At 72.8% G+C, this 57,671-nt stretch carries 48 protein-coding genes, 2 tRNA genes and 1 pseudogene (2 of these 51 only partly in view); 34 read left to right on the top strand and 17 right to left on the bottom strand.

From position 1 onward, the window contains the following. On the bottom strand, positions 1-126 hold the 5' portion of the coding sequence (locus tag ACIP98_RS15295; RefSeq protein WP_401976162.1) for a M48 family metallopeptidase. 1,002 nt of this gene lie to the left of the window's left edge; the window shows 126 of its 1,128 coding nt (coding positions 1-126); the start codon lies at positions 124-126; the stop codon falls past the left edge of the window. A gap of 143 nt (positions 127-269) precedes the next feature. Here ACIP98_RS15295 and ACIP98_RS15290 point away from each other — a divergent pair, with 143 nt between their 5' ends. The 6 genes from ACIP98_RS15290 to ACIP98_RS15265 all read left to right on the top strand — a co-directional run bounded on the left by ACIP98_RS15290 (position 270) and on the right by ACIP98_RS15265 (position 4,202). Beyond that, positions 270-428: a hypothetical protein gene (locus ACIP98_RS15290; RefSeq protein WP_018556595.1), complete on the top strand. Its 159-nt coding sequence runs from the start codon at positions 270-272 to the stop codon at positions 426-428. 35 nt (positions 429-463) lie between these two features. Continuing rightward, entirely contained in the window at positions 464-1,045 is a 582-nt protein-coding gene (gene nadD, locus ACIP98_RS15285; protein ID WP_319664646.1) for a nicotinate-nucleotide adenylyltransferase, read from the top strand. Positions 1,046-1,082: 37 nt separating this feature from the next. Further along, the gene (locus ACIP98_RS15280) at positions 1,083-2,852 is read left to right on the top strand and encodes an LCP family protein (protein WP_401976159.1); all 1,770 of its coding nucleotides are present in this window, start codon (positions 1,083-1,085) and stop codon (positions 2,850-2,852) included. A gap of 94 nt (positions 2,853-2,946) precedes the next feature. Beyond that, complete coding sequence (gene rsfS, locus ACIP98_RS15275; RefSeq protein WP_401976157.1) at positions 2,947-3,384, top strand: ribosome silencing factor; 438 nt, start codon at positions 2,947-2,949, stop codon at positions 3,382-3,384. Then, positions 3,381-4,034, top strand: a complete 654-nt coding sequence (locus ACIP98_RS15270; RefSeq protein ID WP_319664667.1) for a histidine phosphatase family protein — start codon at positions 3,381-3,383, stop codon at positions 4,032-4,034. The genes rsfS and ACIP98_RS15270 overlap by 4 nt, the downstream gene beginning before the upstream one ends. A 95-nt stretch (positions 4,035-4,129) precedes the next feature. Then, positions 4,130-4,202 (top strand) — tRNA-Ala (locus tag ACIP98_RS15265). Positions 4,203-4,231: 29 nt separating this feature from the next. Here ACIP98_RS15265 and ACIP98_RS15260 read toward each other — a convergent pair. Continuing rightward, positions 4,232-5,146 (bottom strand): helix-turn-helix transcriptional regulator, encoded by a 915-nt coding sequence (locus tag ACIP98_RS15260; RefSeq protein ID WP_401976155.1) that lies wholly within the window; start codon positions 5,144-5,146, stop codon positions 4,232-4,234. 102 nt (positions 5,147-5,248) lie between these two features. Here ACIP98_RS15260 and ACIP98_RS15255 point away from each other — a divergent pair, with 102 nt between their 5' ends. Then, the gene (locus ACIP98_RS15255) at positions 5,249-6,691 is read left to right on the top strand and encodes an MFS transporter (protein ID WP_401976153.1); all 1,443 of its coding nucleotides are present in this window, start codon (positions 5,249-5,251) and stop codon (positions 6,689-6,691) included. Here the strand turns inward: ACIP98_RS15255 and ACIP98_RS15250 are convergent. Next, the gene (locus ACIP98_RS15250) at positions 6,681-7,910 is read right to left on the bottom strand and encodes a glycosyltransferase 87 family protein (protein WP_401976150.1); all 1,230 of its coding nucleotides are present in this window, start codon (positions 7,908-7,910) and stop codon (positions 6,681-6,683) included. The two genes, ACIP98_RS15255 and ACIP98_RS15250, sit on opposite strands and share 11 nt — an antisense overlap. A 124-nt stretch (positions 7,911-8,034) precedes the next feature. On the opposite strand from ACIP98_RS15250, the gene ACIP98_RS15245 reads away from it, so the two are divergent. Next, a tRNA-Ala gene (locus ACIP98_RS15245) sits at positions 8,035-8,107 on the top strand. A gap of 23 nt (positions 8,108-8,130) precedes the next feature. On the opposite strand, the pseudogene ACIP98_RS15240 reads toward ACIP98_RS15245, so the two are convergent. Further along, positions 8,131-9,787, bottom strand: a pseudogene (locus tag ACIP98_RS15240) (NADH-ubiquinone oxidoreductase-F iron-sulfur binding region domain-containing protein). After that, complete coding sequence (locus tag ACIP98_RS15235; RefSeq protein WP_319664639.1) at positions 9,784-10,917, bottom strand: cytochrome b/b6 domain-containing protein; 1,134 nt, start codon at positions 10,915-10,917, stop codon at positions 9,784-9,786. The pseudogene ACIP98_RS15240 and the gene ACIP98_RS15235 overlap by 4 nt, the downstream one beginning before the upstream one ends. Positions 10,918-11,285: 368 nt before the next feature. Between ACIP98_RS15235 and ACIP98_RS15230 the strand changes: the two genes are divergently transcribed. From ACIP98_RS15230 to ACIP98_RS15200, 7 genes are all read left to right on the top strand, one after another. After that, positions 11,286-13,259 carry a protease pro-enzyme activation domain-containing protein gene (locus tag ACIP98_RS15230; RefSeq protein WP_401976147.1) on the top strand — a complete coding sequence of 658 codons (1,974 nt, stop codon included), beginning with the start codon at positions 11,286-11,288 and terminating at the stop codon, positions 13,257-13,259. Between the two features lie 240 nt (positions 13,260-13,499). Beyond that, a complete protein-coding gene (gene leuS / locus ACIP98_RS15225; protein WP_401976144.1) occupies positions 13,500-16,364 on the top strand; it encodes a leucine--tRNA ligase in 2,865 nt (954 codons plus the stop codon). A 176-nt stretch (positions 16,365-16,540) separates the two neighbouring features. Continuing rightward, positions 16,541-17,149 carry a hypothetical protein gene (locus ACIP98_RS15220; protein ID WP_319664634.1) on the top strand — a complete coding sequence of 203 codons (609 nt, stop codon included), beginning with the start codon at positions 16,541-16,543 and terminating at the stop codon, positions 17,147-17,149. A gap of 126 nt (positions 17,150-17,275) precedes the next feature. Then, a complete protein-coding gene (locus tag ACIP98_RS15215) occupies positions 17,276-18,121 on the top strand; it encodes a DegV family protein (RefSeq protein WP_319664633.1) in 846 nt (281 codons plus the stop codon). Between the two features lie 196 nt (positions 18,122-18,317). Next, complete coding sequence (locus ACIP98_RS15210; RefSeq protein ID WP_401976143.1) at positions 18,318-19,292, top strand: helix-hairpin-helix domain-containing protein; 975 nt, start codon at positions 18,318-18,320, stop codon at positions 19,290-19,292. Then, positions 19,289-21,784 (top strand): ComEC/Rec2 family competence protein, encoded by a 2,496-nt coding sequence (locus ACIP98_RS15205; RefSeq protein WP_401976141.1) that lies wholly within the window; start codon positions 19,289-19,291, stop codon positions 21,782-21,784. The genes ACIP98_RS15210 and ACIP98_RS15205 overlap by 4 nt, the downstream gene beginning before the upstream one ends. Positions 21,785-21,859: 75 nt before the next feature. Continuing rightward, complete coding sequence (locus ACIP98_RS15200; protein WP_401976139.1) at positions 21,860-22,153, top strand: hypothetical protein; 294 nt, start codon at positions 21,860-21,862, stop codon at positions 22,151-22,153. Between the two features lie 5 nt (positions 22,154-22,158). Here the strand turns inward: ACIP98_RS15200 and ACIP98_RS15195 are convergent, their stop codons facing one another. Beyond that, positions 22,159-23,580 (bottom strand): APC family permease, encoded by a 1,422-nt coding sequence (locus tag ACIP98_RS15195; protein WP_401976138.1) that lies wholly within the window; start codon positions 23,578-23,580, stop codon positions 22,159-22,161. A 308-nt stretch (positions 23,581-23,888) separates the two neighbouring features. On the opposite strand from ACIP98_RS15195, the gene ACIP98_RS15190 reads away from it, so the two are divergent. Continuing rightward, entirely contained in the window at positions 23,889-24,701 is an 813-nt protein-coding gene (locus tag ACIP98_RS15190; RefSeq protein ID WP_401976136.1) for an arylamine N-acetyltransferase, read from the top strand. On the opposite strand, the gene ACIP98_RS15185 is transcribed toward ACIP98_RS15190, so the two are convergent. Then, complete coding sequence (locus ACIP98_RS15185; protein WP_401976133.1) at positions 24,676-25,074, bottom strand: RidA family protein; 399 nt, start codon at positions 25,072-25,074, stop codon at positions 24,676-24,678. The genes ACIP98_RS15190 and ACIP98_RS15185 overlap by 26 nt on opposite strands. A gap of 331 nt (positions 25,075-25,405) precedes the next feature. On the opposite strand from ACIP98_RS15185, the gene ACIP98_RS15180 reads away from it, so the two are divergent. Next, positions 25,406-25,675, top strand: coding sequence for a GlsB/YeaQ/YmgE family stress response membrane protein (locus ACIP98_RS15180; protein ID WP_319664625.1), 270 nt, complete (start codon positions 25,406-25,408; stop codon positions 25,673-25,675). A 46-nt stretch (positions 25,676-25,721) separates the two neighbouring features. On the opposite strand, the gene ACIP98_RS15175 is transcribed toward ACIP98_RS15180, so the two are convergent. Then, the gene (locus ACIP98_RS15175) at positions 25,722-25,970 is read right to left on the bottom strand and encodes a hypothetical protein (RefSeq protein WP_319664624.1); all 249 of its coding nucleotides are present in this window, start codon (positions 25,968-25,970) and stop codon (positions 25,722-25,724) included. A 40-nt stretch (positions 25,971-26,010) separates the two neighbouring features. Between ACIP98_RS15175 and holA the strand changes: the two genes are divergently transcribed. Continuing rightward, positions 26,011-26,994 carry a DNA polymerase III subunit delta gene (gene holA / locus ACIP98_RS15170; protein WP_319664623.1) on the top strand — a complete coding sequence of 328 codons (984 nt, stop codon included), beginning with the start codon at positions 26,011-26,013 and terminating at the stop codon, positions 26,992-26,994. 209 nt (positions 26,995-27,203) lie between these two features. On the opposite strand, the gene rpsT is transcribed toward holA, so the two are convergent. Continuing rightward, the gene (rpsT, locus tag ACIP98_RS15165) at positions 27,204-27,470 is read right to left on the bottom strand and encodes a 30S ribosomal protein S20 (RefSeq protein ID WP_319664622.1); all 267 of its coding nucleotides are present in this window, start codon (positions 27,468-27,470) and stop codon (positions 27,204-27,206) included. Positions 27,471-27,717: 247 nt separating this feature from the next. Between rpsT and lepA the strand changes: the two genes are divergently transcribed. From lepA to ACIP98_RS15150, 3 genes are all read left to right on the top strand, one after another. Further along, positions 27,718-29,583 carry a translation elongation factor 4 gene (lepA, locus tag ACIP98_RS15160; protein WP_319664621.1) on the top strand — a complete coding sequence of 622 codons (1,866 nt, stop codon included), beginning with the start codon at positions 27,718-27,720 and terminating at the stop codon, positions 29,581-29,583. A 212-nt stretch (positions 29,584-29,795) separates the two neighbouring features. Next, positions 29,796-30,056, top strand: coding sequence for a hypothetical protein (locus tag ACIP98_RS15155; protein WP_319664620.1), 261 nt, complete (start codon positions 29,796-29,798; stop codon positions 30,054-30,056). 281 nt (positions 30,057-30,337) lie between these two features. Continuing rightward, positions 30,338-32,227: an AMP-dependent synthetase/ligase gene (locus tag ACIP98_RS15150; protein WP_319664619.1), complete on the top strand. Its 1,890-nt coding sequence runs from the start codon at positions 30,338-30,340 to the stop codon at positions 32,225-32,227. Positions 32,228-32,250: 23 nt separating this feature from the next. Here ACIP98_RS15150 and ACIP98_RS15145 read toward each other — a convergent pair whose 3' ends face one another. Further along, entirely contained in the window at positions 32,251-32,790 is a 540-nt protein-coding gene (locus ACIP98_RS15145) for a two-component system response regulator (RefSeq protein WP_401976299.1), read from the bottom strand. 62 nt (positions 32,791-32,852) lie between these two features. Continuing rightward, complete coding sequence (locus ACIP98_RS15140) at positions 32,853-36,995, bottom strand: HAMP domain-containing protein (protein ID WP_401976296.1); 4,143 nt, start codon at positions 36,993-36,995, stop codon at positions 32,853-32,855. A gap of 239 nt (positions 36,996-37,234) precedes the next feature. Here ACIP98_RS15140 and ACIP98_RS15135 point away from each other — a divergent pair, with 239 nt between their 5' ends. Then, a complete protein-coding gene (locus tag ACIP98_RS15135) occupies positions 37,235-39,010 on the top strand; it encodes an ATP-binding SpoIIE family protein phosphatase (RefSeq protein ID WP_319664615.1) in 1,776 nt (591 codons plus the stop codon). A 783-nt stretch (positions 39,011-39,793) separates the two neighbouring features. Further along, complete coding sequence (hemW, locus tag ACIP98_RS15130) at positions 39,794-41,026, top strand: radical SAM family heme chaperone HemW (protein ID WP_319664614.1); 1,233 nt, start codon at positions 39,794-39,796, stop codon at positions 41,024-41,026. On the opposite strand, the gene ACIP98_RS15125 is transcribed toward hemW, so the two are convergent. Both ACIP98_RS15125 and ACIP98_RS15120 read right to left on the bottom strand, forming a co-directional pair. Next, positions 41,027-41,857: a DUF3097 domain-containing protein gene (locus tag ACIP98_RS15125; protein WP_401976126.1), complete on the bottom strand. Its 831-nt coding sequence runs from the start codon at positions 41,855-41,857 to the stop codon at positions 41,027-41,029. Positions 41,858-41,887: 30 nt separating this feature from the next. Next, positions 41,888-42,547 (bottom strand): MBL fold metallo-hydrolase, encoded by a 660-nt coding sequence (locus ACIP98_RS15120; protein ID WP_401976293.1) that lies wholly within the window; start codon positions 42,545-42,547, stop codon positions 41,888-41,890. Positions 42,548-42,825: 278 nt separating this feature from the next. On the opposite strand from ACIP98_RS15120, the gene hrcA reads away from it, so the two are divergent. The 9 genes from hrcA (at position 42,826) to ACIP98_RS15075 (ending at position 53,322) form a co-directional block, all read left to right on the top strand. Continuing rightward, the gene (hrcA, locus tag ACIP98_RS15115) at positions 42,826-43,842 is read left to right on the top strand and encodes a heat-inducible transcriptional repressor HrcA (protein WP_319664663.1); all 1,017 of its coding nucleotides are present in this window, start codon (positions 42,826-42,828) and stop codon (positions 43,840-43,842) included. Beyond that, entirely contained in the window at positions 43,842-44,981 is a 1,140-nt protein-coding gene (gene dnaJ, locus ACIP98_RS15110) for a molecular chaperone DnaJ (RefSeq protein WP_319664611.1), read from the top strand. Before hrcA ends, dnaJ begins: the two co-directional genes overlap by 1 nt. An 85-nt stretch (positions 44,982-45,066) precedes the next feature. Continuing rightward, the gene (locus tag ACIP98_RS15105; RefSeq protein ID WP_401976124.1) at positions 45,067-46,140 is read left to right on the top strand and encodes a nitronate monooxygenase; all 1,074 of its coding nucleotides are present in this window, start codon (positions 45,067-45,069) and stop codon (positions 46,138-46,140) included. After that, positions 46,137-46,874 (top strand): 16S rRNA (uracil(1498)-N(3))-methyltransferase, encoded by a 738-nt coding sequence (locus ACIP98_RS15100; RefSeq protein ID WP_401976122.1) that lies wholly within the window; start codon positions 46,137-46,139, stop codon positions 46,872-46,874. Before ACIP98_RS15105 ends, ACIP98_RS15100 begins: the two co-directional genes overlap by 4 nt. Before the next feature lie 170 nt (positions 46,875-47,044). Further along, positions 47,045-50,320 carry a S41 family peptidase gene (locus ACIP98_RS15095; RefSeq protein ID WP_401976120.1) on the top strand — a complete coding sequence of 1,092 codons (3,276 nt, stop codon included), beginning with the start codon at positions 47,045-47,047 and terminating at the stop codon, positions 50,318-50,320. Between the two features lie 99 nt (positions 50,321-50,419). After that, positions 50,420-50,779 carry a histidine triad nucleotide-binding protein gene (locus ACIP98_RS15090; RefSeq protein ID WP_319664606.1) on the top strand — a complete coding sequence of 120 codons (360 nt, stop codon included), beginning with the start codon at positions 50,420-50,422 and terminating at the stop codon, positions 50,777-50,779. A gap of 6 nt (positions 50,780-50,785) precedes the next feature. Continuing rightward, positions 50,786-51,691, top strand: a complete 906-nt coding sequence (locus ACIP98_RS15085) for a ribonuclease Z (RefSeq protein WP_319664605.1) — start codon at positions 50,786-50,788, stop codon at positions 51,689-51,691. A 46-nt stretch (positions 51,692-51,737) separates the two neighbouring features. After that, entirely contained in the window at positions 51,738-52,727 is a 990-nt protein-coding gene (locus ACIP98_RS15080) for an adenosine deaminase (protein WP_401976117.1), read from the top strand. 79 nt (positions 52,728-52,806) lie between these two features. Beyond that, positions 52,807-53,322, top strand: coding sequence for a hypothetical protein (locus ACIP98_RS15075; protein WP_319664603.1), 516 nt, complete (start codon positions 52,807-52,809; stop codon positions 53,320-53,322). A 28-nt stretch (positions 53,323-53,350) separates the two neighbouring features. Here ACIP98_RS15075 and ACIP98_RS15070 read toward each other — a convergent pair whose 3' ends face one another. Next, positions 53,351-54,277, bottom strand: a complete 927-nt coding sequence (locus ACIP98_RS15070) for an FHA domain-containing protein (protein ID WP_401976115.1) — start codon at positions 54,275-54,277, stop codon at positions 53,351-53,353. 128 nt (positions 54,278-54,405) lie between these two features. On the opposite strand from ACIP98_RS15070, the gene ACIP98_RS15065 reads away from it, so the two are divergent. Continuing rightward, a complete protein-coding gene (locus ACIP98_RS15065; protein WP_319664600.1) occupies positions 54,406-55,497 on the top strand; it encodes a PfkB family carbohydrate kinase in 1,092 nt (363 codons plus the stop codon). Positions 55,498-55,512: 15 nt separating this feature from the next. Here the strand turns inward: ACIP98_RS15065 and ACIP98_RS15060 are convergent, their stop codons facing one another. The 3 genes from ACIP98_RS15060 to ACIP98_RS15050 are packed head-to-tail and all read right to left on the bottom strand — an operon-like array spanning position 55,513 to position 56,693. Then, on the bottom strand, positions 55,513-55,905 hold the full coding sequence (locus tag ACIP98_RS15060; RefSeq protein ID WP_401976112.1) for a type II toxin-antitoxin system VapC family toxin: 393 nt from the start codon (positions 55,903-55,905) through the stop codon (positions 55,513-55,515). Beyond that, the gene (locus tag ACIP98_RS15055; protein ID WP_401976109.1) at positions 55,902-56,129 is read right to left on the bottom strand and encodes a FitA-like ribbon-helix-helix domain-containing protein; all 228 of its coding nucleotides are present in this window, start codon (positions 56,127-56,129) and stop codon (positions 55,902-55,904) included. The genes ACIP98_RS15060 and ACIP98_RS15055 overlap by 4 nt, the downstream gene beginning before the upstream one ends. 48 nt (positions 56,130-56,177) lie before the next feature. Continuing rightward, entirely contained in the window at positions 56,178-56,693 is a 516-nt protein-coding gene (locus tag ACIP98_RS15050) for a GNAT family N-acetyltransferase (protein WP_401976107.1), read from the bottom strand. 136 nt (positions 56,694-56,829) lie between these two features. Between ACIP98_RS15050 and ACIP98_RS15045 the strand changes: the two genes are divergently transcribed. Then, on the top strand, positions 56,830-57,671 hold the 5' portion of the coding sequence (locus tag ACIP98_RS15045; RefSeq protein WP_319664594.1) for a PhoH family protein. The gene runs 184 nt beyond the window's last position; the window shows 842 of its 1,026 coding nt (coding positions 1-842); its start codon is at positions 56,830-56,832; its stop codon lies beyond the right edge, outside the window.

Here is a 57,671-nt window from a genome sequence, read left to right as displayed (position 1 = left end):
GTCGGCCGGGTGCTCGTACGCCCGGGAGGAGATTCCCGGGAACCGGCGCCGGTTCCGCCCCGGCAGACGGTCGCCGTCGCCCCCCGTGCCGCCCTGCACGCCGTTCGGATCATTCGGACCGGACATGTCTCCCCGTTCCCCTGGTCGGCCGTCCATACACAGGGAGGACGCGCGGAGCCACCGCGAAGTTCCGTCCGCACCGCCCGTACCATGTCCCCCAAGTCCCAAAGCCCGCCGAGAGTACGCACCGTCACCAAGGGAAACTGCGAATGACCTCTTACGCGACCGCCGCCGTCCTGACCACGCTCGCCGAGGGTGAGGGCGGGGGCAACCACGAGAGCCTGAGCCCGTACCTCACCGGTGGCGGCGCCCTGTTCGCGCTGCTGCTCCTGCTCTTCATCACCACCCGTTTCAACCGCGACCGCTGAGGCCGCAGACGGGGATGCGGGTAGGGTCTGTCCGCATGAAGAAGCGAATCGGTGTGATGGGTGGGACGTTTGATCCCATCCACCACGGTCACCTCGTTGCGGCCAGCGAGGTGGCACACCTTTTTCAGCTGGACGAGGTCGTCTTCGTGCCGACCGGCCAGCCCTGGCAGAAGAGCGACCAGAAGGTGTCGGCCGCCGAGGACCGCTACATCATGACGGTGATCGCCACCGCGTCGAATCCGCAGTTCTCGGTCAGCCGCAGCGACATCGAGCGCGGCGGCCGCACCTACACCATCGACACACTTCGCGACCTGCGGTCCGACCATCCCGAGGCGGAGCTGTTCTTCATCACGGGAGCCGACGCGCTGGCGCAGATCTTCTCCTGGCGCGAGGCCGAGGAACTCTTCTCCCTGGCGCATTTCATCGGCGTCACGAGGCCCGGGCACGTCCTGTCCGACCCGGGTCTCCCCGCGGGCGGCGTCTCCCTGGTGGAGGTGCCCGCCCTCGCGATCTCCTCCACCGACTGCCGGCACCGGGTCGCCAAGGGGGAGCCCGTCTGGTACCTGGTGCCCGACGGTGTTGTGCGCTACATCGACAAACGCAGGCTCTACCGGTAATCGATCAGCGGCTCAGCGGCAACTGGAGGGGTCCCCAGTGAACGACTACCCCCGATGGCACTACGCCGAGGGAACACCCGAGCAGGAGGGACCGGACCCCTACCCCCAGGACCCTTACGCACAGCAGCAGGGCGATTACGGATACCAGCAGCAGGACCAGGGCTACGACCCCTACGCCCAGGCGCCGGGCCGTGCCCCGCAGCAGCCGCAGCAGTACCAGGGCCAGGGCTACGGGCAGCAGCAGGACTACGGCTACGACCAGCGGCAGGCCCCGTCCCAGGCGCAGCAGACGCAGCAGTACCAGGGCTGGATCCCGCAGCAGCCGCAGTACCAGGAGCCGTACTACGAGCCGCAGCAGCCGCAGCCCCAGCCGCCGTACCAGCAGCAGCACACGCAGCCGCAGCCCGTCTACCGCGAGCCCGAGCCGCAGGCCCCCCAGGCGCAGGCTCGCGTACAGGCCCCCGCGCCGTCCGGTCCGTCCGGTCGGGGGCCCGCGGGACCCTCCGGCCCCTCAGGGCCCTCCGGCCCCTCGGGCAACGGGGACTACTCCACGGGGCAGTTCTCCTTCGTCGACGAGGAGACCGAGGAGTCCGAAGAGGTCATCGACTGGCTGAAGTTCACCGAATCCCGCACCGAGCGGCGCGAGGAGGCCAAGCGCCGCGGCCGCAACCGCGTCGTCGCCCTGGTCGTCGTCGTGGCGCTGGCCGCGGTCGGCGGTGTCGGCTACCTGTGGAAGGCCGGGAAGATCCCGGGGCTCGGCGGCGACTCGGGCACCACGCAGCAGGCCGCGGGCGGCCAGAAGCGCGACGTGCTCGTGCTGCACCTGCGTCCGGTGGACGGCAACGAGACCTCCACCGCCTTGCTGGTCAGCAACTCGACCACGAAGAAGGGCACCACGGTGCTGCTGCCCAACTCGCTCGCCGTGAGCAGCGACGACGGAGGCAGCACCACACTCGGCAAGTCGGTGGTCGACGGCGGCTCCGCCCCCACCCGCGAGGCCCTGGAGACCCTGCTCGGGACCAAGATCAGCGGTACCTGGCGGCTGGACACCCCCTACCTGGACAACCTTGTCGAGTCCCTCGGCGGCATCCTCGTCGACACCGACGCCACGGTGAAGGCCGACAAGAAGAAGGGCGGCAAGGTCCTCGTCAAGCCCGGCAAGCAGCAGGAGCTGGGCGGACAGGCGGCCGTCGCGTACGCCACCTACCGCGGGCCCGGCGAGGCGCAGGACAAGCAGCTCGCCCGGTTCGGGCAGGTCGTCCAGGGCGTGCTGAAGAAGATGTACAGCGACCCGGACCTGGCGACCAAGACCGTCGAGGGCCTCAACCAGGTCATCGAGCCCCCGCTGACCGCCAAGGACCTGGGCAGCAGCCTCGCGGCGCTGTCGGAGGAGGCCAAGACCGGGGCGTACCGGACCGACACCCTCCCGGTGCAGGCCGACGGGACGGTCAGCGAGAAGGACACCGACGGAATCGTCAAGGACGTCCTCGGCGGCACGGTGACCAACACCGCGTCCGACGGCATCCCGCGGGTCGGCCTGAAGAACGGCTCGGGCCTGTCCGCCAACGCGGGCGAGGCGCAGGTGCAGATCGTCGGCGGCGGTTACACCTACGTCTCCGGCACCACCACCGCCACCCGGGCGACCTCCCAGGTCGTGTACGGCGCCGCCGACCAGAAGACGAACGCGCAGGAGCTGGCGAAGACCCTGAACCTGCCCGCCAAGGCCGTCACCAAGGGCACCGTTCCGGCGAACGCGGACATCACGGTCGTGCTCGGCCAGGACTACACCCCGCCGCCCAAGCCCTGAGCCGTCCGGTCCCCGGCCGGATAACCGGTCGGGGACTGTCCGCGGTCCGTGAGACCCTTGGGGGTACGACGTCCCCGACCGGAAAGCCGCACCTGTGACCGCCACGGACCGCTCCATCGAGCTCATTCAGACCGCCGCCCAGGCGGCAGCCGACAAGCTCGCGCACGACATCATCGCCTACGACGTCAGCGACGTTCTCGCCATCACCGACGCGTTCCTGCTCGCCTCCGCGCCGAACGACCGCCAGGTGAAGGCCATCGTCGACGAGGTCGAGGAGCGGCTCGCCAAGGAGCTGGGCGCCAAGCCCGTGCGCCGCGAGGGTGAGCGCGAGGGCCGGTGGGTGCTGCTCGACTACGTGGACATCGTGGTGCACGTCCAGCACTCCGAGGAGCGCGTCTTCTACGCTCTGGAGCGGCTGTGGAAGGACTGCCCCGAGCTGGAGCTGCCCAAGGACGCCGTGGCGACCCGCGGCAAGGCCGAGGAGCACGCCCGCGCCGTGTCGGTGGCCGACGAGGACGGAGAGCTGAGCTGAACGGACACACCCGCGGCCGCGGCCGGCGCATCGTCTTCTGGCGGCACGGCCAGACCGCCTGGAACCTGGAAGGCCGCTTCCAGGGCACCACGGACATCCCGCTGACCGACACCGGCGTCGGCCAGGCCAAACGGGCGGCGCGCCTGCTGGCGGCCCTGGAGCCGGACCGGATCATCGCCTCGGACCTGCAGCGGGCCGCGGACACGGCCGCCGAGCTGGCGGCGGTGACGGGCCTGGACATCACGTACGACCAGGGCCTGCGGGAGACCTACGCGGGTGTCTGGCAGGGCCTGACCCACGAGGAGATCACCGCACGTCACCCCGAGGAGTACGCGGCGTGGAAGCGCGGCGAGCCCGTGCGGCGCGGTGGCGGCGAACTGGAGACCGAGGTCGCCGACCGGGCCGCTCCCGTGGTGCTCGCGGCCGCCGACAAACTGCCGGACGGCGGCATCCTCGTCGTGGTCAGCCATGGCGGCGCGATCCGCACGACGATAGGACGGCTGCTCGGCCTCGACCCGCGCAGCTGGGAGGCGCTCGGCGGCCTGTCCAACACGTGCTGGTCGGTGCTGGGCGAGGGTGCCCGCGGCTGGCGTCTGCTGGAGCACAACGCGGGCACACTGCCCGAGCCGGTGCTCGGCGACGATGACTGAACCGCGGTGACGGGGCCGCCGGGGCCGATTTCGGAAATCCGGCCCTGACCGGCTAAGCTTCTTCTCGTTCGCCAGGCGGAAAGCCTGAGGACAGCGGGGCTATAGCTCAGTTGGTAGAGCGCTTGCATGGCATGCAAGAGGTCCGGGGTTCGAATCCCCGTAGCTCCACAGCGATCACCGGATCCCGTCCCCCTGGTTCAGGGGAGGCGGGATTCTTCGCGTTCGCCGACGAGCTGCGACAGCGGGCGCGCGTGCTCGGGGCAGCCGACCAGCGGGTCGGGCAGCTCGCGGAGCCGTGCCATCCGCACCCGGCTCTCCTCGTCGACCGGGGTGTAGACCACGATCCGGTGCTCCGGCGCCGCGTCCACCGCGAGCGAGGTCGAGGCGAGCCGGACGATGCCCACCGACGCGTGCTGGATCGTCTTGACCCGCTGCCCCGGTGGCGCCACGTCCCCGCTCGCCCACATCCGCGCGAACTCCGCGCTCCAGCGCACCATCTGCTCGATGAACGACTCCCAGACGGGCTCGCCCACGTGCCGGCCGTAGGCGCCGCGCAACTGCGCGACCATGCGCGGCAGTTCTTCGCTCCGGTCGATGAACGCCGAGCAGCACGCCGGGCCGGTGAACAGCCGCCGCAGTACATTGCGGTCGGCGGGGGAGTCCAGCCGCACCGACGGAAAGGTGTACCGGTAGGCGGCGTTGCAGGCCAGCACGTCGTAGCGGGCGTTGTAGACGACCGCGGCGAGCGGGTCCAGGGCGTCGATGATGTCCTGCACCTCCTGGCCCACCGCCTCCGCCTCGGCGGCCTGTTCGCGGACGAACGGCACCCCCGCCAGCCGGTACAAGTGCTGCCGCTCGGTGACGTCCAGCCGCAGCGTGCGCGCCACCGCGTCCAGCACCTGCACGCTCGCGTTGATCGGGCGGCCCTGCTCCAGCCACGTGTACCAGGTCACCCCCACCCCGGCGAGCTGTGCGACCTCCTCGCGCCGCAGTCCCGGCGTGCGGCGCCGCAGGCCCGGGGGCATGCCCACGTCCTGCGGGGTGATCCGGGCGCGCCGGCTGCGCAGGAAGGCGGCGAGTTCGATGCGTCGCGGAGCGGACACGGCGGACATGTGACCCATCGTGCACCGGGACCGGACCGGGTGCCAGGTGCTGTCAGTACCAGCATCCAGGGGCTCTCGGCACCAGTACGCGGCCGGCCGCAGGCTCGTGCCATGGCGAACCCCACTGTCTCCGCCCCGCCCGTGTCCCGTGCCGGGACGGGCGGCCGCGCACCGGCCGGCCGGCTGCTCGGCACCGTACTGACCGGCCAGTTCATGGCCCTGCTCGACGTCTTCATCGTCAACGTGGCCGCGCCCACCATCCGCACCGACCTGCACGCCTCGGGCGCCGCCCTCCAGCTCGTCGTGGCGGGCTACACGATCTCCTACGCCGTCCTGCTCATCACCGGTGCTCGTATCGGCGACCTGTGGGGCCACCGCAGGACCTTCGTCGCCGGTCTCGGGCTGTTCACCGCGGCCTCGCTGGCCTGCGGCCTCGCGCAGTCCGCCGGGGAGCTGACCGGCTTCCGGCTCGTCCAGGGCGCCGGGTCGGCCCTGATGATCCCCCAGGTGCTCAGCCTCATCCAGCGCAACTTCACCGGTGAGCGGCGGGTGCGCGCCCTCGGTGTCTACTCCGCCGTGCTGGCCACCGGCGCGGCCGCGGGGCAGTCCCTCGGCGGCCTCCTCGTCAGTGCCGACCTGTTCGGCACCGGCTGGCGTCCGGTGTTCCTGGTCAACGTGCCCATCGGGATCGGCCTGCTCGTCCTCGCGCCGCGGGTCGTCCCGCGCGACCCCGACGGGGCGGCGGAGCGCCGCCGCGGCCTGGACCTGCCCGGCCTGGTCACGCTGGGGGCCGCCGTGACGCTCTTCACCGTCCCGCTCGTCCTCGGGCAGGAGGAGGGCTGGCCCCTGTGGGGCTGGATCTGCCTCGGCCTCAGCGCCGTGCTGCTCTGCGTCTTCGCGGTCCTGGAGGCCCGGCTGACCCGTCGCGGCGGGGCGCCGCTGGTGTCCGCGCGGGTGCTGCGCGCTCCCGGCATGCGCCGCTCCGTGGTCGTGATCGCCGTCGCCATGGCGCTGAACGCCGGCTTCCTGTTCTCCATCGCGCTGCACCTGCAGAGCGGTCTCGGCCTCAGCGCGCTGCGCACCGGGCTGACCTTCACCGCCGCGGCCGTCGCCTTCGGTGGCGTCGGGCTCAACTGGCGCCGCCTGCCGGCGCGTACGCACGCACTGCTCGCCCCGCTCGGACTGGTGGTGGCCGCGGTCTCGTTCGCCGCCATGGGGTTGCTGCTGCGCGACGGGCAGCAGCACGAGCTGCCCTTCCTCGTCGTCCAGTTCGGCGTGGGCCTCGGGCTGGGCGCGTCGTTCAGCCCCACGCTCACGCTCGCGCTCGGCAGGGTGGCGCCGCAGGATGCCGCCGACGCCAGCGGGCTGCTCGCCACCGTCACGCAGCTCGGCCAGCTGATCGGCGTCGCCGCCTTGGGCACGCTCTTCCTCAACCGCCTGGCTTCCTCGGGCTCCTCCGCCCACGCCATCGCCCTCACCTCCTGGGGGCTCGCCCTGACGGCGGCCCTCGGCGCGCTGGCGGGGCTGTCGTCGCAGCGTCGTGCTAGGCCCTGAGCCGCCGTACGGCGACAGCCGCCGCGACGCACAAGAAGGCGACGCCCACCGCCGGGTAGACCGCCGACAGGGCCATCTGCCAGGCGGACTGGTGGAGTTCGGGCCGGGCGACGCCGTCCCCGTGGGGGATGAGCCACAGCCCGTACGAGCAGAAGACGAGCCCTGCCGCGACGGCGGCGGCCCGCGAGACCCGGTCGAGCAGTACGACGAGCGGCACGGCCCACACCCAGTGGTGGGACCACGAGACGGGGCTGACCAGGAGCGCGGTCACCGCGCAGGAGACCACCGCCCAGGCCCATGCGCCGGAGGCGAGCGCGGCGACGGCGACGGCGAGCCCGGCGCACGCCACCAGAGCGGCCGTCACGAGCCACCACGTCCCCGGATCACCGGTGTGCAGGGCCCGCGCGAGCACCCCGCGCAGGGACTGGTTGGCGGTGTCCTCGCCGTGCCCGGCCCGGTCCGCGGAGAAGATCACCCCCGTCCAGAAGCGCCGGGAGTCGTGCGGCAGGACCACCGCGGAGAGGCCGGCCGTCGCGGCGAGGACGCCCGCGGCGACGCAGGCGCGCCGCAGGTGGTCGTTCCACCGCTCCCGGCGCCGCCAGGCCAGCACGAGCCCGCCGGCGGCGAGGAGCACCACGAAGAGCGCGGGTGTGAGCTTGATCCCGGCGGCGATGCCGATCCCGACGCCCGCCGCCCGGGAACCGGGCCGCAGGGTGAGGTCCCACAGCACCAGCACGGCGAGCAGCAGGTTGATCTGCCCGTACCGCAGCGTCGTCCACACCGGCTCGGACCACACCGCGACCGCGGCGAGGGCGAGGGCCGCCGCCGCGGGGGGCAGCCGTCGGTGCGGCCCGGCCAGCCGCAGCGAGAGGGAGGCGAGCGCGACGAGCAGCCCGAGGTTGAGCAGGGTGGCGGCGATCCGCGCGGCACCGGCCGGCAGGAGGGTGAGCGCCGTGAAGAGGAGGGCGGCGAAGGGCGGGTAGGTGTTGGGCAGCTGAGCGTGGGTGACGCGCATCGCGTACAGGTCGCCGCCCTGCCGCACCGTCCATCCCTCGGCCCGGTAGACCGTGAGGTCGATCATCGAGACATGGGCGGCGTGCTGCGCCAGACAGAACGCCGCGAACGAGACGAGGCACACCACGGCCGCCACGACGGTGGGGCGGCGGAGGCGGTGCGTCCGTTCCGCCGTGGCGTCGACGATGCGCTGCGTGGCGGTCACGGGGGCCGTCTCCAGTCCTGGGGGTCGGGGTCAGCCGACAGTACCGGAATGGATTTGGCGAACCGCCCCCGCGGCCGTGTAATGTATGCCGAGTCGCCGGGGGGACCCGGAGGAACGGCAACGCGGGGCTATAGCTCAGTTGGTAGAGCGCTTGCATGGCATGCAAGAGGTCCGGGGTTCGAATCCCCGTAGCTCCACTTCACGCGAAGGGCCCGGTACCTCAGGTATCGGGCCCTTCCGCGTGACCGGACCGCCCCGGCCCGGTGGCCGCCACCGCCGGGCCGGGCGGACGTTCAGCGGCGCCCGCCCTCCTCCATCCGCAGGGCCAGCGCGGGGCAGCGGGCCACCGCGCGCTGGGCGGCGGCGTCCAGGTGCGGCGGGACGGGCGTCCCGGCGATGTCGGGGTAGCCGTCGCGGTCCAGCCGGACGATCTCGGGCAGTACGCCGGCGCACAGCCCGTGGCCCTTGCACAGCGTCCAGTCGACGACCAGCCGCTTGTTGCCCGCGGCCGCGGCCGTGTTGCCGCTCGCGGGGCCGCCGAGCAGCGGCGAGGGCTCGGACTTGAGCAGGGGGAGCACGCCGACCGTGGGACGGCCGCAGCCGCCGCCGAGGACGTGGGCCGCGAGGTCGTCGGTGAAGGCGTTGATGGTGGACATCACAAAGCGCATGGAGCCGTCGGGGTGCTTGCAGACCCCGCGCCCCTTGACCGCCACCGCGGTCTGCCGGAGCTGCTCCAGGGCGGCCTGTCCGCCGCCGTTGAGCACGTCCTGCAGCAGTCCGGCCATCCGGGGCAGGCCGAGGCGGCACGGCCCGCACTGCCCGGCGGTCTCGGCGGCCAGCCACTGCGCGACCCGCAGCGACTCGCCGAGCGGGCACAGCCCCGGGTCCAGCGGCAGCAGCGCGCCCGCGCCGAGCGTGGCCTTGTGGGCCTCCAGCGACTCGCGGGCGATGGTCACCATCGACGCGATGTTGGGGTCGATCCAGTTGCCGTGGTAGCCGCCCACGAGCACGCCCTGCCCCGGGTTCCCGCCGCACATCTGCAGGATGTACGACATGGGCACGCCGGTCGGGGTCTCCACGACCGTCTGCCGGGGCACCGAGCCCGACACGGTGAGCATGGCGGTGCCGGGCTCCCCGGGTGCGCCCGCGGAGCCGAAGCGGATGGGTCCCATGCGGGCGCCGACCGCGAGTTGGGTGAAGGTCTCGGTGTTGGAGAAGAGCGTCGGCATCCCGGCGATGCCCGATTCGCTCGCGCTGACCTTCTTGCCGGGCGGCAGCGGCAGACCGCCGTTGGCCGCCGAGATGATGCCGGAGGACTCGCCGGACACGAAGCGCTCCGGCATGCGCACGATGCGGGCCCTCAGCTGGCGGCCGCGCTTGGCGCCGAGACCGCGCTCGGCCAGGGCGTCGCGCACGGACTGCTCGTTGGTGTCGCGGGTGACGCTGATCACCAGCTCGCGCGCGCCCAGGATCTCGGCGCACAGCAGGGCGCCGTCCAGCATCAGGTGCGGTGCCCGGCGCAGGATGACCGCGTCCTTGCGGCAGGCGGGCTCGCCCTCGCAGCCGTTGACGACGATCGCCGTCGGGCTGCCGCGCCGGCGCGCGGCCTCTCCGACGGCCTTGAGCTTCTTGTAGAAGGGGAAACCGGCGCCGCCGCGGCCGCGCAGGCCCATCAGCTCGGCGAGGTCCAGGAGTTCGCCCTCGGTCATGGTCGGCATGGAACCGTGCACGTTCAGATGGGTGACCCGGTCCAGTCGTTCCACCTCGTCGAACCCCGCGGTTATTCGGGGCAGCCCGACCGTACGGACGTCGGGCAGCACATCACCCGCCCCCGTACGAAGGGCGGGTGAGCGGTCCGGCATGGCGGGCAGGTTCATCGCTGTCCTTCATAAGGTCCGGGCGTCGACTGCTGCCAGGAGATCGGCTGGAGCCGGTCGGCTCCCAGCGGATCGGTGTCCTGGACGCCGCCGGGCACTTCGGTCCCCCAAGGAGGGGTGCCGTCCCAGGCGCCGGGCTGGGGCTGTTGCTGGTACGGCTGTTGGGGCTGCTGAGAATACGGGGACTGCGGGTCCGCGGGAACCTGCGGCAGCTGCATGGTGGCGCCCGCGGGGTCCGTGCCGAAGGCGAGGCCGGGGGCCGGGGGAGGGGTGGGCGTGTACTGGCCGGCGGCCGGGAAGCCGGGCAGCGGCGGCAGCGGGTCGGTGTACGCGCTGGCCAGGGCCGGGCCGCCCTCCTCGCGGACGGCACGCCGCCGGCCGCCGGAACCGGCGCCGCGGGCCAGGTTGCGGAAGGACGCGGAACGTTCCCGGGTCTCGGGGAAGACGGACTCGCCGCGGACCTTGCGCAGCCGGACCACCAGGGCGATGGCGACGCCGACCAGGCAGACCATGTAGCAGATGATCACCCAGGGCTTGGCGGCCCGGCCGGACTCCAGCCCGTGGACGAGGGCGGCGCACCACGAGGCGTACGCCATGCCGTGCAGGATGCGCCAGCGCACGGGGTGGCGTCTGGCGGCGAAGATGCTGCGCATCGCGCCCGTGGCGGCGGCGAGGATCATCAGGTAGGCGGCCAGCACGCCCAGCGATATGAGCCCGTCGCGGCCGGTGACGCCGAGGGGGAGGAAGGCGCCGGCGGTGGTGACGCGGACCTCGACCACCTTCGTCGTCACGTGCAGGATCAGGAAGCCGATGGCGGCGACCCCCAGGGCGCGGTGGATGCCCTGGGTGACCAGCCGTTCGCGCGGGCCGAGGAAGACGGTGTCGGTGGACACCAGGCCCCAGATGACGGTGCAGCTGAGCGAGACGAGGGTGAGGACACCGGCGCCGAAGTCCAGGAAGGCCCGCAGGGCCGGGCCCGCGGTGAAGGCCAGGACGAGCAGAGCGGCGGCGGTACCGGCGGTCGCCCAGACACGCGGCGACTGTGCGGTGCGGAGAGCCCCGGACAGTGTGGCGCTCGCCGGGAGCGGGGGGTTCCGGCGACTGTCGGAGGACTGACGGTTGGTGCGCATGCGCTGACGCTAACCCGGTCGGGTACCCACTTCGATCGTCTTTCGACAACCCGGGATGCGGATCATTACGAACTGCTAACGTCGGTTTGTTCGGCCGCCGTTCGGTAAGGATGTTCGGCCGCCCGCAGGCGGACTTGTCCGGTTTCTTCCGGCTCGTGCCGACCGTGTCCGGTCTCCGGTTCCATATGTCCTCGTTCCGGACCTTTACGCCCCTCCAATTGCCCTTTCGTGACGCTTCCTTGGGCCCTTCTTGGCGAACACATGTCCCTGGCATGAGCCGTTCACCGCGAGAGTGGCGAGGCGGTTCACGTGCGTGGCCGATGCAGACACGCCGCTGTCCGTCAGAACTTCACACAGCAGGGGGTTACATGAGCTCCACCCGCTCCAGAAAGCGGGCCGGCCTGGCCCTGGCAGCGGCGCTGCCGCTGGTCGCCGGTGCGCTGGCGATGGGCATACCCACGGCCCAGGCCGACGCCTCGCACGGGCGTCACACCCTCGCCGGCAGCAAGCCGGTCTGGGCGACGACCAAGTCCGACAAGGGCGCCACTTCTGACGCGAACAAGGTCACCCTCCGGGTGTACCTGGCCGGCCGTGACGCCAAGGGCCTCGCCGCCTACGCCCAGGCGGTGTCCGACCCGGCGTCCGCCTCGTACGGCAGCTTCCTGTCGGCCGCCCAGGCCAAGGCCCGCTTCGGCGCGACCGGGCAGCAGGTCTCCGAGACCACCGCGTGGCTGGAGTCCTCCGGCCTGAAGGTCACCGGCGTCACTGAGCACTATCTGACGGTCAGCGGCGACGTCTCCGCCGCCGAGAAGGCCTTCGGTACCCAGCTGCACAACTTCAGCAAGGGCTCGAAGACCTACCGCGCCCCGGTCGGCACCGCCTCGGTCCCCGCCGCCCTCAGCGGCACGGTGCTCACGGTCACCGGCCTGGACAACTCCCCGCGGCGCGCACAGCACCAGGACACGCTCCCGCCGCCCGCCGGCGTCTTCAAGAACTCCGGTCCCTTCTCCACGTACTACGGGTCGAACACCAACAAGCACCTGCCGGTCGCCTACGGCACGCACGCCCCGTACGCCGTCAAGGGCTACACGGGCAAGCAGCTGCGCGCCGCCTACGGAGCGGGCTCGTACACCGGCAAGGGCGTCACCGTCGCCATCACCGACGCGTTCGCCTCGCCGACGATCGCCGCCGACGCCAAGAAGTACGCGGCGCGCAACGGCGACGCGTCCTACAAGCGCGGCCAGTTCTCCCAGGTCCTGCCGGCCGACTACCGCTTCACCGGCCCGGACGAGTGCGACGCCTCCAACTGGTACGGCGAGGAGACCCTGGACGTCGAGGCGGTGCACGCCCTCGCCCCGGCGGCCGACATCACCTACGTCGGTGCCTCCTCCTGCACGGACGACGACCTGCTCGACGCGCTCGGCAAGATCGTCGACCACCGGCTCGCCGACATCGTCTCCAACTCCTGGGGCGACCTCGAGTCCAACGAGACCCCGGACATCGCCGCCGCGTACGACCAGATCTTCCAGATCGGCGCGGTCGAGGGCATCGGCTTCTACTTCTCCTCCGGTGACGCGGGCGACAACGTCGCCAATCCCCTGGGGACCGGCGCCAAGCAGGTCGACGTCCCGTCCAACTCCCCCTGGGTCACCTCCGTCGGCGGCACCGCGCTCGCCGTCGGCAAGGGCGACAAGTACCAGTGGGAGACCGGCTGGGGCACGCTGAAGGCGACGCTGGCGGCCGACGGCTCCAGCTGGACCGGCTTCCCCGGCGCCTACACCTCCGGCGCGGGCGGCGGCACCAGCAAGCTCTACGCGCAGCCCTTCTACCAGCGCGGCGTCGTTCCCAACTCGCTCGCCCTGGCCAACGGCGGCACGGTCAAGCAGCGCGTCGAGCCGGACATCTCGGCCGTCGCCGACCCGAACACCGGCTTCCTGGTCGGCCAGACCCAGACGTTCCCCGACGGGTCGCTCCAGTACAGCGAGTACCGGATCGGCGGCACCTCGCTCGCCGCGCCGGTGATCGCGGGCGTCCAGGCGCTGGCGCAGCAGGCCCGGCACGGTGTGCCGATCGGCTTCGCCAACCCGCTGATCTACGACCGCTACGGCACCGGGGCGTACCACGACGTCACCGACCACCCGCTGGGCCGCGGCAAGGACCTCGCGGTGGTCCGCGTGGACTTCGCCAACGGCTTCGACGCGTCGGACGGCCTGCTCACCTCGCTCCGCAGCCTCGGCAAGGACAGCTCGCTGTCCGCCGTCGTCGGCTACGACGACGTGACCGGCGTCGGCACCCCGGCGCGCGGCTACGTCGACTCGTACAAGCCGGGCCGCCGCCACTGAGCACGGCGCGAAGCGGCACGTAAGGGCCCGCACCGGGGGGAACCTCGGTGCGGGCCCTTCCGCCTCTGCGGTAACCTGACCTCATGCATGCCGTACGCCTTCTGCTTAGCAAGCCGCGCTGACCAGGATCGATGTCAGTGCGGCGCCCCTCCTGTGCGAGGGGCTTTTTCGTTTCCGCAGGCAGACACCCCGTACGGCCGGGCCGCAGGCCGTCATGACAGCGATGGAGTACGAAGGACGATGAGCGAGACCACCCCTGCCGCAGAGGCCGCCGCGCCCCACCGCTACACGGCCGCGCTGGCCGCCGACATCGAGAGCCGCTGGCAGGACTTCTGGGACGAGAACCAGACCTTCGCCGCGCCCAACCCCACCGGTGACCTGGCCGGGGACGGCGAGCTGGCCAAGCCCAAGAAGTTCATCATGGACATGTTCCCGTACCCCTCGGGCGCGGGACTGCACGTCGGCCACCCGCTGGGTTACATCGCCACCGACGTCTTCGCCCGCTTCCAGCGCATGACCGGCCACAACGTCCTGCACACCCTGGGCTTCGACGCCTTCGGCCTGCCCGCCGAGCAGCACGCCGTGGCGACCGGCGAGCACCCCCGGGTCACCACCGAGGCCGCCATGAACAACATGCGGTCGCAGCTGCGCAGGCTGGGCCTGGGCCACGACAAGCGCCGGTCGTTCGCGACGATCGACCCGGACTACTACCGCTGGACCCAGTGGATCTTCCTGCAGATCTTCAACTCCTGGTACGACGACGAGGCCGACCGCGCCCGCCCGATCGCCGAGCTGATCGAGCAGTTCGAGAAGGGCGTGCGGGAGACGCCCGACAAGCGCCCGTGGGCCGAGCTGAGCCCCGCCGAGCGCGACGCCGTCCTGGGCGGGTACCGCCTGGCCTACGCGTCGGAGTCGCCGGTCAACTGGTGCCCCGGCCTGGGCACCGTGCTGGCCAACGAGGAGGTCACCGCCGACGGCCGCTCCGAGCGCGGCAACTTCCCCGTCTTCAAGGCCAAACTGCGCCAGTGGATGATGCGCATCACCGCGTACGCGGACCGCCTGCTGGCCGACCTGGACGCGCTGGACTGGCCCGAGGCGATCAAGCTGCAGCAGCGCAACTGGATCGGCCGCTCCGAGGGCGCCAAGGTCGACTTCGCGGTCGAGGGCCACGATGGCCGGGCGGCCACCCCGATCACCGTCTTCACCACCCGGCCCGACACCCTGTTCGGCGCCACCTACATGGTGCTGGCCCCCGAGCACCCGCTGGTCGACACCCTGGTGCCGGCCGCGTGGCCGGAGGGCACGAAGGACGCCTGGACCGGCGGCGCGGACACCCCGGCGAAGGCCGTCGCGGAGTACCGCAGGCAGGCCCAGTCCAAGTCGGACGTCGAGCGGCAGACCGAGGGCAAGAACAAGACCGGCGTCTTCAGCGGCGCCCACGCGGTGAACCCGCTGACCGGCGCCCGCATCCCGGTCTTCGTCGCCGACTACGTCCTGATGGGCTACGGCACCGGCGCGATCATGGCCGTCCCCGGCCAGGACGAGCGCGACTGGGAGTTCGCCACCGTCTTCGACCTGCCCATCGTCCGCACCGTCCAGCCCCCGGAGGGCTGGGAGGGCGAGGCGTTCACCGGCCAGGGCCCGGCGATCAACTCCGCCAACGCGGAGATCGACCTGAACGGCCTGGGGGTCACCGAGGCGAAGCGGACGGTCATCGACCACCTGGAACGGCGCGGCATCGGCCAGGGCACCGTCAACTACCGCCTGCGCGACTGGCTGTTCAGCCGTCAGCGCTACTGGGGCGAGCCCTTCCCGATCGTCTACGACGAGGACGGCGTCGCCCACGCCCTGCCCGACTCGATGCTGCCGCTGGAGCTGCCCGAGGTCGAGGACTACTCGCCGCGCACCTTCGACCCGGACGACGCCGACACCGTGCCGGAGACCCCGCTGTCCCGGAACCAGGAATGGGTCGACGTCGACCTGGACCTGGGCGACGGCCGGGGCGTGCGCCGCTACCGCCGCGAGACCAACACCATGCCCAACTGGGCGGGTTCCTGCTGGTACGAGCTGCGGTACCTGGACCCGCACAACGACCGGCAGCTGGTCGACCCCGAGATCGAGCAGTACTGGATGGGTCCGCGGGAGGGGCAGCCGCACGGCGGCGTCGACCTGTACGTCGGCGGCGCCGAGCACGCGGTGCTGCACCTGCTGTACGCGCGCTTCTGGTCCAAGGTGCTGTTCGACCTGGGCCACGTCTCGTCCGTGGAACCGTTCCACAAGCTGTTCAACCAGGGCATGATCCAGGCGTACGTCTACCGTGACAGCCGCGGCTTCCCGGTCCCGGCCGCCGAGGTCGAGGAGCGCGACGGCGACTACTGGTACGGCGGCGAGCAGGTCAAGCGCGAGCTGGGCAAGATGGGCAAGTCCCTGAAGAACGCCGTCACCCCGGACGAGATCGCCGCCGAGTACGGCGCCGACACCCTGCGCCTGTACGAGATGGCGATGGGCCCGCTGGACGTCTCCCGCCCGTGGGACACCCGCGCCGTCGTCGGCCAGTACCGGCTGCTGCAGCGGCTGTGGCGCAACATCGTCGACGAGGCGACGGGCGAGGTGACGGTGACCGACGCCGAGCCGGACGAGGACGCCCTGCGGGCCCTGCACAAGGCGATCGACGGCGTCCGCCAGGACCTGGAGGGCCTGCGCTTCAACACCGCCATCGCCAAGATCACCGAGCTGAACAACCACCTGACCAAGGCGGGCGGCGCCCTGCCGCGCCAGGTCGCCGAGCCCCTGGTGCTGCTGATCGCGCCGCTGGCCCCGCACATCGCCGAGGAGCTGTGGCGGCGGCTGGGGCACGAGCAGTCCCTGGCGCACGAGGACCTGCCGGTCGCCGACCCGGCGTACGTGGTGGACGAGACCGTCACCTGCGTCGTCCAGGTCAAGGGCAAGATCAAGGCCCGCCTGGAGGTCCCGCCGGAGATCTCCGACGCCGACCTGGAGGCCCAGGCCCTGGCCGACCCGGCGGTCGTCGCGGCCCTGGGCGGTGCGGCCGTGCGCAAGGTGATCGTCCGGGCGCCGAAGCTGGTCAACATCGTCACGGGCTGAGACACCGGTCCGGGTCCGCCGGCGGCAGCGGCGGCGGGCGGCCCGCTCCGGGTCGCCGGAGACTTCGGATCTCAGGGGTGGACGAGGGTTTCCCCGGAACCCTCGTCCGCCCCCGGCCGTTTACGGTGGGCATACGCCGATCGAGCAGATCGGGCCGACCGGGCAGAGGAGCCGCCGTGGATGTCGCCGTCGCCCTGATCCTGCTGATCTTCGCCTCCTTCGTCGCGCTCGGCATCGTGGCCACGGTCAGGACGGCCCGGGCGGTACGGCGCGGCGTGGAGCGTACGAGCGTCGAGGCCCGGCGCGTCGTGGAGGAGACCGGTCTCAAGGCGCGCCGCTACACCCAGCCCGGCCCCGCCGGGAAGCTCGCCGAACTGCGCCTCGCGCTGCGCACCTCGGTCGCCAGCACCCGGGAGGCGCTGGAGTCCCGGGCCGCGGACGACTCCGGGCTCAGCGAGGCCGTGGCGCTGTTCCGGCGGCTGAGCGGACACGCCACGGAACTCGACGCCGAGCTGAAACTGCTGGAGCGCGAGCCGGACCGCGCCCGGATCTCCGCGCGCCTGGGCGAACTGGAGGAGCGCACCCGCCGCATCACCCACTCCGCCGACTCGCTGCGCTGGGCCGCCCAGGACCGCGCCCGGCGCTTCGCCGACGACGACCTCGCGGCGCTGGGCCGCGACATCGACCTGGAGGCGGGTGCCCTGCGGCACTGGGCGCCGGCGAGCCTGCCCGAGCCGGGCCCCGGGGCGTCCTCGTCCGCGGAGCGTCCGCCGAAGACGCTGTGAGCGCGGGCTGGGCGGGCCGAGGGGTCCGGGCGGTCGGGGCGCCCTCCACCGGGGTCCGCACCCGCCGCGTTCACCCCAGCGGGGCCGTACTGTTGCCGGGCCTTCGGCGCGGGTAACCTCCCGCACATGTCGTCCCATGTCGCTATCGTCACCGATTCCACGGCCTACCTGCCGCAGGAGGCCCTGACCCGGCACCGGATCACCGTGGTTCCGCTGGCGGTGGTCATCGGCGACGAAGCGCTGGAAGAGGGTACCGAGGTATCGGCCCCCGCCGTGGCCCGCGCCCTGGTGCGCCGCAAGCCCGTCACCACGTCCCGGCCCAGCCCCGAGGAGTTCGCCGCCGCCTATCGCGCGGCGGCGGAGGCGGGCGCCACGGAGATCGTCTCCCTGCACCTGTCCGCCGAGTTCTCCGGGACGTACGACGCCGCACGGCTGGCGGCCGGGAGCGCGCCGGTGCCGGTGCGGGTGGTGGACACCGCGATGGTCGCCATGGCCCTGGGCTTCCCCGTCCTCAGCGCCGCCGAGGCCGCGGAGTCGGGCGGCAGCTCCGACGAGATCGTCGCCGCGGCGGAGAAGCGCGCGTCGGACACCTCCGCGTACTTCTACGTCGACACCCTGGACTACCTGCGGCGGGGCGGGCGCATCGGCGCCGCCCAGGCGCTGCTGGGCTCGGCGCTCGCGGTCAAGCCGCTGCTGCAGCTGGACGAGGGCCGGATCCAGCTCATGGAGAAGGTGCGGACGGCGTCCAAGGCGCTCGCCCGCCTGGAGGAGATCGTCGTCGAGCGCGCGGGCTCGCGGCCCGTCGACATCGCCGTGCACCATCTCGCGGCCGCCGACCGGGCCTCCGGCCTCGCGGAGCGCCTGCGCACCCGGGTCCCCGCCCTGCGCACCCTCGTCCTCAGCGAGGTCGGCGCGGTGATCGGGGCCCACACGGGTCCGGGGCTGCTGGGGGCAGTGGTCTCGCCGTTGTGAAACGACCCGAGTGAACCCGAGTGAACCCGAGTGAACCCGAGTGAACCCGGGTGCCCGGGTGCCCGGGTGAACATGAGTCGCCATGAGTGAACGCGAGTAACACCTGCGGGTGGCGGAGTTGTCCACAACGGCCTGGTTGTCCACAGGAATCAAGCAAGATCATCTCTGTGCCGGCGCAAGGCCTACCGTCTCGGACATGGGACCGATCACCGCAACCAGCCGCCGCCACCGGCACGTTCACGCCGACTCCGCCCGCGACCGCGCCGCCGGACTCTTCGACCCGCCGCCCGGGCACCCGCCCGCCGTACTGAACGGGCCCGCGTCGCGCCGTGGTGCGGCGGACCCGGGTACGGACAGCGACACGGCTGCCGACGCGGACGGTGACGGTGACGCTGACGTGCGCGGGGGCGTTGACATGGGCGGAGGCACGGCCGGCCGGCCGCGCGGGGCGGCTGCCCGGCACGGGCCGCCGGGGGTGGCGGTACGGCGCGGCACGGCCTGGCGGCTCGCCCTGACCGAGCGGCTGCCCACGTGGTTCTCCCTGCGCTGCGGGATGGAGCCGAAGACCGCGGTCGCGCTCGCCGCGGTGCTCGTCGTCGCGATCGGGTTCGCGGTGCACCACTTCTGGACGGGCAGGCCGCGGACCGTCGCGGTGCCCCCGGCCGTCTCCACGCTCCCCGCGGCCGTGCCCGCCCCCGTGTCCACCGGCCCCCGCACGCCGCGCCCCGGGCCGGACCCGCAGGCGGCCCTGGTCGTGGACGTGGCGGGCAAGGTGCGGCGCCCGGGTCTGCGGCGGCTGCCGACCGGGGCACGGGTCGCGGACGCGTTGGAGGCGGCCGGGGGAGCCCTGCCCGGCGCGGACACCAGCGCCCTGAACCTCGCCCGAAGGCTGGCCGACGGTGAGCAGATCGTCGTCGGCCGTGTCGCCGCGCCCGGCCTGCCCGCGCCCGCGGCGGCGGGCGCGGCGCCCGCCCCGCCCGCCGCCGTGAGCCTGAACGGTGCCACCGCCGAGCAGTTGGACACCCTCCCCGGCGTCGGCCCGGTGCTGGCGCGGCACATCATCGAGTACCGCGCCCGGCACGGCGGTTTCGCCAGCGTCGACCAGCTCCGGGACGTGAACGGCATCGGGGACCGCCGGTTCGCCGACCTCAAGCCCCTGGTCACGCCGTGAGCCCCCGCCGTCCCGCGGTGCACGCGGACGCCGCCTCGCCCCGGGGCGCGTCCCATCCGCGTCAAGAGGGCCCGGCGGACCTGCGGTTGCTGGTGCCGGCCCTGGCCGCATGGCTCGCCGCGGGCGTCGCGCTCACCGCGCCCGGGCAGGTGGTGACCGGGCTCTGCGCCGCCGGCGCGCTCATGGGCGCGGGCATGCTCCTGGCACCCCGTTTCCTGTCGCGGAGCCTGTCGGCGGCCACGGCCACGGCAACGTTCACGGCGGTCGGTACCGCGCTGCTCTGCGGCACCGTCTCCGCGGCAGTGGCGGCCCTGCACGGCGCAGACCTCCATCGGGGCCCCGTGCCCGACCTGGCGGCCCAGCACGCCCACGCCCGCGTCGAGATCACCCTGACAGCCGACCCCCGCATGATCCGCCCCCATGTGCGCGGTGCGGCCCGCGCCCCCGCCGCCGTACTGCTCGAAGCCGAGGCGGTACGCGTCACCGCGCGCGGTACGACGACGGCCGTGCGCACGCCCGTCCTGCTCGTCGCCCGGCAACCGGTCGCACCCTGGGGGTCGTTGCTCCCCTCGACGCGGCTGGTCGTGGAGGCCCGGCTGGCGCCGCCGGGCGACTCGGGCGACCGCGTCGCCGCCGTGCTGTCCGTGCGCGGCCCACCGCGCGCCGTCGGGCCGCCGTCGGCCGCGCAGCGCTTCGCCGGCGGGTTGCGCGCGGGCCTGCGCACCGCCTCCGAGGACCTCGCGCCGGACGCCCGCGCCCTGCTGCCCGGGCTCGTGGTGGGCGACACCACGCGGATCGGCCCGGAACTCCAGGACGCCTTCGAGGCCACCGACCTCACCCATCTCACCGCCGTGAGCGGGTCGAACCTCTCCCTCGTCCTGGTCCTCCTCATCGGGCCGCCCGGCATCGCGCTGCGCGCCGAACGCCGGGGCCTGGCCCCGCGACTGGCGCTCCCGCTGCACACCACGGCGGCACTCGGCGGCCTGCTCACCATCGCCTTCGTCCTGGTGTGCCGTCCGGACCCCAGCGTGCTGCGCGCGGCGGTGTGCGGTCTGATCACGCTGCTGGCCATCGGCACCGGACGCCGCCGCTCACTCCTGCCGGCCCTGTGCGCGGCCGTCCTGCTGCTGCTCCTCTACGACCCCTGGCTCGCCCGCTCGTACGGCTTCGCCCTCTCCGTACTGGCCACCGGGGCCCTGCTGACCCTCGCCCCGCGGTGGAGCGCGGCCCTGTGCCGGCGGCGGGTCCCTCCCCGGCTCGCCGAAGTACTGGCGGCATCCGCCGCCGCCCAGGCCGTCTGCGCTCCGCTGCTCGCCGTGCTCGCCGCCCACGTCAGCCTCGTCGCCGTGCCGTGCAACCTGCTGGCCGAACTCGCGGTCGGTCCCGCCACTGTCCTCGGCTTCGCCGCGCTCGCCGCCGCGCCGCCCGCCATGACCGCGGCCAAGGCCCTCGCGTGGCTGGCGGGCCTGCCCACCGGCTGGATCGCCGCCGTCGCCCGGCACGGTGCCGCCCTTCCCGGGGCCACCGTGGACTGGCCCGGCACATGGGCGGGTGCCCTCCTGCTCGCGGCGGTCGTGACGGCCGTCGTCGTCGCGGGCCGCCGTCTGCTGCGCCGGCCCTGGCTGTGCGCCGCGGCCGTGCTGCTGATCGTGCTGACCGTCGTCCGGCCCGTCCCGCTGCCCCGGGCCGTGACGGGATGGCCGCCGCCCGACTGGCGCATGGTCGTCTGCGACGTCGGCCAGGGGGACGCCCTGGTGCTCTCCGCCGGCGGGCGGGGCACCGCGGTGGTCGTCGACACCGGACCCGAACCCCGGCTGGTCGACCGCTGCCTGCGGTCGCTGGGCATCCGGGCCGTTCCCCTCCTCGTCCTGACCCACTTCCACGCCGACCACGTCGACGGTCTGCCGGGCGTCCTGCGCCAACGGGCCGTCGGCGCCATCGAGACGACCGTCCTCGACGCGCCCGCGGACCAGGCGGCGTTCGTCCGCGCCCGGGCGGCCGCGGCCCGCGTCCCCGTGATCCGCGCCGTCGCGGGCGAGCACCGCCGCCTCGGACCGCTGGACTGGCGCGTCCTGTGGCCCCCTTCCGCGCCCTCGGACCTCCCCGTCACCGACGACGCCAATCCCAACGACGCCAGCGTCACCCTCCTCGTGCGCACCGCCGGGCTCACCGTGCTCCTGCTCGGCGACCTCGAACCCGACGCCCAGCGCGCGCTGCTCACCGCCGTGCCCGGGCTGGGCCGCATCGATGTGCTGAAGGTGGCCCATCACGGCTCGGCCTACCAGGACCCCGCCCTCCTGGCCCGCCTCCGTCCCCGGCTCGCCCTCATCAGCTGCGGCAGCGACAACCCCTACGGCCACCCCTCACCCCGCACGATCAGCGCCCTCCGCGCCCAGGGCACCACCGTCCTGCGCACCGACACCGACGGACCCATCGCCGTCCTCGGCGATACCGGCCACCTGCGTGCCGCACCCATGGGACATTCACCGTGACCGGTGCCGAACCGCCCGCCCGTCCTCCCGGCGCGGCCGGGCGGCGGCCGGCGGAACGACGAGGAGAGAGAGCGGATGACCTTCAACTACCGCGACCACGCCGTGGCCGACGCCGCCGCGCGGGGCTGGGAACACGTGTCGTCGACGATGACCTTCGGGGCGACCCGCGTGACGGTCGACGAATTCCGCAAGCCCGGCAAGCGGGTGGTCGCCACCTTCATGAACTTCCGGGCGCTCACCGAGTGGTCCGACTACTGGACCCTGGGCCACTTCGACTTCGGCGACGTCAAGGGCCGCATCGAAGCGGTGCAGTCGGGCGCCCACGTCAAGGCACCGAGCCTGGAGCGCGTCCTGGACGGCGACGTGTAGCGATCTCAGCTGTTCGCGAGGCCCAGTTCCTCCTCCGGCACGGAGATCACCCAGCGGGTGCTCTGCCGCGGCCGCAGATAGAACCACCAGTACGCGAGGGAGGCCGCCACGATCACACCCGTGATCACCAGATCCTGAGCGGTCTGCTGGACCAGCACGTACGCCAGCACCGCCACCAGCAGCACCGGCACGGCCGGCCACAGCGGCATGCGCCACGCCGACCGCTGCTTGTGGTCGCCCCTGCGTGCCCCGAGCGCCGCCAGCGCCACCACGATGTACATGGCGGCCACCGCGACCCCCGTCACCCCGCTCAGCGTCTCCACCGGCACGAAGCACAGCACCGCCCCCGGCACACCCACCGCCAGCGTGGCGATCCACGGCGCCCCGAATCGCTTGCTGAGCGTCCCGAACGCCTTGTTGACCGGTGTCGGCCAGGCGCGGTCGCGCGCCGACGCGTACAGCACACGGGAGTTCTGGATCACCATCACGATGCCCGCGTTGATTATCGCCAGTGCGATGCAGAGGCTGATGAAGGTGCCGACCGCGGAATTGCTCCAGCCCTGCACGAGGGCCGACAGGTCGCCCGCGGTCAGGGAGCCCATGTCGGGTGCGCCCAGCGTGATGGCGATCGTCGGGACGATCACCACCAGGGCGCCGATGCCGAGCGTCCACAGCACGGTGCGCGAGACGGTGCGGCGCGGGTTCTCCATCTCCTCCGACAGGTAGACCGCCGTGCTGAAGCCCTGCAGCACGAACAGTGCGATGGCCAGGCCCGCCACGATCGTCCCGGCCGTGACCGCCGTGCCCAGCCCGTGCCCGCCCTGGGTCACGGGGTGGACCAGCACCGAGGCAGGCCGGGCGCGGTGCGAGAAGCCCAGGAAGGCCACCATGCCGGCCGCCACCACCTCCAGCACGAGGAAGATGCCGGTGATCCAGGCATTGGCCCGCAGGTCCAGCAGGCCCATCACGGTCGCCAGCAGCATCACCGCGGCGCCCGCGACCTTGGGGTCGATCTGCGCGAGCGGCGCCAGGTACTCACCCGTTCCCAGCGCGATGATCGGCGGCACGATCATGACCACGATCAGGGACAGCACGAACACGATCCATCCGGCCAGCCGGCCGATCAGCGTGCCGACCATCGCGTACTCGCCGCCCGCGCTGGGGATCAGGGTGCCGAGCTCGGAGTAGCAGAACGCCACCGCGACGCACAGCACGGCCGCGATCACGATGGTCAGCGCGGTGCCCGTGCCCAGGTCGGCGAAGAGCGGCGGCACGATGACGAACAACGACGAAGCGGGCGTCAGGCAGGAGAGCGTCAGCAGCGTTCCGCCCACGACGCCGATCGACCGCTTCAGTGCCTTCGGCGCCTCGATGGGCGGGGCCAGGGGTGAGTGCGGGGCCGCCGGCGGGTGAAGCATGTCGGTCATGCGCGCATCCGATCAGGTCGGGCTGAAGGGGGCTACCGCCTCCGGTCCAGGGAAACTCGGAACGGAATGTTCATCTCCGTTCCGAGGATGAAACCCTGGCCGTCAAGGCCACGTCAAGAGCCTCTGAACAACGAAATCCGTAGCCAAGAAGTCGTCCGTCCAACGTAAAACCACTGCCTACTGGGCGATTGAGTGCGCTAATCCGCACCGGGAGTGGGAAATCGCCACGCCGGGACTGTCGTTGGGCCCCGGTCCTTCCCGCGTCGCGGACCCTGGCGTTCGTGACGGTGCCTCGCCAAGCTGACGCCATGGACGCATCCCAGGCGGACGCCTACCTCCGCCGCATCGGCGCCCCGCGCCCCACCCGACCCGACGCCGACGCACTGCGCGAACTCCACGTGCGCCATCTGGTCGCCGTCCCGTTCGAGAACCTCTCCCTCCACCTCGGGGAGCCCGTCACCCTGGATCCCGACGCCCTCCACGACAAGATCGTCGGGGCCCGGCGCGGCGGCTACTGCTACGAGCTCAACGGCGCCTTCGCGGCACTGCTGACCGCCCTCGGCTACGACGTCGGCCTCCTGGCCTGCCGCGGCATCAGCCCGGACGGGCTCGGCATCCCCTACGACCACCTTGCCCTGCGTGTCCGCACCGCCGACGGGGCCACCCTCCTCGCCGACGTGGGCTTCGGCCGCCACGCCCACCACCCGCTGCCGCTCACCACGGACACCGACCAGTCCGACCCCGGCGGCGTCTTCCGCTTCACCCCCGCTCCCCTGGGTGACCTCGACCTCCTGCACGACGGAACCCCCGCCTACCGTCTCGACCTGCGCCCCCGCGAGCTCGCCGACTTCGAGGTCGGCTCCTGGTACCAGCAGACCTCCCCCCGCTCCCACTTCACCACGTCCCTGGTCTGCTCCCGCCTCACCGACGACGGCGGCCGCCTCACCCTGACCGGCCGCACCCTCATCACGACCGCGCCCGACGGCACCCGCCACGAAGTCCCCCTCGACACGGACAGCGAGGTCCTGGAGGCCTACCGCGACGGCTTCGGACTCGCGCTCGACCGTGTCCCGCGGCTGCGCGCCCCGCTCGGCCTCACGGCACCACTGCCGTCGCCGTGATCTCCACCAACTGCCCGGTGTAGCCGAGGCATGCCACGCCGACCAGGGTGGAGGTGTGGGGCCCTTCGCTGAGGCCGCAGGTGCGGACGACGTCCCAGACCCGGGCGAGGTCGGCGGGATCGTGGGCGACCACGTACACGGTGGTGGCGACGACGTGGGGGAGGCCGCTGCCGATCGCGTGGAGGGCCTCGTCGAGGTTGGCGACGACCTGGTGGGCCTGGGCCACGGGGTCGCCGGGGCCGACGAGCTCACCGTCGGCGTCGAGGGGGACGGAACCGGCCATGAAGGCGACGCGGGTGCCGGTCTCGACGACGGCGGCGTGCGCGTAGCCGGGCGGCGGGAAGAGGGACGGGACGATCGTGTGACGGGTCATTGCGGCAGCCTGCGGCGGGCGCCGGGGACGTGTCACCCGATTTTCGGCGTGCGCCGGACCGCGAGGACGCCGCCCAGCTCGTCCGCCGCCCGCCCGCCCGCGCCCGCCGGGTCGGCGCCGTGCGAGCGGTCCCTGCCGGCACGGCGAACACCACGGCCGCCTCAGGGGTTTGGCAACCGTGATCTCGGCGGTGCCGCCGCGCCGTGCCGAGTCCACCGCGCCCGTGCGCAGACCCGGGGGCGGTCCGAGAAGTGCAACCGCCGTGTCACGGGATGCCCATGGGTGCGTATCAGCAGGCATGAGGGGCCCGGAGCCGTGGCAGGTTGACCTCATGACCATCATCGGCTGGATCGTGCTCGGCCTGCTGGCAGGCGCCATCGCCAAGATACTGCTGCCCGGCAGGGACCCGGGCGGCCTGGTCGGAACGACGCTCATCGGGATCGCGGGCGCCCTCGTCGGCGGCTGGATCTCGGCGAAGTTCCTGCACCACCCCATCACCAAGGAGTTCTACGATCTGCCCACCTGGGGGGCCGCGATCGGCGGCGCCCTGGTGCTGCTGATCGTCTACCGCGTCCTGTTCGGCGACTCCCGCTCCCGCTGAACGGGAGCCGCCGCGCACCGCTCCGGGCCGAGGCCCGGGCCCGGTTCTAGTCCTCTTCCTCCAGCCAGCCCTCGAACTCCTCCGCCAGCGCGTTCAGCGCGGCGGGATCCAGTTCGCCGTCCTCGTCGTTGACGACGACGAGCCACTGGGCGTCTTCGGCGTCGTCCTCTCCCGCGAGGGCGTCGCGGACGATCTGGGGGCGGGCAGGGAGGTCGAAGCGCTCTGAGGCTTCGTCGGCGGCGTCCTCCGCGGAGTCGCGGTCGGGCAGTACGAGGACATGTCTGACGTCATTCACCGGGACATTGTGTCGGACCCGCGTGGGATGCTGGACGGCGATGCCCAGGAACAGTACGACAGACAGTCCGCTCGCCCCCGTCACGATCGCGGTGGGGCAGGAGGACCTGCTTCTCGACCGCGCCGTGCGGGAGGTCGTGCTCGCCGCGCGGGCGGCCGACGCCGACACCGATGTGCGCGATCTCACTCCCGAAGCGGTGCAGCCGGGCACCCTCGCGGAGTTGACCAGCCCGTCGCTGTTCGCGGAGCGGAAGGTCGTGGTCGTCCGCAACGCGCAGGACCTGTCCGCGGACACGATCAAGGACGTGAAGGCCTACCTGGCGGCCCCCGTGGAGGAGATCACCCTCGTCCTGCTGCACGCGGGCGGTGCCAAGGGCAAGGGCCTGCTGGACGCGGCCCGCAAGGCGGGGGCGCGCGAGGTGGCGTGCCCGAAGATGACCAAGCCGGCGGACCGGCTGGCCTTCGTGCGCGGGGAGTTCCGCACCCTGGGCCGGTCGGCGACCCCCGAGGCCTGCCAGGCTCTCGTGGACGCGCTGGGAAGCGATCTGCGCGAGCTGGCGAGCGCCTGCGCGCAACTGGCCGCCGACGTGGAGGGCGCGATCGACGTGGCCGTCGTCGCCCGCTACTACACCGGTCGCGCCGAGGCGACCGGCTTCGAGGTCGCGGACCTGGCGGTCACCGGCCGTACGGCCGAGGCCCTGGAACGGCTGCGCTGGGCCATCGCCGTCGGCCAGCCGCTGCCCGGCATCACCTTCGCGCTGGCCTCCGGCGTACGGGCCATCGGCAAGCTCGCCTCCGCCCCGCGCGGCGCCCGGCCGGCCGACCTCGCCCGCGAGCTGGGCATGCCGCCGTGGAAGATCGACCGGGTACGCCAGCAGATGCGCGGCTGGTCCGGGGACGGGGTCTCCACGGCGCTGCGCGCGGTCGCGGAGGCCGACGCGGCGGTCAAGGGCGGCGGCGCCGACCCGGCGTACGCCCTGGAGAAGGCCGTCGTGTCGATCGCGCGCGCCTCCCGCGCCCGCTGACCTGCGCGGTGGTCCGCCCTCACGGGAGCACGCCGAAGGGCCCCGTACCGGGGAGGTACGAGGCCCTTCGAGGACCGCACCCGCGTGGCGAACGCAGGCCGCGTGCGGCCGGTGGATCATGTCTGCCGGTGGTGGAGCGGGTGAGAGGGACCGCTGTGCCCGTCACCGGCGAGGTGTTGCCGGGTACCGCTGGGTACTGACGAGAAGGCTCAGGCCTGGAGCGCGGCGACCTTGACGGCCAGCGCGGACTTCTTGTTGGCGGCCTGGTTCTTGTGGATGACGCCCTTGCTCACGGCCTTGTCGAGCTTCTTGCCGGCGAGGCGCGCGGCCTCGGTGGCCTTCTCGACGTCGCCGGTGGCCACGGCCTCACGGGTGCGGCGGATGGCGGTCTTGAGCTCGGACTTGACGGCCTTGTTGCGCAGGCGCGCCTTCTCGTTGGTCTTGTTGCGCTTGATCTGGGACTTGATGTTCGCCACGAAAGAGCCTTCTCAGGTGTGATCTGATGGGGTTCGCGCCTCGGGTAGAGGGCACGAAGCGCGACTGCCCAGGTTAGCAGTCGGCCGCTGTGCCGCCCAAACCGGCGCTCCCGGGCCCGGTCCCGGCGCCGCGCGCGGGCGCTTCCGGGCCGCCCGGCACGGTCCCCGGCCCCGCTCATGGGACTATGGGAGCCATACGTATCGATCCGACCAGAGGCGACAGGCGCCTCAAGAGACAGGACCCTGCGTGCCCGCGACCCCTTCGAACGTGCCGGAGCCGAGCCGTACCGACCCGGCGCTGATCCGCAATTTCTGCATCATCGCGCACATCGACCACGGCAAGTCGACCCTTGCCGACCGGATGCTCCAGCTCACCGGTGTGGTGGATCAGCGGCAGATGCGCGCCCAATACCTCGACCGGATGGACATCGAGCGCGAGCGCGGCATCACGATCAAGTCCCAGGCGGTCCGTCTGCCCTGGGCGCCCACCACGGGCGCCGATGAGGGGAAGACCCACATCCTGAACATGATCGACACCCCGGGGCACGTGGACTTCACCTACGAGGTCTCCCGGTCGCTCGCGGCCTGTGAGGGCACCATCCTGCTGGTCGACGCCGCCCAGGGCATCGAGGCGCAGACGCTGGCCAACCTCTACCTGGCGATGGAGAACGACCTCACCATCGTCCCGGTGCTGAACAAGATCGACCTGCCGGCCGCGCAGCCCGAGAAGTTCTCCGAGGAACTGGCCAACCTCATCGGCTGCGACCCCTCCGACGTGCTGAGGGTCTCGGCCAAGACCGGTCTCGGGGTCGAGGCGCTGCTCGACCGGGTCGTGGAGACCGTCCCGGCCCCGGTCGGCGTCGCGGACGCCCCGGCCCGCGCGATGATCTTCGACTCGGTCTACGACTCCTACCGCGGCGTCGTCACCTACGTCCGGGTCGTCGACGGTCAGCTCAGCAAGCGCGAGCGCATCAAGATGATGTCCACCGGCGCCACCCACGAGTTGCTGGAGATCGGCACCAACTCGCCGGAGATGCTGCCGGCCGACGGCCTCGGCGTCGGCGAGGTGGGCTACCTGATCACCGGTGTGAAGGACGTCCGCCAGTCCAAGGTCGGTGACACGATCACCCAGCAGTCCAAGGGCGCCACCGAGGCCCTGGGCGGCTACAAGGACCCCAAGCCCATGGTGTTCTCGGGCCTGTACCCGCTGGACGGCTCGGACTACCCGGAACTGCGCGACGCGCTGGACAAGCTCCAGCTCAACGACGCCGCCCTGGTCTACGAGCCGGAGACCTCGGCCGCCCTCGGCTTCGGTTTCCGCGTCGGCTTCCTCGGCCTGCTCCACCTGGACGTGATCCGCGAGCGCCTGGAGCGCGAGTTCGGCCTCGACCTGATCGCCACCGCCCCCAACGTGGTCTACCGCGTGGTCATGGAGGACGGTGCCGAGCACATCGTCACCAACCCCAGCGAGTTCCCCGAGGGCAAGATCGGCGAGGTGTACGAGCCGGTGGTGCGCGCCACGATCCTGGCGCCCACCGAGTTCATCGGCGCGATCATGGAGCTGTGCCAGACCCGGCGCGGCACGCTGCTGGGCATGGACTACCTCTCCGAGGACCGGGTGGAGATCCGCTACACCCTGCCGCTCGCCGAGATCGTCTTCGACTTCTTCGACCAGCTGAAGTCCAAGACCCGCGGCTACGCCTCGCTCGACTACGAGCCCACCGGCGAGCAGACCTCCAGCCTGGTCAAGGTCGACATCCTGCTGCACGGCGACAAGGTGGACGCCTTCTCGGCGATCACGCACAAGGACGCGGCCTACGCGTACGGCGTGCGGCTCGTCGCCAAGCTGCGCGAGCTCATCCCGCGGCAGGCCTTCGAGGTGCCGATCCAGGCCGCCATCGGCTCCCGCGTCATCGCCCGCGAGACCATCCGCGCCATCCGCAAGGACGTCCTCGCCAAGTGCTACGGCGGTGACATCTCCCGCAAGCGGAAGCTGCTGGAGAAGCAGAAGGAGGGCAAGAAGCGGATGAAGATGGTCGGTTCCGTGGAGGTGCCGCAGGAGGCCTTCATCGCGGTCCTGTCCAGCGACGAGGGCGCGGCCAAGAAGAAGTGACCGCCGGCGGGGGCGGGACGGCCGGTCGGCCGCCCGACTCGCCGCGTACGAGGGGCGTTTGTCCGATGACCGGACAGGCGCCCTTTCGTATGAGCGGTGCGGCATTCGGGTGATTGGGGAAAAAGCCGCTCACGTGCGGTTTCCGGGGCTGGTCGGGGGCGTTACCCATGGTGACGGCGGCGAAAGTCGTCGCCGTGGAAGGGGAATGTGTCGTGAAGTACTCGAAGGCCGCGGCCGTCGTCGCAGGTTCCGTGATCGCGCTGGGCGCCGCCGGTGCCGCCGCGTCCCCCGCCTTCGCCGGTGACGGCTCGCTCCCGCTCGGGAAGGGCCCGATGAAGCTGCTGGACGCCAAGGACGAGGTCACCAAGACCGGCCTGAAGGCGGTCACCGGTAAGACGGGCGAACTGCTGGGCGGGGTCGGCAAGTCGGGCGGCACCACCGGCATGATCGGCGGCCTGCCCATCGGCGGCTGATCGCCCCTGTGCTCCGCGGTGTCGCCGGAGGGTGGCCGGCGTGACGGCGGGAGGCGGGCTCCCCGGATTCCGGGAGAGCCCGCCGTTTGCGTCTGCGGCACGCGGGATCCGTGGGACGTGCACGCGGGCAGAGTAGATGTATGTGTCACCTGTCTCACCCCTCGTGGTTGCAACGCGGTGAACGCGGCCCCTTACAAACCGGGCGCGGATTGCCTACCCTGATCACCAATCGCGGGTTACTCGCGAGTCACCCAGCAATGTGGCGGGCCCCGGAGGTTGTCGTGACCGACACGCAGACTTTGATCGAGAACCGGCCGCCCTCGGTGGCGAACCTGTTCCTGGAGCGCGTCGAGGCCACGCCCGACGCCGAGGCGTACCGCTACCCGGTGCTCTCGGCGGGCGGCGGCCCGGACTCCTGGCGTTCACTCAGCTGGCAGGAGGCCGCGACCAGGGTCTACGCCATCGCGGCCGGTCTGATGGACCTCGGTGTACGCCCCGAGGAGCGGGTGGCCATCGCCTCCGCCACCCGGGTGGAGTGGATCCTGGCCGACCTGGGCGTGCTGTGCGCGGGCGCCGCGACCACCACGGTCTATCCCAGCACCAACGCCGACGAGACGGCCTTCATCCTGGCCGACTCCGGCAGCCGCGTGCTGATCGCCGAGGACGCCGCCCAGCTGGCCAAGGTCGTCGAGCGCCGCGCGGAGCTGCCCGAGCTGAGCCACGTCGTGGTCATCGACGCGGAGGGCGTGGGAACCGACACCGCCACCGGCGACGACGGGTGGGTGCTCTCCCTGGCCGACCTGGAGAAGCGCGGCGCGGTCTACCTGGAGAAGAACCCCGAGGCGGTCCGTGACGCCGTGGGCGCGCTCACCAAGGACCAACTGGCGACCCTCATCTACACCTCCGGGACCACCGGCCGCCCCAAGGGTGTCCGCCTGCCGCACGACTGCTGGGCGTACATGGCCCGCGCCATCGAGGCCAACGGCCTACTGGAAGCGGCGGACGTCCAGTACCTCTGGCTGCCGCTGGCGCACGTCTTCGGCAAGGTGCTCACCGCCGGGCACATCACCATCGGCCACGTGACCGCCGTGGACGGCCGGGTGGACAAGATCATCGAGAACCTGCCGGTGGTGCAGCCCACCTACATGGCCGCCGTCCCCCGGATCTTCGAGAAGGTCTACAACGGTGTGGCCGCCAAGGCCCGCGCCGGCGGCGGCGCGAAGTACAAGATCTTCAAGTGGGCCGCCGAGGTCGCCCGCGAGTACGCCAAGGTCACCCAGGACAACCGCCGCCGCACCGGAACGCCCAGTGCCCCCTTCGCGCTGTCCGCGCAGCACGCCGTCGCCGACCGCCTGGTGTACGCCAAGCTCCGCGAGGCCTTCGGCGGCAAGCTGCGCGCCTGCGTCTCCGGCTCCGCGGCCCTGGCCCCGGAGATCGGCTACTTCTTCTCCGGCGCAGGCATCCACATCCTGGAGGGCTACGGCCTGACCGAGTCCAGCGCGGCCAGCTTCGTCAACCCGGGCGAGGCCTACCGCACCGGCACCGTCGGCAAGCCGCTGCCCGGCACCGAGGTGCGCATCGCCGAGGACGGCGAGATCCTGCTCCGCAGCCCCGGCATCATGCAGGGCTACCACGGGCTGCCGGAGAAGACCGCCGAGGTGCTGGAGCCCGACGGCTGGTTCCACACCGGTGACATCGGCGAACTGTCCGCGGACGGCTTCCTCACCATCACCGACCGCAAAAAGGACATCATCAAGAACTCCAACGGCAAGTACATCGCCCCGGCCGCCGTCGAGGGCCAGTTCAAGGCCGTGTGCCCGTTCGTCAGCAACGTCCTGGTGATCGGCGCCGCCCGCAACTTCTGCAGCGCCCTGATCGCCCTCGACGAGCCCACCATCCTCGGCTGGGCCGCGGAGAACGGCCTGGAGGGCAGGCCGTACGCGGAGGTCGTCGCCTCGGACCAGGTGCGCCGGCTCATCGACGGCTACGTGCGGCGCGTCAACGAGGACCTGCAGCGCTGGCAGCAGATCAAGACCTTCCGGGTGCTGCCCCGCGACCTCGACGTGGAGCACGGCGACCTGACGCCGAGCCTGAAGCTCAAGCGGCCGGTCGTGGAGCGGGAGTTCAAGGACCTGATCGACGACATGTACTCCGGCACCCGCGAGGGCTGAGCCCCGCGGCCGCCCGCGCCGGGTCAGTCGCCCCGGCGCGGGCCCGGTGGGTCCACCGCGCGGACGGCGCGCTCCAGCGCGGCCACGCGCAGCGCCAGTTCGGCCACATCGGCACGGCCGTCGGCGGCGAGATGCCGTTCGACGGCCGTGAGGCGTTCCGCGACGGCCTCCAGCCGCTCCCGGTCAAGGGTCAGCAGATCGCGCAGTTCGCGGGCGGTGCGGTGGAGTTCGAGGAAGACGGAGACCTTGGCGCGCAGCACCCAGGGGTCGAAGGGCTTGGTCAGGTAGTCCGCCGCGCCCGTGGCGTAGCCGCGGAAGGCGAAGGTCGTGTCGAGGTCGTTCCCGGTCAGGAAGATGATCGGGATCTCCTTGGTCTGGTCGAGGCGCTTGATGTTCGCGGCGGTCTCGAAGCCGTCCATGCCCGGCATGAGGACGTCCAGCAGGACCACGGCGAACTCCTGGCGCAGCAGTGCCTTCATCGCCTCCTCCCCGGAACGGGCCCGGACCATCGGCCGGTTGAGCGAGCCGAGGATGGCCTCCAGGGCCATCAGGTTGTCCTCCATGTCGTCGACCAGGAGGATGCCGGCCCTGTCGGTGCCGGTGACCGTGCCGGCGGCGCCGGGCGTCACCGGCCGGGCCGCCCGGCGTCGCCGGGGACCCCGCGATCGCGCGGGTCGTCGGGGTCATCGGGGTCATCGGGAGCGCCGTACGAGCCGGTGTCCTCCGGGCGGTGGTCGCCGCGCGCCGCGCCCTCGGCGGCCTCAGGGTCCAGCAGCAGGTGGGCGGTGTTGAGCAACCGGTCGACGTCCACCGGCTTGGGCACGTAGTCGTTGGCACCGCAGGCGATGGAACGCTCGCGGTCGCCGGGCATCACTTTGGCGGTCAGGGCGATGATCGGCAGGTCCGCGAAGCGCGGGGTGCGGCGGATGGCCGCGATCGTCTCGTAGCCGTCCATCTCGGGCATCATGATGTCCATCAGGACCAGCGCGACGTCGGGGTTCTTCTCCAGCGTCTCGATGCCCTCCCGGCCGTTCTCGGCGTAGAGAACCGGCATGCCGACCCGGCCCAGCACATGCGTGAGGGCGAAGACGTTGCGGATGTCGTCGTCCACGATGAGCACGCGGTTGCCGGCCAGCACACGGCCCGCGCGACCGTCGCGCCACTCCTCCAGCCGGGTCGAGGTGGGCCAGGCCGGGGCCTGCTCCGCGGGGAGGTACGTGGCGAGCGCGGCGAGGGGGCGGCGGCCGCCGTCGCGCCAAGAGGGCGCCGCCGGAGCCTTCCCGCCGCCCCCTTCGCCGACGGTGTGCTCCGGCTCGGGCTCTCCGGAGCCGGGGGCATGGCCCGCGTACACGGCCGGCACGTAGAAGGTGAAGGTGCTGCCGCGGCCGGGCTCGCTCTCGGCGACGATGCGGCCGCCGAGCAGCCCCGCGATCTCCCGGCTGATGGACAGGCCGAGGCCGGTGCCGCCGTACTTGCGATTGGTGGTGCCGTCGGCCTGCTGGAAGGCCTCGAAGATCACCGGAAGCTTCTCGCCGGCGATGCCGATGCCGGTGTCCCGCACGGCGAACGCGATCAGGTCGTCACTGCCCTCGCACCGGGCCACGCGCAGCTCGACGCGGCCCTGCGAGGTGAACTTGATCGCGTTGGAGAGCAGATTGCGCAGGATCTGCTGGAGCCGCTGCTCGTCGGAGAACATCTCGCGCGGCACGTCCTCGCCGACGGTGACGTCGAAGGCCAGCCCGCGGTCCAGGGTGATCGGGCGGAACGTGGCGTGCACATAGTCCAGCAGCTTGATCAGCGGCAGTTTCTTGGGGCGCACGTCCATCCGGCCGGCCTCGATCTTCGACAGGTCGAGGATGTCGTTGATCAGCTGCAGCAGGTCCGAGCCGGAACGGTGGATGGTGCCGGCGAACTGCACCTCCTGCTCGTTCAGATGGCCGTCGGGGTTGTCGGCGAGCAGCCGGGCCAGGATGAGCAGCGAGTTGAGCGGGGTGCGCAGCTCGTGCGACATGTTGGCCAGGAACTCCGACTTGTACTGCGAGGAGGTGGCCAGCAGGGCCGCCTTCTCCTCCAGTTCGGCGTTGGAGCGCTGCAGCTCCGCCTGCTGCCGCTGGAGCTCGTCCGAGCGCTCCTGGAGCTGCTGCGCCAGCCGCTGGGACTGCGACAGCAGCGACTCCGTGCGGGAGTTGGCGATGATCGTGTTGATCGCAACGCCGATGGTGCTCACGAACTGGTCGAAGAAGGCCAGGTGGACGTCGGAGAACCGGGAGAACGACGCCAGCTCGATGACCCCGAGCAGTTCGTCCTCGAAGAGGATCGGGATGATCACGACACTGGCCGGGGCCGCCTCGCCCAGCCCCGAATTGATCTTGATGTAGCCGGGTGGGGCCTCCTCCACCAGGATGCGCTTCTTCTCCAGCGCCGCCTGCCGCACCAGCCCGTGCCCGGGCATCCCCGGAGTGTCGACGGTGGCGCCCTGCGCCGACCCGTAGCCCGCGATGAACGCGAGGCCGCGCGGGGCGCGCAACCGCGTGGACCCCGAGCCGTCGGCCTCGGTCTCGGCCAGGAAGAAGGCCCCGTACTGGGCGTTCACCAGCGGCGTCAGCTCCCGCAGGATCAGGTCGGCGACCTCCATGAGGTCGCGGTGCCCCTGCATCAGGCCGGCGAGGCGGGCGAGGTTGGACTCCAGCCAGTCCTTGGCGCGGGTGGTCTCCCGCAGGTTGGACACCATCAGGTTGATGTTGTTCTTGAGCTCGGCGACCTCGCCCTGCGCCTCGACCGCGATACTGCGGGACATGTCGCCCTGCGCGACGGCGGAGGCCACCTCCGCGATGGCGCGGACCTGCGTGGTGAGGTTGGAGGCGAGCTCGTTGACATTGGTCGTCAGGCGCTTCCACGTGCCGTACACGCCCTCGACGCGGGCCTGACCGCCCAGCTGGCCCTGGCTGCCGACCTCCCGGGCCACCCGGGTCACCTCGGAGGAGAACGAGGAGAGGGTGTCCACCATTGTGTTGATGGTGGTCTTGAGCTCCAGGATCTCGCCGCGGGCGTCGACGTCGATCTTCTTCGACAGGTCGCCCTGGGCGACGGCGGTGGCGACCTGGGCGATGTTGCGGACCTGGCTGGTGAGGTTGTCGGCCATGAAGTTGACGTTGTCGGTGAGGTCCTTCCACACCCCCGACACACCGCGGACCTGGGCACGGCCGGCCAGCCGGCCCTCGGTGCCGACCTCGCGGGCGACGCGCGTCACCTCGTCGGCGAAGCCGCGGAGCTGGTCCACCATGGTGTTGATGGTGTCCTTCAGTTCGAGGATCTCGCCTCGGGCGTCGACCGTGATCTTCTTTGACAGGTCGCCGTTGGCGACCGAGGTGGTCACCTGGGCGATGTTGCGGACCTGCGAGGTCAGGTTGGACGCCATGAAGTTGACGTTGTCGGTGAGGTCCTTCCACACCCCGGACACGCCCCGGACCTGCGCCTGACCGCCGAGGTTCCCCTCGGTGCCGACCTCGCGGGCCACCCGGGTGACCTCGTCGGCGAAGGCCGACAGCTGGTCGACCATCGTGTTGATGGTCGACTTGAGCTCCAGGATCTCGCCCTTGGCCTCGACGGTGATGGTCTTGCCGAGATCGCCCTGGGCGACGGCGGTGGCGACCTGGGCGATGTTGCGGACCTGGCTGGTGAGGTTGTCGGCCATGAAGTTGACGTTGTCGGTGAGGTCCTTCCACACCCCCGACACACCGCGGACCTGGGCACGGCCGCCCAACTGGCCCTCGGTGCCGACCTCGCGGGCGACGCGTGTCACCTCGCCCGCGAAGCCGCGGAGCTGGTCCACCATGGTGTTGATGGTGTCCTTCAGCTCCAGGATCTCGCCTCGGGCGTCGACCGTGATCTTCTTTGACAGGTCCCCGTCGGCGACCGCGGTGGTCACCTGGGCGATGTTGCGGACCTGCGAGGTCAGGTTGGACGCCATGAAGTTGACGTTGTCGGTGAGGTCCTTCCACACCCCCGACACGCCCCGGACCTGGGCACGGCCGCCCAACTGGCCCTCGGTGCCGACCTCGCGGGCCACCCGGGTGACCTCGTCGGCGAAGGCCGACAGCTGGTCCACCATCGTGTTGACGGTCAGCTTGAGCTCCAGCAGCTCGCCGGTGGCCTCGACCGTCACCTGACGGGTCAGGTCGCCGCGTGCCACCGCCGTTGTCACCAGCGCGATGTCACGCACCTGCGCGGTCAGCCGGGCGGCCATCGCGTTGACGGCCTCGGTCACGTCCCGCCAACTGCCGGACAGTCCCTGTACCTTGGCACGGCCGCCGAGCCGACCCTCGGTGCCGACCTCGCGGGCGACGCGCGTCACCTCGCCGGTGAACAGCGACAGCTGGTCCACCATGCGGTTGACCGCGCGGCCCAGCCGCCGCAGATCGCCGCGCAGCGGCCGGCTGCCGTCGTGCAGGTCCACCCGCTGGGTCAGGTCGCCGCCCGCCACCGCGTCCAGCACCCGGGTCGCGTTCGCCGCCGGGATGACCAGGGCGTCGACGAGGGTGTTCGCCGCCTGGACGTTCATCGCCCACGAGCCCTGGCCGGGACTGTCGGCGAGCCGCTCGTCCAGCCGGCCCTGGCGGACCACCTCCCGCCGGACCCGGGCCAGTTCGGAGGAGAAGTGCCGCTCCCGGGAGACGATCCGGTTGAACGTTCCGGCGAGCTCGGCCTGCAGTCCTTCCCGCTGTTCGTCCAGGCTCACCCGGAAGTCCCCGTCGCACAGCGACCGCATCGCCGTCAGCAGCGGCCGGAGTTCCGCCGCCCGTATCCACTCCTCTCCCGGCGGCGGATCAACGACACGCTGACGCGCAGGAGTAGCGGTTTTCGGGGCGGGAACAGCCGATTTAAGAGCCATGACGGCCTTCTTCGGTGACTCGGCGCTTATGAGCGCGCTCAGTCTGTCACGCTGACCTTGCCCTCAAGGGCGCAATGCCGGATCTGCTCGGGAGCCGCACAGTGGGGCCAGATTCCATGCCACGGGATTTCGTTTCCCGCACCAGCCTGCCCGGCAACCAGCTCGCCGCCTCCGCCGCCCGCAAGTTCGTCCGTGCGGCGCTCGGCGCGTGGACGACGGACGGACCCGGCCCCGACGAGCGCCTGGCCGCCGACGCGGTCCTGGTGGTCAGCGAACTCGTCACCAACGCCGTCATCCACGCGGGGACCACCGTCGAACTGCTCTGCCGGCTCGAACAGGACGGCCTCGTGGTGGAGGTGTCCGACCACCACCCCGCGCGCGTCGTGCGCGACCGGGCCGAACTGGAACGGGAGGGCCGCGACGGCGGCCGCGGTCTCCAACTTGTCGCGGCGCTTTCCGAGGCGTGGGGTATCACCTACCGGCGCGACCTCAAGACCATCTGGTGCCGGCTCGCCGCCGCGCACGACCCCGAGGACCACGCCCCGGCCACGGACGGCGACCGCACCCTGACGGGCGGGCTGCGCGCCGCCGAGATCCTGGCGCCGCTGCCGCGCCAGGCCGCCCGCCGGTCCGACGGCGACTGGATCAGCCGCGGCTCGCTGTCCTTCCTCGCCGAGGCGTCCGACCTGCTCGCCGGGCAGCTCGACGAGGACATGGTGGCCGCGCTGGCCGGACAGCTGCTGGTGCCCCGGCTCGCCGACTGGTGCGCGGTCTGGCTCGGCGCCGACGGCCCCGGGACGACCGAACCGCGGCTCGCCCGCGTCTGGCATGCCGCCGAGAGCCGCATCGACGGGCTGCGCCTGGTCCTGGAGAAGGACCCGCCCCCGCCGCCGCCCCACGGCCGCTCCGGCGCCGTCCCCTGGCCCTGGCCCGCCACCGCCGACGGGACCGACGCCATGGGCGCCGCCCTCGCCTGCCCGCTCGTCGCCGGCGGCCGCTGCCACGGCACGCTGCTGCTCGGCAGGACCGGGCTGATGCGCATGCCCGACGAGGTCATCGGGCTCATCGAGGACTTCGCCCGCCGCGTGGCCCTCGCGGTCGGCACGGCCCGGCAGTACGCCCGGCAGGCCATGATCAGCCGCGTCCTGCAGCGCGGGCTGCTGCCCGCCGGGCTCGGCACCGTCCCCGGCGTGGAAACGGCCGTCGTCTACGAGCCCACGCGCGCCGACGTCGTCGGCGGCGACTTCTACGACATCTTCCCGGCAGGCGGCGGCCGCTGGTGCTTCGCGCTCGGCGACGTCCAGGGCAACGGTCCCGAGGCGGCCGCCGTCACCGGGCTGGCCCGGCCCGTGATGCGGCTCCTCGCCCGGGAGGGCCACGGCGTCGCCGAGGTCCTCGACCGCCTCAACCGCGCCCTCGCGGACGAGGCAGCCGCGGCGACTCTCGGCGACGGCCTCGGCCCCGGCTGGGAGACCGGCCCGCGCTTCCTGTCGCTGCTCTACGGCGAGATCGTGCCCGGCGGCGACGGCGGTGTCCTGTGCACCCTGGCCAGCGCCGGCCACCCGCTGCCGCTCGTCCTGAACGGCGCGGGCACGGTCCGCGCAGCGGCCGCCCCGCAGATACTGCTGGGCATCACGGACGACGCCCACTACCGCAGCGAATCGTTCCACCTCGCTCCCGGGGACACGCTCCTGTGCGTCACCGACGGCGTCACTGAGCGGCGCAGCGGCAACCGGCAGTTCGACGACGACGACGGGCTCGCGGTGGTGCTCGCGGGGTGCGTGGGGTTGGGGGCGGCGGGGGTCGCGGAGCGGATTCGCAGGGCGGTGCACGGGTACGATCCGGCTCCGCCGGACGATGATCTGGCGCTGCTCGTCCTGCGGGCCCAGTAGCTGTGTGCGGCGCCGTCGTGGTTGCCGTCTGGTTTTTTCCCCGCCCTCCCGCCCGTGTGCCCTGTGAAGTCAGTGGCCCCGGCGCGCGTTTCGTGGGGGCCGGGTGCGGGGCCTCCGGGGCTGGGCATTCTGGACAGCACATTTAGGTGCCTCGGGCGCTCTCAACTGATCACCCCGGGTTGTGCACCCACATATGCTCCACAGTCCAGAACGCCCACCCTCCCCCAGCCTCCGGCCGGGGGTGCCCCCAACTCCCCCGCCCCCTCCGTTTCGTCATGCGCCTGATCCCCAGTGGGGGTGTGGAGGCGGACCGTGGTGACTGCGGTTGCCTGGATGCCGCCCCCATCGGCCCGCCAGTGCCTGCCCCAACATTCGGCCGGGGGACCCGCTGTGGGCGCGACGTGGCGGCCGGCGCGGTGTGCGTTGGCGGTGACGGCTGGGCGGCTGATGTGCCGCCGCACCAACGGGTGCCCGCGCCATGGCCGCCTCCATACCCCACCCTGGGGATCAGGCGCGAACACTACGGAGGGGGCGGGGGTGGTGGGGGCACCCCCGCCGGAGGCTGGGGGAGGGTGGGTGTTCCGGACTGTGGAGCATATTTGTGTGCGGTATCCGGGTCGGGATGGGATGAGTAGGTGCTGGAAACGCACGTAAATGTGCTGTCCAGAATGGTCAGCCCCGGAGGCCCCGAACCCGGGCCAAGAACCACGCGCGCCGGGGTGCCCTGACTTCACAGGGCACCCGGGAGGGCGGGCGGGGAAAAAACCCCGGCACAATGGGGGCATGCCATCCGTACTGCCCGACGGCGAGCCCATGCCCCAGAACGGTGCGCTGCCCCCGGCAGCCCTCGCCGGGGCGGAGAACCGCCCGCTCGGATTCTACCTGCACGTCCCGTACTGCGCCACCCGCTGCGGCTACTGCGACTTCAACACCTACACCGCCGCCGAGCTGCGCGGCACCGGCGGCGTGCTCGCCTCCCGCGAGAACTACGCGGACACGCTGATCGACGAGATCCGGCTCGCCCGCAAGGTGCTGGGCGACGACGCCCGCCGCGTCGAGACGGTGTTCGTCGGCGGCGGCACGCCGACGCTGCTGCCGGCGGCGGACCTGACCCGCATGCTGGGCGCCATCCGGGACGAGTTCGGCCTGGCGGAGGGGGCCGAGGTCACGACGGAGGCGAATCCGGAGTCGGTGGACCCCGCGTACCTGGCGGAGCTGCGGGCCGGGGGCTTCAACCGGATGTCGTTCGGGATGCAGAGCGCCCGGCAGCACGTGCTGCAGGTGCTGGACCGCAGGCACACGCCGGGCCGGCCGGAGGCCTGCGTGGCGGAGGCGCGGGCAGCCGGCTTCGAGCATGTGAACCTGGACCTGATCTACGGCACACCGGGGGAGTCGGACGACGACTGGCGGGCGTCCCTGGACGCGGCGATCGACGCGGGCCCGGACCATGTGTCGGCGTACGCGCTGATCGTGGAGGAGGGCACGCAGCTGGCCCGCCGGATCCGGCGGGGCGAGGTGCCGATGACCGACGACGACGTCCACGCGGACCGCTACCTGATCGCCGAGGAGCGTCTGTCGGAAGCCGGTTTCGACTGGTACGAGGTGTCGAACTGGGCGACCTCGACGTCGGCCCGGTGCCGCCACAACGAGCTGTACTGGACGGGCGCCGACTGGTGGGGCGCCGGACCGGGCGCGCACGCCCACGTGGGCGGCGTGCGCTGGTGGAACGTGAAGCACCCCGCGGCGTACGCGGCGGCGCTCGCGGAGGGGCGCAGTCCCGGCGCGGGCCGCGAGGTGCTGGCCGCGGAGGACCGCCGGGTGGAGCGCATCCTGCTGGAGCTGCGGCTCGCGGACGGCTGCCCGCTGGACATCCTGGCCCCGGCCGGGGCGGCGGCCGCCGGGCGCGCGGTGGCCGACGGGCTGCTGGAGCCGGGCGCGTACGAAACCGGGCGGGCGGTGCTCACGCTGCGCGGGCGGCTGCTCGCGGACGCGGTGGTCAGGGACCTGGTCGACTGATCAGGCGCCCGGGGCCGTGACGAAGTCGATCAGCTCCTCCACGCGGCCCAGCAGTTCCGGCTGGAGGTCCTTGTAGGAACGGACCGAGCCCAGGATGTGCTGCCAGGCGGCTCCGGTGTTCTCCGGCCAGCCGAGCGCGCGGCACACCCCGGTCTTCCAGTCCTGGCCGCGCGGCACCGCCGGCCAGGCGGGGATGCCGACGGAGGAGGGCTTCACGGCCTCCCAGACGTCGATGTAGGGGTGGCCGGCGACCAGCACGTGGTCGCCGGTGACCGAGGCGGCGATCCGGGACTCCTTGGAGCCCGGTACGAGGTGGTCGACGAGCACGCCGAGCCGTGCGCCGGGTCCGGGGGCGAAGGCGGAGACGATGGCGGGCAGGTCGTCGACGCCCTCCAGGTACTCCACGACGACGCCCTCGACCCGCAGGTCGTCGCCCCAGACCCGCTCGACGAGCTCCGCGTCGTGGCGTCCCTCGACGTAGATGCGCCCGGCGCGGGCGACCCGGGCCCGTGCGCCGGGGACGGCGAGGGAGCCCGAGGCGGTCAGCCGGGGGCCGGAGGGGGCGGCGGCGGTGGGCCGCACCAGGGTGACGACCTTGCCCTCCAGGAGGAAGCCGCGCGGCACGAGGGGGAAGACCCGGTGCTTGCCGAAGCGGTCCTCCAGCGTGACGGTCGGCCCCTCGGCGGTCTTCTCGCAGCGGATCACCGCCCCGCAGAAGCCGGTGGAGACCTCCTCCACCACCAGGTCCCGTTCGGCCGCGACCTCGGGCGCGGGCACGGACGGCCGCTTCCAGGGCGGGGTGAGATCGGCGTCGTAGTTCCGGCTGCGCATGCCAGGGATCGTATCCGGGCGGACCGCCGCTCAAGCGGATCCGAACCGGGCCGCCAGCGCGTCCCGTTGGGCGCGGACGAAGCGCGCGTCGACCACGGCTCCGTGTCCGGGGACGTAGAGCGCGCTCTCGCCGCCCAGCTCCAGCAGCCGGTCCAGGGTGCCCGGCCACGCGCCCGGGGTGGCGTCCGGGCCGGCCTGCGGCTCGCCGGACTCCTCGACGAGGTCGCCGCAGAAGACCACGGCGGGCGTCCCGGGCACGACCACCACCAGGTCGTGCGTGGTGTGTCCCTCACCGGGGTGGACCAGCAGGACCTCGCGGTCGCCGCCGAGGTCCAGTGCCCAGCGGCCGTCCACGAGGTGACCGGGCGGCACCAGGACCTCCGCGGCCAGCGTCGCGGCCTCCTCGCCGGCGCCGTGCTCGATCGCGTCCAGGCGCAGCGTGAAGCGCTCGCGGCCGAGGTGGGCGCCGAGTGTCATCTCGCCGAAGACCTGGGCGCCGGGGAAGGCGGCCGTGCCGAAGACGTGGTCGAAGTGACCGTGGGTCAGTGCGATGTGCGTCACGTCGCGCCCGGTCAGCTCACGGACCCGGCGGCCCAGCTCGGCCCCCTCGGCGACCGAAGAGCCGGTGTCCACCAGCAGGACGCCCTCGGCGCCGACGACGACCCCGATGGTGACGTCGAGGAACGGCATCCGGCAGCGGGCCACGCCGGGTGCCAGGTGCTCCCAGCCGGCGAAGGGCTCCGGCGCCGTCGGTGTCGTCTCCACACCGCGACGGTATCCCCGCCGGGGTGGGCCGCGCGCGCTACGGTGGCCGGTCGAGGGGGTCCGGGTGCGGACCGCCCTTGCCGAGGTCTTGCCTCCCCGCCGTACACTGACTTGGGGAAAGCTGGCACTCACTTGTCGGGAGTGCCAGGGCACGGAGAACGACCGACGCACCGGTGACCGGACGACTGGAGGTGGACGCCGCAATGCTGAGCGAACGACGACTCGATGTGCTGCGTGCCATTGTCCAGGACTACGTGGGCACCGAGGAACCGGTCGGCTCCAAGGCGCTCACCGAGCGCCACCGGCTGGGGGTGTCCCCGGCCACGGTGCGCAACGACATGGCCGTGCTGGAGGAGGAGGGCTACATCCAGCAGCCCCACACCAGCGCCGGCCGGGTGCCGACCGACAAGGGCTACCGGCTCTTCGTCGACCGGCTCACGAACGTCAAGCCGCTGTCGGGCGCGGAGCGCCGGGCCATCCAGAACTTCCTGGACGGCGCCGTGGACCTCGACGACGTGGTGGCCCGCACCGTGCGGCTGCTGGCGCAGCTGACCCGGCAGGTCGCCGTCGTCCAGTACCCGTCGCTGACCCGCTCGACCGTGCGGCACGTCGAACTGCTGGCCCTGGCGCCGGCCCGGCTGATGCTGGTGCTGATCACGGACACCGGCCGGGTGGAGCAGCGGCTGGTCGACGCGCCCGCGCCGGTGGGCGAGACCGTGCTGGCCGATCTGCGGGCCCGGCTCAACAGCCGGGTGGTGGGACGGCGCTTCGCCGACGTCCCGCAGCTGGTGCAGGACCTCGCGGACGGCTTCGAGCCGGACGACCGGCCGTCGGTGCAGGTCGTGCTGGCGACGCTGCTGGAGACCCTGGTCGAGGAGACCGAGGAACGGATCATGCTGGGCGGCACCGCCAACCTGACCCGTTTCGGCCATGATTTCCCCCTCACGATCCGCCCGGTGCTGGAGGCGCTGGAGGAGCAGGTCGTGCTCCTCAAGCTGCTGGGCGAGGCCGGGGATTCGGGCGTGACCGTGCGAATCGGTCACGAGAATTTCCACGAGGGCCTGAACTCCACATCGGTCGTCTCCGTCGGCTACGGTTCGGGCGACGAGGCGGTCGCGAAACTTGGCGTGGTCGGCCCGACCCGCATGGACTACCCCGGAACGATGGGAGCGGTACGCGCAGTGGCACGTTACGTCGGACAGATCCTGGCGGAGTCGTAGTGGCCACCGACTACTACGCCGTGCTCGGCGTGCGCCGCGACGCGAGTCCGGACGAGATCAAGAAGGCCTTCCGCCGTCTCGCGCGCGAGCTGCACCCGGACGTCAATCCGGACCCGAAGACCCAGGAGCGGTTCAAGGAGATCAACGCCGCTTACGAGGTGCTGTCGGACCCGCAGAAGAAGCAGGTCTACGACCTCGGCGGCGACCCGCTGTCCGCCAACGGCGGCGGTGCCGGCGCGGGCGCGGGCTTCGGCCAGGGCTTCGGCAACTTCAGCGACATCATGGACGCCTTCTTCGGCACGGCGTCCCAGCGCGGTCCGCGCTCGCGCACCCGGCGCGGCCAGGACGCGATGATCCGGCTGGAGATCGAGCTCGACGAGGCCGCCTTCGGCACGACCAAGGACATCCAGGTCGACACGGCGATCGTCTGCAACACCTGCCACGGCGAGGGCGCCGCCCCCGGCACCTCGGCGCAGACCTGCGACATGTGCCGCGGCCGCGGTGAGGTCTCCCAGGTCACCCGGTCCTTCCTGGGCCAGGTCATGACCTCCCGGCCCTGCCCCCAGTGCCAGGGCTTCGGCACCGTCGTGCCGAACCCGTGCCCGGAGTGCGCGGGCGACGGCCGGGTCCGCTCGCGGCGCACGCTGACGGTGAAGATCCCCGCCGGTGTCGACAACGGCACCCGCATCCAGCTCGCGGGCGAGGGCGAGGTCGGCCCCGGCGGCGGGCCCGCCGGCGACCTCTACGTGGAGATCCGCGAGCTGCCGCACGCGCAGTTCCAGCGGCGCGGCGACGACCTGCACTGCACCGTCACCATCCCGATGACGGCGGCGGCGCTGGGCACCAAGGTGCCGCTGGAGACCCTGGACGGCCTGGAGGAGATCGACATCCGGCCGGGCACGCAGTCCGGCCAGTCGATCCCGCTGCACCAGCGCGGCATCACGCATCTGCGCGGCGGCGGCCGGGGTGACCTGGTCGTGCACGTCGAGGTGCAGACCCCGGGCAAGCTCGACCCGGACCAGGAGGAACTCCTGCGGCGCCTGGCGAAGCTGCGCGGCGAGGAGCGGCCGCTCGGCCAGTTCCAGCCGGGCCAGCAGGGTCTGTTCTCGCGGCTGAAGGACGCCTTCAACGGCCGCTGAGCGCGCGGCATGACACGGAACGGGGCGCGGGCACCCGCCCGCGCCCCGCGCAGCCGTGCGTCCGAGGTCGTGAAACGATGGGCGCATGGCCGCGCTGACCGATCTCTCCACCCTCGCCGCGCATCCGGTCGTGCAGGCGCCGATGGCCGGCGGGACGTCCACTCCCGCCCTGGCGGCGGCCGTGGCCGAGGGCGGCGGTGTCGGTTTCCTGGCGGCCGGCTTCCGGACCGCGGAGGCCATGCGCGAGGAGATCGCACAGGTCCGGCGGCTCACCTCGCGGCCCTTCGGCGTGAACGTGTTCCTGCCGCAGCGCGAGACCGCCGACCCCGCGCGCGTCGAGGACTTCGCCGCGCGGCTGGCGGGTGAGGCCACCCGCTACGGCACGTTCCTGGGCGACCCCGGCACGGGCGGCGACGCCGTGCTGGAGGACGCGTACGGGGCGAAGATCGCGGCCCTGCTGGAGGACCCCGTTCCCCTGGTGAGCTTCACCTTCGGCTGTCCGGAGCCCGCGGTGCTGCGGGCCTTCGGCGACGCCGGCACGGTCACCGTCGTCACCGTGACCTCGGTCGCCGAGGCGCGGGCCGCCGAGGAGGCGGGCGCGGCGGCGGTGTGCGTGCAGGGCGCCGAGGCCGGCGGCCACCAGTCCACGCACCGCGACGATCCGGAGCGGGACGGTACCGAGACCGGGCTGCTCGTCCTGCTGCCGCAGGTGCGGGAGGCCGTGTCGCTGCCCCTCGTGGCGGCGGGCGGCATCATGCGCGGCGCGCAGATCGCCGCGGTGCTGGCGGCGGGCGCGGACGCGGCGCAGATGGGCACCGCCTTCCTGGCCTGTCCCGAGTCGGGGGCGCACCCGGTGCACAAGCGGGCCCTGACCGACCCCGACTTCGCGGAAACCGAGCTGACCCGGGCGTTCACCGGTCGTCCCGCGCGGGGGCTGGTCAACCGGTACCTGCGCGAGCACGGCCGGTACGCCCCGCCCGGCTACCCGCGGATCCACTTCCTGACCGCCCCGGTGCGCGGGGCGGCCGCCGCGGCCGGTGACCCCGGGGCGATGGCCCTGTGGGCCGGCCAGGGGCACGCCATGGCCAGGGAGCTGCCCGCCATCGACCTCGTCCGGCTGCTCGCGGCCGAACTCGACTCCGCCCGGAGCGCTTTGTGACCGCCCCTGTCTTCGTTGTCGAGCCCGGCGCCCTGGGCCCGGACCGGATCACGCTCTCCGGCCCCGAGGGGCGGCACGCCGTCTCCGTGCGGCGGCTGCAGGTCGGAGAGGAGATCGTGCTGACGGACGGTCAGGGGCGGGGCGCGCAGGGCGTCGTGGCCGTCGTGGACGGCAAGGACACCCTCGAGGTCGCCGTCACCGGGGTCCGGGAGGAGCCCGTCCCCCGCCCGCGGATCACGGTGGTGCAGGCCCTCCCGAAGGGCGACCGCGGCGAACTGGCCGTGGAGACCATGACGGAGGTCGGCGTCGACGCGATCGTGCCGTGGGCCGCCGCCCGCTGCATCACGCAGTGGAAGGGCGACCGCGGCGCCAAGTCCCTCGCCAAGTGGCGCTCCACCGCCCGCGAGGCCGCCAAGCAGGCCCGCCGTCTGCGCTTCCCCGACGTCGGCGAGTTGGCGACGACCCGTCAGCTCGGGCCGCTGCTCGCCGGTGCCGCCTTCGCCGCCGTCCTCCACGAGGAGGGGGCAGAGCCGCTGGCCGCCGCGGCCCTTCCGGCGGACGGCGACATCGTCCTGGTCGTCGGGCCCGAGGGCGGTGTCTCCCCCGAGGAGCTGGACACCCTGGCCGCGGCGGGGGCCAAGCCGTACCGGCTCGGCGCGAGTGTCCTGCGCACCTCGACGGCCGGTGTCGCGGCGACCGCGCTGCTCCTGGGACGCACGGGCCGCTGGGGCTGAGCGCTCCGCCCTGTGTGCGCTCGTCCCCGGGCGCGCGCCCGTCCCGGTGCCGGCGCCCCCCGGCACCGCGCGTCGCTTTCGGCACCGGTGCGCCCGTCGGCTCGCTCCCGCAGGGCAAATGAGATCCAAAACCCCTGACCCACAGGCCACTGGGTGGTTAATGTGACGGCGTGACGCAGCCTTCGCACCCCTCGTACCTCCGCTTTCCCCATCTGCACGGCGACCTGATCACCTTCATCGCCGAGGACGACGTCTGGGCGGCCCCGCTCGACGGCGCCGGCCGGGCGTGGCGCGTGAGCGCGGACAACATGCCGGTGGCACACCCGCGGTTCTCGCCGGACGGGGCGCACGTGGCGTGGAGCTCGACCCGCGACGGGGCGCCGGAGGTCCATGTGGCGCCGGTCGACGGCGGCCCCTCGAAGCGGCTGACGTTCTGGGGCGCCGGGCGCGCCCTGGTGCGCGGCTGGACCGCGGACGGCGAGGTACTGGCCATCAGCCCGCACGGGCAGGCGTCCTCGCGCCGCAGCTGGGCGTGGGCGGTCCCGCTCGACGGCGGCCCGGCCCGCACCCTGCCGTACGGGCCCGTCGGGGACGTCGCGTACGGGCCGGACGGCGCGGTGCTGCTGCTGTCCGCGACGATGGGCCGCGAGGCGGCGGCGTGGAAGCGCTACCGCGGCGGCACGGCGGGCAAGCTGTGGATCGACCGCTCGGGGAGCGGGGAGTTCGAGCGGGTCCACGCGGACCTGGACGGCAACCTGGAGTGCGCGATGTGGGTGGGGGAGAGGCTGGCGTTCCTCTCCGACCACGAGGGCGTCGGCGCGCTCTACTCCAGCCTTCCCGACGGGAGCGACCTGCGGCGACACACCGCCGTGGAGGACGGCGGCTTCTACGCCCGGCACGCCGCGACCGACGGCACCCGCGTCGTGTGGACCAGCGCCGGCCGGCTGTTCCTGCTGGACGACCTCGACGGCGCCGAGGCCCGTCCGCTGGAGGTGCGCCTCGGCGGCCAGCGCACCGACCTGCAGCCGCACCCCGTCCACGCCGCCCACCACCTCGGCGACGCCCGCCCGGACCACACCGGCCGCGGCAGCGCCGTCGAGGTCCGCGGCACCACGCACTGGGTCACCCACCGCGGCGGTCCCGCGCGGGCGCTGGCCGCCGAACCGGGGGTCCGCACACGGCTGCCGCGGGTGTTCGGCGGCGAGGGCGACCAGCAGGTCGTGTGGGTCACCGACGCGGAGGGTGAGGACGCCCTGGAGATCGCCCCCGCGGCGGGCGGCGTCCCGGCGCCACGCCGGCTGGCCGCGGGCCGGCTCGGCCGCGTCCTGGCGATGACCGTCTCCCCGGACGGCCACCGGATCGCGGTCGCCTCGCACGACGGCCGGGTGCTGCTGGTCGAGGCGCAGACCGGCGAGGTCCGCACGGTCGTGGAGAGCGAGTACGGCCACGCCAGTGGCCTGGCCTTCTCGCCGGACTCCGCGTGGCTGGCCTGGTCCCAGCCGGGCCGGGAGCCGCTGAGCCAGCTCAAGCTGGCGTCCACCGCGGACCTGACCGTCGTCGACGCCACGCCCCTGCGCTTCAACGACTTCTCGCCTGCCTTCACCGCCGACGGCAAGCACCTGGCCTTCCTGTCCGAGCGGTCCTTCGACCCGGTCTACGACGAGCACGCCTTCGACCTGGCCTTCCTCGCCTCCTGCCGCCCGCACCTGATCACCCTCGCCGCCACCACCCCCTCGCCCTTCGGCCCGCAGCTCCACGGCCGGCCGGTCGACCCCTCGGCGGAGGAGAAGGACGGCGACGAGCGCGGCCAGGACGACGCCAAGAGCGGCAAGGGCGAGTCCCGCAAGGAGGACGGCGAGGAGCGCCCACGCATCCCCGTCACCCGTGTCGACGTCGAGGGCCTGGCCGACCGCATCGTGCCCTTCCCGGTCGAGGCCGCCCGCTACTCCACGCTGCGGGCCGCCAAGGACGGCGTGCTGTGGCTGCGCCACCCCGTGCGCGGCGTGCTCGGCGCGAGCCTGGCCTCCCCGGAGGCGGAGCCGCCGTCCAGCGTGCTGGAGCGGTACGACCTGAAGCAGCTGCGCGTCGAGGAGATCGCCGACGACGCGGACGACTACGCGGTCAGCGGTGACGGCAACAAGGTGCTGGTCACCTCGGGCCACCGGCTGCGGGTCGCCGCCGCCGACCACAAGTCCACGCCCTCCGAGGACGACTCGGACAGCAACGTGACGGTGGACCTGTCCCGGGTCCGCGTCACCGTCGACCCGCACGCCGAGTGGCGGCAGATGTACGACGAGGCGCACCGCCTCATGCGCGACAACTTCTGGCGCGCCGACATGGGCGGAGTCGACTGGGACGGCGTGCGCGACCGCTACCGGCCGGTGCTGGACCGCGTCGCCACCCACGACGACCTGGTCGACCTGCTGTGGGAGGTGGCGGGCGAACTCGGCACCTCGCACGCCTACGTCAGTCCGTCCGGCGGGCGTGTCGACTCCCTCTACCGGCAGGGCCTGCTCGGCGCCGACCTCCTGCGCGACGAGGACGGCGTCTGGCGGATCGGGCGCGTCCTGCCCTCCGAGACCTCCGACCCGCGCGCCCGCGCCCCGCTGGCCGCGCCCGGGGTCGCCGTGCGTGCCGGTGACGCGATCCTCGCGGTCGACGGCCGCCCCGTCGACCCGGTGGCCGGGCCCGGTCCGCTGCTGATCGGGACCGTGCGCAAGCCCGTCGAGCTGACCGTGGCCCCGGCCGACGGGAGCGCGCCGCGCCAGGTCGTCGTGGTGCCCATCCCGGACGAGGAGCCCCTGCGGTACCACGACTGGGTCGCCGGGCGGCGCGCCCACGTCCGCGAGGCGTCGCAGGGCCGGCTGGGGTATGTGCACGTGCCCGACATGGTGGGCTCGGGCTGGGCGCAGCTCCATCGCGACCTGCGCGTCGAGGTGGCCCGCGAGGGCCTGATCGTGGACGTCCGGGAGAACCGCGGCGGCCACACCTCGCAGCTCGTCGTGGAGAAGCTCGCCCGCCGTGTCGTCGGCTGGGACCTGCCCCGTGGGCTGCCCGCCTTCACCTACCCGCTGGACGCCCCGCGCGGCCCGGTCGTCGCGGTCGCCAACGAGTTCTCCGGCTCCGACGGCGACATCGTGAACGCGGCCATCAAGGCGCTGGGGATCGGGCCCGTGGTCGGCACCAGGACCTGGGGCGGGGTCATCGGCATCGACTCCCGCTACCACCTGGTCGACGGCACGCTGGTGACCCAGCCGAAGTACGCGACCTGGATGGAGGGCGTCGGCTGGGACCTGGAGAACCACGGTGTCGACCCGGACGTCGAGGTGCCGCAGACCCCGCAGGACTGGGCGGCCGGCCGCGACCCCCAGCTCGACACCGCGATCCGTCTCGCCCTCGACGCGTTGGCGGAGAACCCGGCGCGGACGCCGCCGCCGCTGCCGTGACCCGGGCTCCGCTGCGGGCCGTCACGGCACCGGTAGCATGCCCGTACCGATCAACGACCTGATCAACGACCTGATCAACGACGAGCCGGAGGCGCCACGGTGGCGGGAGAACCGCAGGCGGACTGTCTGTTCTGCAAGATCGTCGCGGGGAGCGTGCCCGCGACCGTCGTCCGTGAGACGGGGACGACGGTCGCGTTCCGCGACATAAACCCCCAGGCGCCGACGCATGTGCTGGTGATCCCCAAGGCGCACTACCCGGACGCGGCCTCCCTCGCCGCCGCGGAGCCGCAGCTCGCCGCCGACGTGCTGCGCGAGGCGGGCGAGGTGGCGGCCGGGGACAAGGTGGACGGCACCGGCTACCGGATCGTGTTCAACACCGGGGCGGGCGCCGGCCAGACCGTCTTCCACGCCCATGCGCACGTGCTCGGCGGGCGCGGCCTTGACTGGCCGCCGGGATAACGGCCGGTGTCAGCACGCGAACTCGTCGTCCTGGGCACGGCCAGCCAGGTCCCGACCCGGCACCGCAACCACAACGGCTACTTCCTGCGCTGGGACGGCGAGGGCATCCTCTTCGACCCCGGCGAGGGCACCCAGCGCCAGATGCTGCGCGCCGGGGTGGCCGCGCACGACCTCACCCGGCTGTGCGTCACGCACTTCCACGGCGACCACAGCCTGGGCCTGGCCGGGGTGATCCAGCGGATCAACCTCGACCGGGTGCCGCACCCCGTGACCGCCCACTACCCCGAGTCCGGGCGGCACTTCTTCGACCGGCTGCGCTACGCGACCGCCTACCGGGAGACGGTGAAGCTGCGCGAGGAGCCGGTCTCCGGCGACACCGTCGTCCTGGCCGACGGCGCCTTCCGGCTGGAGGCCCGGCGGCTCTCCCACCCCGTGGAGGCGTACGGCTACCGCCTCGTCGAGCCGGACGGCCGCCGCATGCTGCCGGACCGGCTCGCGGCCCACGGCATCACCGGGCCCGCGGTCGGCCGTCTCCAGCGCGACGGCGAGGCCGACGGCGTCACCCTCGCCGACGTCAGCGAGGTGCGGCCCGGCCAGCGCTTCGGCTTCGTCATGGACACCCGGCTGTGCGACGCGGTGTACGCGCTGGCCGACGGCTGCGACCTGCTCGTCATCGAGTCCACCTTCCTGGACGAGGACGCCTCGCTCGCCCAGGAGCACGGGCACCTGACGGCGGGTCAGGCGGCCCGGGTCGCCGCCGAGTCCGGAGTGCGCCACCTGGTCCTCACCCACTTCTCCCAGCGCTACACCGACCCCGAGGCCTTCGAGCGGCAGGCCCGCGCCGCCGGTTTCGCGGCGGAGCTGACCGTCGCCCAGGACCTCGGCCGGGTGCCCGTGCCACGCCGCCGCTGACCCGCCGCGAACCGGTCCGCACCGCTGTGACCTGTACCGTTGCCGGGTGACGATCCCGAAGGCCGAACTCCATCTGCACATCGAAGGCACCCTCGAACCGGAGCTGGCCTTCGCCCTCGCCGAGCGCAACGGGGTCACCCTTCCGTACGCCTCGGCGGACGAACTGCGGCGGGCGTACGCGTTCGACGACCTGCAGTCGTTCCTCGACCTGTACTACGCGCTGATGGCCGTGCTCCGCACCGAGCGGGACTTCGCCGACCTCGCGGACGCCTACCTGGCGCGGGCCGCCGCCCAGGGGGTGCGGCACGCGGAGATCTTCTTCGACCCGCAGGCGCACACCGCGCGCGGGGTGCCGATCGGGACCGTCGTGGAGGGGCTGGCGCGGGCGCTGGACGGCAGCCGGGAGCGGCACGGCGTCAGCACCCGGCTGATCATGTGTTTCCTGCGCGACGAGTCCGCGGCGTCCGCGATGGAGACCTTCGAGGCCGCCCGGCCCCACCTGCACCGCATCGCGGCGGTCGGGCTGGACTCGGCGGAGGTCGGACATCCGCCGGTGACGTTCCGCGAGGTCTACGACGCGGCCGCCGCGGCGGGACTGCGCCGCGTGGCGCACGCCGGGGAGGAGGGCCCGCCCGCATACGTGTGGGAGGCGCTGGACGTGCTCGGCGTGGACCGGATCGACCACGGCATCCGCAGCATGGAGGACCCGGAACTGGTCGCCCGGCTGGCCCGCGACCAGGTCCCGCTGACCGTCTGCCCGCTGTCCAACGTCCGCCTGCGCTGCGTGGCAGCCCTGGACGAGCACCCGCTGCCCGCGATGCTCGACGCGGGGCTGCTGGTCACCGTCAACTCCGACGACCCCGCCTACTTCGGCGGCTACGCCGGCGACAACTTCGACGCCCTGCGCGACGCGCTCGCCCTCGACGAGGACACCGTGCGGCGCCTGGCCCGCAACTCCTTCCGGGCCGCGTTCCTGGACGACGAGGAGCATCTGCGCGCCCGCTACCTCGCCGAAGTGGACGCCTACGTTTTCTGAGTTCGTTCCTCGTCCCGGGGCATGCGAACTGAGTACGCGCACTCATGCGGACCGCATCCCGTGGACGGAGCATGGACTCATGCGAAAGCACCCGATACGGCCCCTCGCGGCCGTCACCCTGATCGCCTCGGTACCGGTCGCCGTCTGGGGCCTGCTGGGCCGGCAGGAGGCCGCCGGCTTCCGCCCCTCGGAACTCGACTACCTGGTGCGGCCCTTGGACGTCCCGGCCGGTGTGGAGACCGGGCTGGGCGTGGTGGCGGCGCTGCTCGCCGTGGCCGCCGCGACCGTGCTGGGGATGGCCTCGCGGCCCGGGCCGGAACGGTTCGACGGACGGTGGTGGCAGGTGCTCGGCCCGCTGGTCGCTGCCGGTGCGCTGGCCGGCGCGGGCTGGCGGGTCGTGACCGCGGGCGTCATCGGCGCCAACATCGGTGCCGGGCTGGTGATCCTCCTCGGCGGTCCGCTCGTCGCCGCGCTGCTGGCGTGGTCGGCGGGGCGGGGCCTGTGGCTGGCCCGCGCACGGCGCCGCGGCCCCCGCCCTCCGCGCGGGGGCACGGGCACCGCGAGCTGGCGGCCGGTGCCCCGCGAGGGCGTGTAGCGGGCCCCGTCGTCCAAGTGGCGGTGCGTCAGGGGGTGGGTCCACCGCGGTGGACACGGTGCTGCCCCCCGTGCCGCCCGGCCTCGTGGGCGCGCCGGCGCGCCGCCTTCGACAGGGCCACGCCGGCACCGAAGAGCACCGCCCCGCCGCCGAACGCGGCGAACCCCAGCGGGGCCTTCGGGGCTCCCCACAGCTGCTCGGTGAAGGGGTCCGGCGGCACCGCGGCGCTGCCCGTGCCGCCCAGCAGACCGAGGATCAGCGACACCCAGATGACGAACCCGGCGAGCGCGACGAGCACGCCCAGCACCATCAGGGCGCGGCCCGGCCGCTGCCCGGGGAGGAGGGCGCCGTCCGGGTCGGCGTACGCGTCGTCGTAGGGATCCGGGTCCGGGCCGGGATGTGCGTACCCCTCGTCCGGGCCGTCCGCCGCGGGCGCCGGCGGATCGTCCCGGTACAGGTCGCGGCCCACCAGGAACTGCTCGTGCGCCGAGGCGTACCGCCGCGGGCGGCCGCGCGGGGCGGGGCCGCGGACGTCGCCGAGGTCGGTGATCACCGGCGGCGCGGCGGGTGGCGGGGGATCACCGGGGCCGGGCGGGTCCTGTGCGGCCGGCTCCCGTCCCGGCTCCGGGTCCAGGTCGCCGCCCGAGGCCACCGACAGCCGCAGGTCGACGTGCCCGATCCGTACCAGGTCCCCGTCCCGCAGCGGCCGGGGCGCCATGAGGCGGTCCCCGTTGAGGAACGTGCCGTTGGTCGAGCCCAGGTCGGCGAGGACGACATGGCTCCCGGCACGGTTCATCGCGGCGTGCCGCCTGCTGATCCCCTCGCCGTCGAGCCGGATGCCGCTGCCGGGCAGTCTGCCGATCTCGCAGTACCCGGCCGGGATGTCGAAGACGGTGCCCTCGTCCGGCCCGGAGGTCACGATCAGCCGCGGTGGTGAAGCCGAAGGTCCGGCCATGTCCAGCCCCCGCGATTCATCGGGTTTCCTTCATGATCCGCCCGAGTGTCCGAACGGACAAACGCATGCGGGTGGGGGCGCCGCGCGTACGATCGGTCCGAACGACACCAGGTCGGGAGGAAGCCCGGGTGGATGACCAGCCCGTCCTCGATCCGCTGGCCGCCGTGCGCGCCGCGGACGACCCGGAGACCGATGTGTACCTGACCGGCACGGTCTTCCTGGACATCATCTTCACCGGTCTGGACAGCGCGCCCGTGCGCGGCACCGAGTCCTGGGCCCGCGGCATGGGCTCCAGCCCCGGCGGCGTCGCCAACATGGCCACCGCCCTGGCCAGGCTCGGCCTGCGCACCTGCCTGGCCGCCGCCTTCGGCGACGACGTGTACGGCGACTACTGCTGGGACTCCCTCGCCGAGGGCGAGGACATCGACCTCACGCCGTCCCGGAGGATCCCCGGCTGGCACTCGCCGGTCACCGTCTCCATGGCGTACGAGGGCGAGCGGACCATGGTCAGCCACGGCCACGAGGCCCCGCCGCCGGAGGAGACCGCCCCGGCGTGCCCGCCGCCGAGCCGGGCCTGCCTGGCCTCGCTGGTGCCGGGCCGGCCGCGCCAGGAGTGGATCGGGCACGCCGCCCGGCACGGCAGCCGGGTCTTCGCCGATGTGGGTTGGGACGAGTCCGGCCGCTGGGACCCCTCCGACCTCAGCGACCTGGAGCACTGCGACGCGTTCCTGCCCAACGCCGCCGAGGCGATGGCCTACACCCGCACCGACTGCCCCCGGGCCGCCGCCCGCAAGCTGGCCGAACGGGTGCCGCTGGCGGTGGTGACGCTCGGCCCCGAGGGCGCCTACGCGGTGGACTCCGGCTCCGGGCAGTGCGCGGAGGTGCCCGCGCTCGACGTGGAGGCGCTCGACCCGACGGGGGCGGGCGACGTCTTCGTCGCCGGCTTCGTGACCGGCTCGCTCGCCGGATGGCCGCTGGCCGACCGGCTGGCCTTCGCCTGCCTGACCGCCGCCCTGTCGGTGCAGGAGTTCGGCGGCTCGCTGTCGGCGCCCGGCTGGATCGAGATCGCCGCCTGGTGGCAGCACGCCAAGGCCTACGACGACCAGGACCGCACCGCGCTGCGCCGCTACGCCTTCCTGGACGACCTGCTGCCGACCGGCACCCGCCGCTGGCCGCTGCGCCGGGCGGTGCCGACGATCGGCTTCCGGCCGTACCGCTGAGGCGGTGGCGTCACGTCACGCGACCACGTCGACGGGGCAGCGCGCCGCCCCCGCCCGCGCGATCCGGGCGTCGCCCGTGACCAGGGAGCATTCCAGGTGCTCCGCGAGCGCCACGTACGACGCGTCGTACGCCGACAGGTCGGCGCGCAGTTCCCAGACCCGTTCGAGCAGGGCGTATCCGGGCGTGCGCTGAATCGGCAGGGCCGACAGAGGGGTGATCGCCGTCGCCGCTGCCGACTGCTCCAGTCTTCCTCCCAGTGACAGACCGCAGATCGCCTGGGCCGCTTCGCACTCGACGACGGCCGGGGCGTGCAGGGTCTCGCCGGAGAGGCGTTTGCGTGCCAGGTCGCCCAGCGGGCCGCCATGGGTGAGGGCGAGGACGACCGCCGACGCGTCGACGACGATCACCGGTGACGCCCCTCGTCGATGTGGCCCAGCAGGTCATCGAGGGTGTAGTCGGCCGTCGCCGACTTCCGGGCGCTGGCCAGTATGTCGTCGACCGTCGGCGTTCTCGCCTGCTCGATCAGCCGCTGGCGCAGGTACTCGTTCAAGGACTGGTGCGCCTCGACCGCGCGGTGCTTGAGCGTGCGGTGCACGTCGTCGGGGACGTCCTTGATCTGGATGTTCGCCATGGCGCCACGGGAGCATGCGAAATGCATGCATGCATTTCGCATGCGTCGTTACACCCGGCGCTGCAGCACCTGCCCCGGCCAGGGCTCGCCCCCGTCCCGGGGCACGGCGAACCGCTCCGCGCGGGTGAAGCCGAGGGCCTCGTACCGCCGCACCAGCCGCCCGTCGCTCCCGGCGTAGCAGTCGACCCGCAGCAGGCTCACGCCCCGGCGGCGGGCTTCGGCGACCGCGTCGTCGACCAGCGCGGCCCCGATGCCGCTCCCGGAGCGCGCCCGGTCGGTGACCAGCAGGCGGATGTACAACTCGGGCTCGCCGGCGGGCGGGACGCTCTCGGGAGGTTCCCCGGCGAGCACGCACACCCCGGCGACCTCGCCGTCCACCTCGGCGGCGCGCAGCAGGTACGCCTCGGCGTACCGGCGGGTCCGTTCGACGGCGGCAGGGCGGGAGGACCACGGCTCGGTGCCCCACTGCCCGGTGTGGCCGCGGGCGGTCAGCCAGGCGACGGCGCCGTCGAGCAGGGCGAGCGTGGCGGGGAGGTCGGCGGGACCCCCGGTGCGGATCTGCATGGCGCAGTTCTACCCGTCGCGTGACGCAGCGTAAAACCCCTCGGCACCTCCGTCGCACCGACGTACCCTTGAACCCCAAGCCCAGTGGCATGTCGAAGAGCAGAAGGCGGGATGAGCAGGCCGAAGTGCCTGGCCCATGACACAGACACCGACAACGCAGCAACCGCAGGCGAGTGCCCACTTCGTCGTACCGGCCAAGCACCCCATGGTGACTGTCCTGGGGTCCGGCGACTCGCTCCTGCGCGTGATCGAGAAGGCGTTCCCGGCCGTCGACATCCATGTACGAGGCAATGAGATCAGCGCGACAGGCGGAGCGGCCGATGTCGCCCTGGTCCAGCGCCTCTTCGACGAAATGATGCTGGTGCTGCGCACCGGACAGCCGATGACGGAGGACGCCGTGGAGCGGTCGATCGCCATGCTCCGCCAGGACAGCGGAACCGACGGCCTGGAGGAGACCCCCTCCCAGGTCCTGACCCAGAACATCCTCTCCAGCCGGGGCCGCACCATCCGCCCCAAGACGCTCAACCAGAAGCGCTACGTCGACGCCATCGACAAGCACACCATCGTCTTCGGTATCGGCCCGGCGGGCACCGGCAAGACCTACCTGGCGATGGCCAAGGCCGTGCAGGCGCTGCAGTCCAAGCAGGTCAACCGGATCATCCTGACCCGTCCAGCCGTCGAGGCGGGCGAGCGGCTCGGCTTCCTGCCGGGCACGCTCTACGAGAAGATCGACCCGTACCTGCGCCCGCTGTACGACGCGCTGCACGACATGGTCGACCCCGACTCCATCCCGCGCCTCATGGCGAGCGGGACGATCGAGGTCGCCCCGCTGGCGTACATGCGCGGCCGCACGCTCAACGACGCGTTCATCATCCTCGACGAGGCGCAGAACACCAGCGCCGAGCAGATGAAGATGTTCCTCACCCGGCTCGGCTTCGACTCCAAGATCGTCATCACCGGCGACGTCACGCAGGTCGA

The sequence above is a fragment of the Streptomyces sp. NPDC088354 genome, assembly GCF_044753585.1.
Lineage (GTDB): Bacteria > Actinomycetota > Actinomycetes > Streptomycetales > Streptomycetaceae > Actinacidiphila.
The sequence above is the reverse complement of the archived record's forward strand: the minus strand, read 5'-3'. Positions and strand labels throughout refer to the sequence as shown.

Bases quoted from the DNA above. Each gene is read 5' to 3' on its own strand.
- ACIP98_RS15055 (WP_401976109.1), bottom strand. From the start codon at position 56,129: ATGGCGAACATCCAGATCAAGGACGTCCCCGACGACGTGCACCGCACG.
- hrcA (WP_319664663.1), top strand. From the start codon at position 42,826: ATGCTGAGCGAACGACGACTCGATGTGCTGCGTGCCATTGTCCAGGAC.
- ACIP98_RS15215 (WP_319664633.1), top strand. From the start codon at position 17,276: ATGTCGTCCCATGTCGCTATCGTCACCGATTCCACGGCCTACCTGCCG.
- ACIP98_RS15260 (WP_401976155.1), bottom strand. From the start codon at position 5,146: ATGTCCGCCGTGTCCGCTCCGCGACGCATCGAACTCGCCGCCTTCCTG.
- ACIP98_RS15180 (WP_319664625.1), top strand. From the start codon at position 25,406: ATGACCATCATCGGCTGGATCGTGCTCGGCCTGCTGGCAGGCGCCATC.
- ACIP98_RS15255 (WP_401976153.1), top strand. From the start codon at position 5,249: ATGGCGAACCCCACTGTCTCCGCCCCGCCCGTGTCCCGTGCCGGGACG.
- leuS (WP_401976144.1), top strand. From the start codon at position 13,500: ATGAGCGAGACCACCCCTGCCGCAGAGGCCGCCGCGCCCCACCGCTAC.
- ACIP98_RS15235 (WP_319664639.1), bottom strand. From the start codon at position 10,917: ATGCGCACCAACCGTCAGTCCTCCGACAGTCGCCGGAACCCCCCGCTC.
- ACIP98_RS15230 (WP_401976147.1), top strand. From the start codon at position 11,286: ATGAGCTCCACCCGCTCCAGAAAGCGGGCCGGCCTGGCCCTGGCAGCG.
- nadD (WP_319664646.1), top strand. From the start codon at position 464: ATGAAGAAGCGAATCGGTGTGATGGGTGGGACGTTTGATCCCATCCAC.
- hemW (WP_319664614.1), top strand. From the start codon at position 39,794: ATGCCATCCGTACTGCCCGACGGCGAGCCCATGCCCCAGAACGGTGCG.
- ACIP98_RS15125 (WP_401976126.1), bottom strand. From the start codon at position 41,857: ATGCGCAGCCGGAACTACGACGCCGATCTCACCCCGCCCTGGAAGCGG.
- ACIP98_RS15185 (WP_401976133.1), bottom strand. From the start codon at position 25,074: ATGACCCGTCACACGATCGTCCCGTCCCTCTTCCCGCCGCCCGGCTAC.
- ACIP98_RS15140 (WP_401976296.1), bottom strand. From the start codon at position 36,995: ATGCGGTCGCTGTGCGACGGGGACTTCCGGGTGAGCCTGGACGAACAG.
- ACIP98_RS15190 (WP_401976136.1), top strand. From the start codon at position 23,889: ATGGACGCATCCCAGGCGGACGCCTACCTCCGCCGCATCGGCGCCCCG.
- ACIP98_RS15075 (WP_319664603.1), top strand. From the start codon at position 52,807: ATGCGAAAGCACCCGATACGGCCCCTCGCGGCCGTCACCCTGATCGCC.
- ACIP98_RS15050 (WP_401976107.1), bottom strand. From the start codon at position 56,693: ATGCAGATCCGCACCGGGGGTCCCGCCGACCTCCCCGCCACGCTCGCC.
- ACIP98_RS15145 (WP_401976299.1), bottom strand. From the start codon at position 32,790: ATGGAGGACAACCTGATGGCCCTGGAGGCCATCCTCGGCTCGCTCAAC.
- ACIP98_RS15070 (WP_401976115.1), bottom strand. From the start codon at position 54,277: ATGGCCGGACCTTCGGCTTCACCACCGCGGCTGATCGTGACCTCCGGG.
- ACIP98_RS15200 (WP_401976139.1), top strand. From the start codon at position 21,860: ATGACCTTCAACTACCGCGACCACGCCGTGGCCGACGCCGCCGCGCGG.
- ACIP98_RS15195 (WP_401976138.1), bottom strand. From the start codon at position 23,580: ATGACCGACATGCTTCACCCGCCGGCGGCCCCGCACTCACCCCTGGCC.
- ACIP98_RS15210 (WP_401976143.1), top strand. From the start codon at position 18,318: ATGGGACCGATCACCGCAACCAGCCGCCGCCACCGGCACGTTCACGCC.
- holA (WP_319664623.1), top strand. From the start codon at position 26,011: ATGCCCAGGAACAGTACGACAGACAGTCCGCTCGCCCCCGTCACGATC.
- ACIP98_RS15120 (WP_401976293.1), bottom strand. From the start codon at position 42,547: ATGCCGTTCCTCGACGTCACCATCGGGGTCGTCGTCGGCGCCGAGGGC.
- ACIP98_RS15135 (WP_319664615.1), top strand. From the start codon at position 37,235: ATGCCACGGGATTTCGTTTCCCGCACCAGCCTGCCCGGCAACCAGCTC.
- ACIP98_RS15290 (WP_018556595.1), top strand. From the start codon at position 270: ATGACCTCTTACGCGACCGCCGCCGTCCTGACCACGCTCGCCGAGGGT.
- ACIP98_RS15105 (WP_401976124.1), top strand. From the start codon at position 45,067: ATGGCCGCGCTGACCGATCTCTCCACCCTCGCCGCGCATCCGGTCGTG.